General features: G+C 66.8%; 52 protein-coding genes (2 of these 52 cut by a window edge). 27 read left to right on the top strand and 25 right to left on the bottom strand.

Translation table 11 applies throughout. The annotated features are described in order from the left end of the window. Both BAY15_RS06160 and BAY15_RS06155 read right to left on the bottom strand, forming a co-directional pair. Window positions 1-121, bottom strand: partial view of a hypothetical protein gene (locus BAY15_RS06160; protein WP_157771700.1) — the start only. Its footprint begins 263 nt before the window's first position; only the first 121 of its 384 coding nucleotides appear in the window; its start codon is at window positions 119-121; the stop codon falls past the left edge of the window. An 87-nt stretch (window positions 122-208) separates the two neighbouring features. Then, window positions 209-814, bottom strand: coding sequence for a hypothetical protein (locus BAY15_RS06155; protein ID WP_068850019.1), 606 nt, complete (start codon window positions 812-814; stop codon window positions 209-211). 94 nt (window positions 815-908) lie between these two features. Between BAY15_RS06155 and BAY15_RS06150 the strand changes: the two genes are divergently transcribed. Then, complete coding sequence (locus BAY15_RS06150) at window positions 909-1,346, top strand: hypothetical protein (RefSeq protein ID WP_068850016.1); 438 nt, start codon at window positions 909-911, stop codon at window positions 1,344-1,346. Between the two features lie 272 nt (window positions 1,347-1,618). Here the strand turns inward: BAY15_RS06150 and BAY15_RS06145 are convergent, their stop codons facing one another. Beyond that, the gene (locus BAY15_RS06145) at window positions 1,619-2,620 is read right to left on the bottom strand and encodes a LacI family DNA-binding transcriptional regulator (protein ID WP_068850013.1); all 1,002 of its coding nucleotides are present in this window, start codon (window positions 2,618-2,620) and stop codon (window positions 1,619-1,621) included. A gap of 96 nt (window positions 2,621-2,716) precedes the next feature. Between BAY15_RS06145 and BAY15_RS06140 the strand changes: the two genes are divergently transcribed. Genes BAY15_RS06140 through BAY15_RS06120 form a run of 5 tightly spaced genes read left to right on the top strand, consistent with a single transcriptional unit; the run spans window position 2,717 to window position 7,351 of the window. Then, window positions 2,717-3,769, top strand: a complete 1,053-nt coding sequence (locus BAY15_RS06140; RefSeq protein WP_068850010.1) for a sugar phosphate isomerase/epimerase family protein — start codon at window positions 2,717-2,719, stop codon at window positions 3,767-3,769. A gap of 26 nt (window positions 3,770-3,795) precedes the next feature. Continuing rightward, window positions 3,796-5,013 (top strand): nucleoside permease, encoded by a 1,218-nt coding sequence (locus BAY15_RS06135; protein ID WP_068850006.1) that lies wholly within the window; start codon window positions 3,796-3,798, stop codon window positions 5,011-5,013. A gap of 12 nt (window positions 5,014-5,025) precedes the next feature. Then, entirely contained in the window at window positions 5,026-6,150 is a 1,125-nt protein-coding gene (locus BAY15_RS06130) for a Gfo/Idh/MocA family protein (RefSeq protein WP_068850004.1), read from the top strand. A 19-nt stretch (window positions 6,151-6,169) separates the two neighbouring features. Beyond that, complete coding sequence (locus BAY15_RS06125; RefSeq protein WP_068850002.1) at window positions 6,170-7,036, top strand: sugar phosphate isomerase/epimerase family protein; 867 nt, start codon at window positions 6,170-6,172, stop codon at window positions 7,034-7,036. 18 nt (window positions 7,037-7,054) lie between these two features. Beyond that, entirely contained in the window at window positions 7,055-7,351 is a 297-nt protein-coding gene (locus tag BAY15_RS06120) for a c-type cytochrome (RefSeq protein WP_237334324.1), read from the top strand. A 7-nt stretch (window positions 7,352-7,358) separates the two neighbouring features. On the opposite strand, the gene BAY15_RS06115 is transcribed toward BAY15_RS06120, so the two are convergent. From BAY15_RS06115 to BAY15_RS06100, 4 genes are read right to left on the bottom strand one after another with little or no spacing between them, the layout of a single operon-like run. Then, on the bottom strand, window positions 7,359-8,099 hold the full coding sequence (locus BAY15_RS06115; protein ID WP_208856124.1) for a 3-keto-disaccharide hydrolase: 741 nt from the start codon (window positions 8,097-8,099) through the stop codon (window positions 7,359-7,361). A gap of 11 nt (window positions 8,100-8,110) precedes the next feature. After that, a complete protein-coding gene (locus tag BAY15_RS06110; RefSeq protein WP_068849995.1) occupies window positions 8,111-8,686 on the bottom strand; it encodes a gluconate 2-dehydrogenase subunit 3 family protein in 576 nt (191 codons plus the stop codon). Then, window positions 8,686-10,371 carry a GMC oxidoreductase gene (locus BAY15_RS06105; RefSeq protein WP_068849992.1) on the bottom strand — a complete coding sequence of 562 codons (1,686 nt, stop codon included), beginning with the start codon at window positions 10,369-10,371 and terminating at the stop codon, window positions 8,686-8,688. The genes BAY15_RS06110 and BAY15_RS06105 overlap by 1 nt, the downstream gene beginning before the upstream one ends. A 31-nt stretch (window positions 10,372-10,402) precedes the next feature. Beyond that, entirely contained in the window at window positions 10,403-11,299 is an 897-nt protein-coding gene (locus BAY15_RS06100; protein ID WP_237334323.1) for a hydroxypyruvate isomerase family protein, read from the bottom strand. A 500-nt stretch (window positions 11,300-11,799) separates the two neighbouring features. On the opposite strand from BAY15_RS06100, the gene BAY15_RS19435 reads away from it, so the two are divergent. Further along, window positions 11,800-12,189 carry a hypothetical protein gene (locus tag BAY15_RS19435; RefSeq protein ID WP_157771699.1) on the top strand — a complete coding sequence of 130 codons (390 nt, stop codon included), beginning with the start codon at window positions 11,800-11,802 and terminating at the stop codon, window positions 12,187-12,189. A gap of 46 nt (window positions 12,190-12,235) precedes the next feature. Here BAY15_RS19435 and BAY15_RS06090 read toward each other — a convergent pair whose 3' ends face one another. Beyond that, window positions 12,236-12,472 carry a hypothetical protein gene (locus BAY15_RS06090; RefSeq protein WP_068849988.1) on the bottom strand — a complete coding sequence of 79 codons (237 nt, stop codon included), beginning with the start codon at window positions 12,470-12,472 and terminating at the stop codon, window positions 12,236-12,238. Window positions 12,473-12,704: 232 nt separating this feature from the next. Further along, a complete protein-coding gene (locus BAY15_RS06085) occupies window positions 12,705-13,250 on the bottom strand; it encodes a single-stranded DNA-binding protein (RefSeq protein ID WP_068849986.1) in 546 nt (181 codons plus the stop codon). Between the two features lie 239 nt (window positions 13,251-13,489). Between BAY15_RS06085 and BAY15_RS06080 the strand changes: the two genes are divergently transcribed. Both BAY15_RS06080 and BAY15_RS06075 read left to right on the top strand, forming a co-directional pair. Then, window positions 13,490-14,047: an exonuclease gene (locus BAY15_RS06080; protein WP_068849982.1), complete on the top strand. Its 558-nt coding sequence runs from the start codon at window positions 13,490-13,492 to the stop codon at window positions 14,045-14,047. A 57-nt stretch (window positions 14,048-14,104) separates the two neighbouring features. After that, window positions 14,105-15,139, top strand: a complete 1,035-nt coding sequence (locus tag BAY15_RS06075; RefSeq protein ID WP_068849979.1) for a LacI family DNA-binding transcriptional regulator — start codon at window positions 14,105-14,107, stop codon at window positions 15,137-15,139. Window positions 15,140-15,543: 404 nt separating this feature from the next. Here the strand turns inward: BAY15_RS06075 and BAY15_RS06065 are convergent, their stop codons facing one another. The 7 genes from BAY15_RS06065 to BAY15_RS06035 form a co-directional block, all read right to left on the bottom strand. Beyond that, on the bottom strand, window positions 15,544-16,596 hold the full coding sequence (locus BAY15_RS06065; RefSeq protein ID WP_068849973.1) for a DUF5694 domain-containing protein: 1,053 nt from the start codon (window positions 16,594-16,596) through the stop codon (window positions 15,544-15,546). Window positions 16,597-16,688: 92 nt separating this feature from the next. Beyond that, entirely contained in the window at window positions 16,689-18,419 is a 1,731-nt protein-coding gene (locus BAY15_RS06060; RefSeq protein ID WP_068849970.1) for an ATP-binding protein, read from the bottom strand. Further along, window positions 18,409-19,908, bottom strand: a complete 1,500-nt coding sequence (locus BAY15_RS06055; protein WP_068849967.1) for an ATPase domain-containing protein — start codon at window positions 19,906-19,908, stop codon at window positions 18,409-18,411. Before BAY15_RS06055 ends, BAY15_RS06060 begins: the two co-directional genes overlap by 11 nt. Before the next feature lie 129 nt (window positions 19,909-20,037). Beyond that, complete coding sequence (locus BAY15_RS06050) at window positions 20,038-20,418, bottom strand: SseB family protein (RefSeq protein WP_068849964.1); 381 nt, start codon at window positions 20,416-20,418, stop codon at window positions 20,038-20,040. A gap of 73 nt (window positions 20,419-20,491) precedes the next feature. Then, window positions 20,492-22,213: an alpha-amylase family glycosyl hydrolase gene (locus tag BAY15_RS06045; RefSeq protein WP_068849961.1), complete on the bottom strand. Its 1,722-nt coding sequence runs from the start codon at window positions 22,211-22,213 to the stop codon at window positions 20,492-20,494. Continuing rightward, complete coding sequence (locus BAY15_RS06040) at window positions 22,213-23,700, bottom strand: MFS transporter (RefSeq protein WP_068849958.1); 1,488 nt, start codon at window positions 23,698-23,700, stop codon at window positions 22,213-22,215. Before BAY15_RS06040 ends, BAY15_RS06045 begins: the two co-directional genes overlap by 1 nt. Further along, window positions 23,697-25,898: a Six-hairpin glycosidase-like protein gene (locus tag BAY15_RS06035; RefSeq protein ID WP_068849955.1), complete on the bottom strand. Its 2,202-nt coding sequence runs from the start codon at window positions 25,896-25,898 to the stop codon at window positions 23,697-23,699. Before BAY15_RS06035 ends, BAY15_RS06040 begins: the two co-directional genes overlap by 4 nt. Window positions 25,899-26,154: 256 nt before the next feature. Here BAY15_RS06035 and BAY15_RS06030 point away from each other — a divergent pair, with 256 nt between their 5' ends. Both BAY15_RS06030 and BAY15_RS06025 read left to right on the top strand, forming a co-directional pair. Beyond that, on the top strand, window positions 26,155-28,221 hold the full coding sequence (locus BAY15_RS06030) for a glycoside hydrolase family 97 protein (protein WP_068849952.1): 2,067 nt from the start codon (window positions 26,155-26,157) through the stop codon (window positions 28,219-28,221). 253 nt (window positions 28,222-28,474) lie between these two features. Continuing rightward, a complete protein-coding gene (locus tag BAY15_RS06025) occupies window positions 28,475-31,225 on the top strand; it encodes a TonB-dependent receptor (protein WP_068849949.1) in 2,751 nt (916 codons plus the stop codon). Window positions 31,226-31,484: 259 nt separating this feature from the next. Here BAY15_RS06025 and BAY15_RS06020 read toward each other — a convergent pair whose 3' ends face one another. Continuing rightward, window positions 31,485-33,098, bottom strand: a complete 1,614-nt coding sequence (locus tag BAY15_RS06020) for an alpha-amylase family glycosyl hydrolase (RefSeq protein ID WP_068849946.1) — start codon at window positions 33,096-33,098, stop codon at window positions 31,485-31,487. A 194-nt stretch (window positions 33,099-33,292) separates the two neighbouring features. Between BAY15_RS06020 and BAY15_RS06015 the strand changes: the two genes are divergently transcribed. Continuing rightward, entirely contained in the window at window positions 33,293-34,291 is a 999-nt protein-coding gene (locus BAY15_RS06015) for a polyprenyl synthetase family protein (RefSeq protein ID WP_068849943.1), read from the top strand. Between the two features lie 83 nt (window positions 34,292-34,374). On the opposite strand, the gene BAY15_RS06010 is transcribed toward BAY15_RS06015, so the two are convergent. The 4 genes from BAY15_RS06010 to BAY15_RS05995 form a co-directional block, all read right to left on the bottom strand. After that, on the bottom strand, window positions 34,375-35,169 hold the full coding sequence (locus tag BAY15_RS06010; protein ID WP_068849940.1) for a dienelactone hydrolase family protein: 795 nt from the start codon (window positions 35,167-35,169) through the stop codon (window positions 34,375-34,377). A gap of 562 nt (window positions 35,170-35,731) precedes the next feature. Beyond that, window positions 35,732-37,141 carry a UDP-N-acetylmuramoyl-L-alanine--D-glutamate ligase gene (gene murD / locus BAY15_RS06005; RefSeq protein WP_068849937.1) on the bottom strand — a complete coding sequence of 470 codons (1,410 nt, stop codon included), beginning with the start codon at window positions 37,139-37,141 and terminating at the stop codon, window positions 35,732-35,734. After that, window positions 37,122-38,474: a UDP-N-acetyl-alpha-D-muramoyl-L-alanyl-L-glutamate epimerase gene (gene murL, locus BAY15_RS06000; protein ID WP_068849934.1), complete on the bottom strand. Its 1,353-nt coding sequence runs from the start codon at window positions 38,472-38,474 to the stop codon at window positions 37,122-37,124. The genes murD and murL overlap by 20 nt, the downstream gene beginning before the upstream one ends. Before the next feature lie 42 nt (window positions 38,475-38,516). Beyond that, on the bottom strand, window positions 38,517-41,120 hold the full coding sequence (locus tag BAY15_RS05995) for a bifunctional aspartate kinase/diaminopimelate decarboxylase (RefSeq protein ID WP_068849933.1): 2,604 nt from the start codon (window positions 41,118-41,120) through the stop codon (window positions 38,517-38,519). A 128-nt stretch (window positions 41,121-41,248) separates the two neighbouring features. Here BAY15_RS05995 and BAY15_RS05990 point away from each other — a divergent pair, with 128 nt between their 5' ends. Next, complete coding sequence (locus tag BAY15_RS05990; RefSeq protein WP_068849930.1) at window positions 41,249-42,124, top strand: PhzF family phenazine biosynthesis protein; 876 nt, start codon at window positions 41,249-41,251, stop codon at window positions 42,122-42,124. Window positions 42,125-42,166: 42 nt separating this feature from the next. Here the strand turns inward: BAY15_RS05990 and BAY15_RS05985 are convergent, their stop codons facing one another. Then, on the bottom strand, window positions 42,167-42,601 hold the full coding sequence (locus BAY15_RS05985; protein WP_068849927.1) for an OsmC family protein: 435 nt from the start codon (window positions 42,599-42,601) through the stop codon (window positions 42,167-42,169). 384 nt (window positions 42,602-42,985) lie between these two features. On the opposite strand from BAY15_RS05985, the gene BAY15_RS05980 reads away from it, so the two are divergent. From BAY15_RS05980 to BAY15_RS05965, 4 genes are all read left to right on the top strand, one after another. Continuing rightward, on the top strand, window positions 42,986-43,384 hold the full coding sequence (locus tag BAY15_RS05980; protein WP_068854576.1) for an HU family DNA-binding protein: 399 nt from the start codon (window positions 42,986-42,988) through the stop codon (window positions 43,382-43,384). 260 nt (window positions 43,385-43,644) lie between these two features. Continuing rightward, window positions 43,645-43,953, top strand: a complete 309-nt coding sequence (locus tag BAY15_RS05975) for a DUF3861 family protein (protein ID WP_068849924.1) — start codon at window positions 43,645-43,647, stop codon at window positions 43,951-43,953. A 41-nt stretch (window positions 43,954-43,994) separates the two neighbouring features. Next, window positions 43,995-44,528, top strand: coding sequence for a hypothetical protein (locus BAY15_RS05970; RefSeq protein WP_068849920.1), 534 nt, complete (start codon window positions 43,995-43,997; stop codon window positions 44,526-44,528). Window positions 44,529-44,613: 85 nt separating this feature from the next. Continuing rightward, window positions 44,614-45,210 carry a DUF1439 domain-containing protein gene (locus BAY15_RS05965; protein WP_068849917.1) on the top strand — a complete coding sequence of 199 codons (597 nt, stop codon included), beginning with the start codon at window positions 44,614-44,616 and terminating at the stop codon, window positions 45,208-45,210. 57 nt (window positions 45,211-45,267) lie between these two features. On the opposite strand, the gene BAY15_RS05960 is transcribed toward BAY15_RS05965, so the two are convergent. Both BAY15_RS05960 and BAY15_RS05955 read right to left on the bottom strand, forming a co-directional pair. After that, on the bottom strand, window positions 45,268-45,810 hold the full coding sequence (locus BAY15_RS05960) for a type 1 glutamine amidotransferase domain-containing protein (protein ID WP_068849914.1): 543 nt from the start codon (window positions 45,808-45,810) through the stop codon (window positions 45,268-45,270). Window positions 45,811-46,052: 242 nt separating this feature from the next. Continuing rightward, window positions 46,053-46,520 (bottom strand): SET domain-containing protein, encoded by a 468-nt coding sequence (locus tag BAY15_RS05955; RefSeq protein ID WP_068854575.1) that lies wholly within the window; start codon window positions 46,518-46,520, stop codon window positions 46,053-46,055. A gap of 173 nt (window positions 46,521-46,693) precedes the next feature. On the opposite strand from BAY15_RS05955, the gene BAY15_RS05950 reads away from it, so the two are divergent. The 6 genes from BAY15_RS05950 (at window position 46,694) to BAY15_RS19625 (ending at window position 53,074) form a co-directional block, all read left to right on the top strand. Next, window positions 46,694-47,146 (top strand): SUF system Fe-S cluster assembly regulator, encoded by a 453-nt coding sequence (locus BAY15_RS05950; protein ID WP_068849911.1) that lies wholly within the window; start codon window positions 46,694-46,696, stop codon window positions 47,144-47,146. A gap of 16 nt (window positions 47,147-47,162) precedes the next feature. Beyond that, window positions 47,163-48,638: a Fe-S cluster assembly protein SufB gene (gene sufB / locus BAY15_RS05945; RefSeq protein ID WP_068849908.1), complete on the top strand. Its 1,476-nt coding sequence runs from the start codon at window positions 47,163-47,165 to the stop codon at window positions 48,636-48,638. 60 nt (window positions 48,639-48,698) lie between these two features. Then, window positions 48,699-49,463, top strand: coding sequence for a Fe-S cluster assembly ATPase SufC (gene sufC / locus BAY15_RS05940; protein ID WP_068854574.1), 765 nt, complete (start codon window positions 48,699-48,701; stop codon window positions 49,461-49,463). After that, window positions 49,463-50,725 (top strand): Fe-S cluster assembly protein SufD, encoded by a 1,263-nt coding sequence (sufD, locus tag BAY15_RS05935; RefSeq protein WP_068849905.1) that lies wholly within the window; start codon window positions 49,463-49,465, stop codon window positions 50,723-50,725. Before sufC ends, sufD begins: the two co-directional genes overlap by 1 nt. Next, window positions 50,722-51,978, top strand: coding sequence for a cysteine desulfurase (locus BAY15_RS05930; RefSeq protein ID WP_068849902.1), 1,257 nt, complete (start codon window positions 50,722-50,724; stop codon window positions 51,976-51,978). The genes sufD and BAY15_RS05930 overlap by 4 nt, the downstream gene beginning before the upstream one ends. A gap of 301 nt (window positions 51,979-52,279) precedes the next feature. Further along, on the top strand, window positions 52,280-53,074 hold the full coding sequence (locus BAY15_RS19625) for an energy transducer TonB (protein ID WP_083214076.1): 795 nt from the start codon (window positions 52,280-52,282) through the stop codon (window positions 53,072-53,074). 17 nt (window positions 53,075-53,091) lie between these two features. Here the strand turns inward: BAY15_RS19625 and BAY15_RS05920 are convergent, their stop codons facing one another. Continuing rightward, window positions 53,092-53,517: a hypothetical protein gene (locus BAY15_RS05920; protein WP_068849899.1), complete on the bottom strand. Its 426-nt coding sequence runs from the start codon at window positions 53,515-53,517 to the stop codon at window positions 53,092-53,094. A gap of 121 nt (window positions 53,518-53,638) precedes the next feature. Between BAY15_RS05920 and BAY15_RS05915 the strand changes: the two genes are divergently transcribed. The 4 genes from BAY15_RS05915 to BAY15_RS05900 form a co-directional block, all read left to right on the top strand. Further along, window positions 53,639-54,175 carry a GNAT family N-acetyltransferase gene (locus BAY15_RS05915; protein WP_068849896.1) on the top strand — a complete coding sequence of 179 codons (537 nt, stop codon included), beginning with the start codon at window positions 53,639-53,641 and terminating at the stop codon, window positions 54,173-54,175. Beyond that, window positions 54,172-54,504: a non-heme iron oxygenase ferredoxin subunit gene (locus BAY15_RS05910; protein ID WP_068849893.1), complete on the top strand. Its 333-nt coding sequence runs from the start codon at window positions 54,172-54,174 to the stop codon at window positions 54,502-54,504. The genes BAY15_RS05915 and BAY15_RS05910 overlap by 4 nt, the downstream gene beginning before the upstream one ends. A 139-nt stretch (window positions 54,505-54,643) precedes the next feature. Further along, complete coding sequence (locus BAY15_RS05905) at window positions 54,644-55,042, top strand: hypothetical protein (protein WP_068849890.1); 399 nt, start codon at window positions 54,644-54,646, stop codon at window positions 55,040-55,042. A gap of 143 nt (window positions 55,043-55,185) precedes the next feature. Then, on the top strand, window positions 55,186-56,236 hold the 5' end (the start) of the coding sequence (locus BAY15_RS05900) for a catecholate siderophore receptor Fiu (protein WP_083214256.1). The gene runs 1,280 nt beyond the window's last position; the window shows 1,051 of its 2,331 coding nt (coding positions 1-1,051); the start codon lies at window positions 55,186-55,188; the stop codon falls past the right edge of the window.

The following is a 56,236-nucleotide window of genomic DNA, read 5'->3' as shown; positions in this document are numbered from 1 at the left end:
CGACCATGACCCCCGTTACATCTCCCGCCTCGAAGGAGAACGAGGCCTTGGCGACGAAGGAAATCCTGAAGAAATGCGTGATCCCGGTCACCAGACCCATCACCACCAGCACCGCTGCCATCTGTCGCCACATACGCTCCACTCCCTTGGAATCTGTCCCGCGCAGCCTACCCGTTCAAAGGCAGGCTGGCGATGACCCGCCGCGTTACTACCGATCAACAGCGTCGGCGCGCTCCAGGGTCAGCTCGGCATGCTCGGCTGGCGTCTTGGCCAGCCAGCTGGCCCAGCCCAGCTCACGGGCCTTTGCCAGTTGCGGAAGGGCCCTCGCCGGCATCGGCGGCTCGCTGCCCAATGCCTCCACGCGCCGGCTCTGCCGGACCCAGTTGATGAAATCCGGGTTGTCCATGCTGTAGTCGCTGCCCCCATCACGCCGGATCGGCCGCAGCTGGTAGCCATTGCCATACACGGGACGGACCAGTACGTAGTAGCGCCGGCCGGCCTCCAGGTCGGCGTCCATGAAATGCACGCGCATGCCATCGTTGGAGACGAACATCTTCCTGCCGGGGGCCGTGGAATACACCACCTTGTCTTTTCCACCGATGGCCGAGATGAAACGGTCACCCTCGGGGGTTACTTCACTCAACATCGTGTACATGCCGCCGAACAGCGAGGACGGGCGCAGGAAGATCAGCTGCGCCTTGTCGGGCTCCGGGAGAGCAACCGACTGCGTGGCACTTTTCTTGACGAAATCCCGGGCCCCGACGGGGGCAACGAACGCAAACAGCGAAAGCACGCACAAGACGAATCGCATCATGGTGGATTCCAGAGGTTGGCAGGAGGAACTGCGAACGAGGTACCCCAGCACAGGGGCGCGGTATCATCGCGCGTTCCCGCCATGGAGTCACCGCATGCCCAACCTTTCGACCCGCTGGACCGGCCGCGCGGCGGCGGTACTCCTGCTCCTGGCGCTGGGCCCGGTGGTGTCTGCCGCCGATGACACGACCACCGCGCCCAGCGCCCGCGACCGCGCGGTAGCCGATGCGGACCAGATTTCCCGGCAGCTGCTCCAGGTGCGCGAGGGCGAGAACGAACTGAACTGCGCCAAGGCCGTCGAGAACGCGCGGTACGGCGTGGAAACCATGCTGGAAGTGGGCGAAAAGAACGTCCGCGGCGGTTACCTCGCGGCGGAACAGTTCAATGCCTCCGCCGCGCCATTGCGTGCGTTGCTGCCGCAGCTCACCACGGCCGACTGCGAAGCGGCCGACGGCAACAAGCGCGCCTTCTACCAATGCATGTCCAGCGATTACAACCACGTGCTGGCCTGCGGAAAAGCGCATCCTTACTGAGCCGCGTTACGGATTGGAAGCCGCAGGTCAACCGCGCCAGCACCTAGCCTACGTACTACCCCGGCAGGCTGGCACTGCCCGACGGGGCATGCCTGCCGATGCTCAAATCGAGGAAGTGACCGTGGAAGTGTTTCCGAAGAAACCGGCGTAGCCAGGGCGGCACGCACCGACCGTCGCAACGCGCGCCTGCCGAATCTCTCGGCGCCCCGTAGAGCCACGCCCTGCGTGGCTGCTCTCCGATCAGGCACCACGAAGCCACGCTGGGCGTGGCTCTACATCGGTGCTGCGGTCGAACCCCGCACCATCAAGCGGAACTCAAGCGTCTGCTGCAGCGGTACATCCACGCCTTCGATGATGGCGAGCAGCAGGTTCACCGCGCGCTCGCCGATTTCCCGCATGGGCTGCCGGACGGTAGTCAATGCGGGCGTGAGGTAGCTGGACGATGCCAGATCGTCGAAGCCGACGATGGACAGCGCATCGGGCACGCGGATGCCCAGGTCCCGGCAGGCTGCCAGTACCCCCAGCGCCATCTGGTCGCTGAAACAGAAGATCGCGGTGGGCACGGTCGCGCCGGCCAACAGCGCCCTTGCTGCCGCATGACCCGATTCCACTGAGAAATCCCCCGGCACCACGCTCAGGTGGCGCAGGCGACCGCGTGCCTTGCTGGCGGCCTGCACCCCTTCGAGACGCTGCTGGTGCAGGGGATTGTCAGGCGGCCCGCCGACTACGGCGATCCGCTCGTGGCCCAGACCGTACAGGTGGTCCATCACCGCGCGTGCGGCGGCGGCGTTATCGATGTGCACGCTGGGGATGCCCAGTGCGGGATCGAACTCGCAGCCATTGACCACCGGCGCGGTGGTGCCCTGCTGCTGCACGATCGCGCGTGCGGTCGGCGGCAGGCGATGGCCCAGCACGATCATGCCGTCGGCTTCGTTGCGGCGGAGCATCTGCGCGTAGCGCTCTTCGCGCTCGGGGCGATGCTGGGTATCACCCAGCAGGACCGCGTAGCCCACCGCCTGCGCCGCTTCCTCCGCGCCCTGCAGGATCTGGGCGAAGAACGGATTGGCGATGTCCGGCACGGTCACCAGGATCTTGCCGCTGCGCTGGGTCTTGAGCGTCCGGGCCACCGTGTTGGGCACATAGCCCAGCGCGGCGGCGGCCTGCTCGATGCGCGTGCGCGTGGCCGGCAGGACTTTGTCCGGCCGCGAAAGCGCCCGCGACACCGTGCCTGCGGAAACGCCGACGTGCTTTGCGATGTCGTAGATGGTTGCCATGGGTGTTGGGTTCTTCTTGTCGCTGTGCAGTGCACAACAGGTTTTGCGGAACGTCCTGCTAGGGTAATGCAATCGATTGCATCAGGGTGAATCACGTTGAAGACGCTCAAGGGTCCGGCGCTGTTCCTGGCACAGTTCATCGGCGACACACCGCCCTTCAACCGGCTGGACACGCTGGCCGAGTGGGCGGCCGGCCTGGGCTATTCTGGCGTACAGGTCCCCACCAGCGCGCCGCACCTGTTTGATCTGGCCGAGGCCGCCCGCAGCCAGGCGTACTGCGACGACATCGCCGGCATGCTGGCCGGGCATGGCGTGCAGATCACCGAGCTGTCCACGCACCTGCAGGGGCAGCTGGTAGCCGTCCACCCCGCCTACGACAGCCTGTTCGACGGCTTCGCGCCAGCAGACAAGCGCGGCGATCCGGCCGCCCGCCAGGCCTGGGCCGTGGAGCAGCTGCTGCTGGCTGCCAAGGCCAGCGAGCGACTGGGGCTGACCGCGCATGCAACCTTCTCCGGCGCGCTGGCCTGGCCTTACTTCTACCCCTGGCCGCAGCGCCCGCCGGGCCTGGTGGAAGAGGCCTTCGCCGAACTTGGCCGGCGCTGGCGCCCGATCCTCGATGCCTTCGACGCCTGCGGCGTGGACCTGTGCTTCGAGATCCACCCGGGCGAGGACCTGCACGACGGCGCAACCTTCGAGCGCTTCCTCGACGTGGTGGACCACCATCCCCGCGCGAAGATGCTGTACGACCCGAGCCACCTGCTGCTGCAGCACATCGACTACCTGGGCTTCATCGACCGCTACCATCCGCGCATCGGCATCTTCCACGTCAAGGACGCGGAGTTCCGCGCCAGTGCGAGTAGTGGCGTGTATGGCGGCTACCAGGACTGGATCGATCGCCCGGGGCGGTTCCGTTCGCTCGGAGACGGCCAGATCGACTTCAAGGCGATCTTTTCCAAGTTCGCGCAGTACGATTTCCCGGGCTGGGCGGTGCTGGAGTGGGAGTGCTGCCTGAAGCACCCCGAAGACGGCGCGCGCGAGGGCGCCGCCATCATCCGCGACCACATCATCCGCGTGACCGAACGTTCCTTCGACGACTTTGCCGACAGCGGTGCGGATCCTGCATCGCTGCGCCGCATGCTGGGTATCTGAGCCATTACCGCCTGGGAGGGCAAGCCATGAGGCACGCCATGTCGCGCTTGGGCGCGATGATGTTTCTGCAGTTCTTCATCTGGGGCGCATGGTTCGTGACCCTGGGCACGTACCTGGTGCAGGGCCCGCTCCAGGCCAGCGCCAGCCAGGTGGCCACGGCCTTCCTCAGCCAGTCCATCGGCGCCATCGTGGCGCCGTTCCTGGTCGGGCTGATCGCGGACCGCTACTTCGCGGCGCAGCGCATTCTCGGGGTCCTGCACCTGGCCGGTGCGGTGCTGATGTGGCTGGCGTCTACGGCGACGGACTTCAACACGTTCTTCGCCTGCGTGATGGGCTACATGTTGCTGTTCATGCCGACGCTGGCGCTGGCCAACAGCGTGGCGATGCGGCACATGCAGTCGCCGGAGAAGCAGTTCCCGCCCGTGCGCGTGGCCGGCAGCGTCGGCTGGATCGTGGCCGGCGTGCTGATCGGCTGGCTCGGCTGGGAACAGGCGCATACGCTTGAACTGACCTTCCGGATGGCAGCGATGGCATCGCTGGCGTTGGGCCTGTACGCGTTCACCCTGCCGCACACGCCGCCGCTGGCGCAGCAGCGCGACGCCGGGCTGGGCCAGGTGCTGGGGCTGGATTCGCTGCGGCTGCTGAAGTCGCGCTCCTACCTGGTGTTCTTCCTGGCCTCCATCGCCATCTGCATTCCGCTGGCGTTCTACTACAACTTCACCAACCCCTATCTCAACGACCTGGGCGTGCGCGGCGCGGCCGGCCTGCAGTCACTGGGCCAGGTGTCCGAAGTGCTGCTGATGCTGGCCATGCCGTTCCTGTTCGTGCGGCTGGGGGTCAAGACCATGCTGGCGGTGGGCATGGCCGCATGGGTGGTGCGCTACGTGATGTTCGCCTTCGGCGATGCCGGCGGCGGCTTCTCCCTGCTGGTGATCGGCATCGTGCTGCACGGCATCTGCTACGACTTCTTCTTCGTCACTGGCCAGATCTACACCGATGCACATGCCGGCCCCGCCGCGCGCAGCAGCGCGCAGGGGTTCATCACCCTGGCCACGTACGGCGTGGGAATGCTGATCGGCACGTTCCTGTCCGGCGCGGTGGTGGAGCACTACACCACGGCGGCGGGCCCGGACTGGCAGCGGATCTGGTTGTTCCCGGCCGGCGTGGCGCTGGTGGTGCTGGTCGCCTTCCTGTTGTTGTTCCGCGACCGGCCGGCGCTGGCCGCCGCGCCCAGCACGCACTGAGGAGTCGACACGATGCGCAAGCTTGGAATCGCCATTGTGGGCACCGGCATGATCGCCGCCGTGCATCGTCGCGCGGCGCTGCTGGCCGGTGCGGACGTCCGCGGCGTGGTCGCCTCGTCGCCGCAGCGCGCAGAGGAAGTGGCGCGCTCATGGAATGTTCCGCGCGGCTATCGTGACATCGAAGAGGTGGTCGCCGATCCGCAGGTACAGGTGGTGCACGTGTGCACGCCCAACCACCTGCACCGCGCCATGGCGCAGGCGGCACTGGAAGCCGGCAAGCACGTGATCTGCGAGAAACCGCTGGCCACCACGCTGGAAGACGCCCAGGCCCTGGCGGCATTGGCTGCCTCGACCGGGCTGGTCGCCACGGTGCCGTTCGTCTACCGCTACCACCCGGTGGTGCGCGAGGCACGCGCACGTATCGCGCAGAGCGAGTTGGGGCCGCTGCACCTGATCCACGGCAGCTACCTGCAGGATTGGCTGCTGGACCCGGCCAGCAACAACTGGCGCGTGGACCCGGCGCTGGGCGGCGCCTCACGCGTGTTCGCCGACATCGGCTCGCACTGGTGCGACCTGGTGGAATGGGTCAGCGGCGAGCGCTTCGTTGATGTCAGCGCGGCGTTCGCCACCGTGGTCGCCGAGCGTGGCGCGGTGGGCGGGCAGAGCTTCACCACGCCGGCGGCGGGTGGCGCGATGCAGGCGGTAACCAGTGAAGACGTCGCCGCAGCGATGTTCAAGACCGGCGCAGGTACGCTCGCCTCGTTGACCGTCAGCCAGGTCTCGGCGGGCCGCCACAACCGCCTCTGGTTCGAGATCGACGGCGCCACGGCCAGCGTGGCATTCAACCAGGAAGACCCGGAGCGGCTGTGGATCGGCCGGCCCGACCAGCGCGAAGAAACCTTCGTGCGCGGGCCCGGTGCCGGCAGTGCCGAACAACGCCGGCTGGCGGTGCTGCCACCCGGCCACGCGCAGGGCTACGCCCAGTGCTTCGAGGCGTTCGTCGCCGACACCTATCACGCCATCGACGGCGAGCGGCCGCAGGGCCTGCCTACCTTCGAGGACGGCCTGCGTTCGGCGCTGATCGTCGACAGCGTCATTGCATCGGCCAGGTCGCGCGCCTGGACCGCCATCGGTTGAACTGCATGAGGATTTCTTGATGAAGACTGCTGCACGCCGGACCACCACCCTCGCATTGCTGCTGCTCGCCGCCCTGCCCGCCTTCGCCGGTGACGCGGCAAGTCCACAGCAGCCCATCGCGGTGCAGATGTACACGCTGCGCAACGCCGGCACGCTCGACCAGCAGTTGAAGATCGTGCACGACGCGGGCGTGGGCGCGGTGGAAACGGTCGGCACCCAGAACGTCAGTGCCGCTGAACTCAAGCAGCTGCTGGACCGCTATTCGATCAAGGCGATTTCGTCGCACGTGCAGCTGGCCGATCTGCGCAAGGACCTGGTTGGCGTGGTGGCCTTCAACCGCGCGATCGGCAACACCACGCTGGTGGTGCCGTACCTGGACAAGAAGGATCGGCCGACCGATGCCGCCGGCTGGACCGCCCTGGGCCAGGAACTGGGCCGCATCGCGGCGCAGGCGAAAGCCCAGGGCATGCACCTGGCCTACCACAACCATGACTTCGAGCTGGTCGACTTCGGCGGCAAGACCGGCCTGGAACTGCTGTTCGCCGCAGCCGGCCCCGACCTGCAGACCGAGCTGGACCTGGCCTGGGTGGCGCGTGCCGGCCATGACCCGGTGGTGATGCTGGGCAAGTTCCGCGGCCACGTATTCGCGGTGCACGCCAAGGACAATGCCCCCAAGGGCCAGGCCGAAGACGAGGGCGGCTTTGCCGCCGTCGGCCAGGGCGTGCTGGACTGGAACGCGATCCTGCCTGCCGCCGCCGCTGCCGGGGTGCAGTGGTACATCGTCGAACACGACCAGCCGCGCGATCCGGCCACCGTCATCAAGACCGGCGCAGACTACCTGCGCCACCACCTCACCGCCCGCCTGCCCGCCAGCGCACAGCGCTAGCCAGCCAAGGAGCCCTGCTTGAAAACGATCCTGACAATGGCCGTGGTTCTGTGTGGGACCACGTTTGCAACGGCCGCGTGGTCCAAGGACGATCCCGCTGCCGGCGCGCAGCTCTACGCGACGCACTGCGTTGCCTGCCACGGTGCGAACCGGGCCGGCGTTCCGCCGGCGTTCCCCGCGCTCACCGATGTCGCCAAGCGGCTGGACGCGGCTCAGATCAAGGACAAGATCAAGAAGGGCGGTGGCTTGATGCCGCCCTTCTCCCAACTCTCCGAACAGGACATCGGCAACCTCGCCAGCTACCTGGCGAAGTAGCTTCCCACTACAGCTTCCGCACCCAGATGTTGCGGTAGCTGACCTTGGAATCGTGTTCCTGCAGGTACAGCGGCGCGCACCCATGCGGTGCATACGAGGGCGCGCCGATGTACTCGGTCTTGCCCGACAGCACGGTGTCGTCCTGTACCAGCACGCCGTTGTGCAGCACGGTGATGCGCGCTGGTGACGTGAGCCCACCGCCCGGTGAGAAGCGCGGTGCCTTCCAGATGATGTCGTACGCCTGCCATTCGCCCGGCCTGCGCGAGGCGTTCACCAGCGGCATGGCCTGCTTGTACAGCGAGCCGGCCTGGCCGTTGGCATAGGTGGGGTTGTTGTAACTGTCCAGCACCTGCAGCTCATACAGCTCCTGCAGGAAGATGCCACTGTTGCCGCGATGCTGGCCGTCGAAGCCTTTGGTTGCGGTGGGCGCGCGCCACTCGACGTGCAGCTGGATGTCGCAGAAATCCTGTCTGGTGCGAATGCCCTTACTGCCTGGCACCACGGTCAGCGCGCCGTTGGCGACGCTCCAGGGAACGGGCCTGCCCGTCTCCGACTCCCACGCGGAGACATCCTTGCCGTTGAACAGCACGATCGCATCGGACGGCGCGGCGTTCACGGGGGTAGCCACGGTCGCGGGCACCGGCTTCCACACCTCGGTCCTGGTCGGATCGCGTGCGGGGTCATCGGCCTGCGCGAATGCAGGCGTTGCAGCCAGCACGCATATGGCCATCAGCAGGGGCTTGCTCATCGTGTTCCTCATCAGCTGGTGCCCCACGCGGGGGTACCGGGGACATAGGCCAGGTCGCCGTCGTAGCGGCCCGGCACGGCGACGTACTGCAGCGTTTCGGTTGCCCCCACCTTCGAGGTGAAGAAACCGAAGATGGCCAGCTGCTTGATCATCGTGAAGTAGTGCGGCGTCGCTTCACCGCCTTCGGCGGTACCGGTCTCGCTCACCTCGGTGGCGCGTTTCCGGGCCTGCGCATCCAGCGTACGCAGCAGCTCGGTGCGCGCCTGCGGTGCCAGCGCCACGAAGCGTCCACCGGCACGTTTGTCGATGTCGGCCAGGCCGGCATGGAATGCCGCCTGCTGCTGGGCGGTGTAGCAGTCGGTGACGAAGCGCGCCATGAACGCACCCGCGCCGGCGTCCTTCGCCCCCGGCGTTTTCGTGCGCGGCAGGATGGTTTCTGCGATCTCGTCCAGCGTGCCGATATCGGCTTCGGAGAAGGCGGTCTTCGCCCCCGCCGCCGGCGCCTGGCCACTGGCGAGCGCGGGCAGGCCGACCAGGGCTGCGCCCGTGGCGGCGACGATCATCTTCAACAGGTCGCGACGTTCCATTACAGGTTCCCCGCTTTCAGCTCGCGCACCGCATGGTCGGCCGCGCGTGCGGTCAGGGCCATGTAGGTCAGCGAGGGATTCACGCAGGCGCTGGAGGTCATGCAGGCACCGTCGGTCACGTATACGTTGGGCGCATCCCAGACCTGGTTGTGCTGGTTCAGCACGGAGTTCTTACGGTCACGGCCCATGCGTGCGGTGCCCATTTCATGGATGCCCTTGCCCGGCGCGTAGTCGTTGTCGTGCATCTCCACGTCCTTGACCCCGGCGGCCTCCAGCATCTCGGCGGCATCGGCGGCCATGTCCTTGCGCATCGCCTTTTCGTTCGCGCGCATGGATACATCCATCGCCAACACCGGCAGCCCCCACTTGTCCTTGCGGTCAGGGTCGAGGCGAATCGTGTTGTCGTGGTGCGGCAGCATTTCGCCGAAGCCGGTCATGCCGATGCGCCAGTCGCCCGGCACCGTCAACGCCTCCTTCAGGTCGGCGCCGATGTTGAGTTCGGCGATCTCGCGCGACCAGCCGTTGCGGCTGGCGCCGCCCTGGTAGCCGAAGCCGCGCGTGTAGCCGCGGCTATCGCCGCCGACGTTGCGGAAACGGGGAATGTAGAAGCCGCAGGGGCGCCGGCCGAAGTAGTACTTGTCATCGTACCCTTCGACCCGGCCGGAGGCACCGGCGCCGAAATGATGGTCCATCACGTTGTGGCCCAGCTCGCCGGACGACGAGCCCAGCCCGCCTTCCCACACGTCGGTGGCCGAGTTCATCAGCAGCCAGGTGGAGTTGAAGGAGGAGGCGTTGAGGAAGATGACCTTGGCCGTGTAGGTGTAGGTCTGCCCGGTCTCGGCATCGATCACCTCCACGCCACGTGCACGCTTGCGGTCCTTGTCGTAGAGCACTTCCTTGACGATCGAGAACGGCCGCAGGGTGAGGTTGCCGGTCTTCATGGCCGCAGGCAACGTGGCCGACTGGGTGGAGAAGTAGGCGCCGAACGGGCAGCCCAGGATGCACTTGTTGCGGTACTGGCAGTTGACGCGGCCCTGCTCGGGCTTGGGCTGGGTGATGTTGGCGGTGCGCGAATGGATCATGTGCCGGGTGCCACCGAAGGCCTGCTTGATCCGTGCGGCCACGTCTTTTTCGACGATGTTCAACGGGACCGGCGGCAGGAATTCGCCGTCCGGCAATACGTCCAGCCCTTCGCGCGTACCGGCGATGCCGGCGAACTTCTCCACGTGGTCGTACCAGGGCGCGATGTCGGCATAACGGATCGGCCAATCGGTGGCGATGCCATCCTTGAGGTTGGCCTGGAAATCCAGGTCCGACAAACGATAGCTCTGCCGCCCCCACATCAACGAGCGACCACCGACGTGATACCCACGGAACCAGTCGAAGCGCTTGGTCTCGATGTAGGGCGAATCCTGTTCGTCGGCCCACATTCCCTCGAGGTTCTCGGCCAGCGCGTAGTCGCGCATCAGTACCGGAAAAGCGGCCTTCATCGCCTGGGTGGGCCGGTTGCGGTGCGGGAAGTCCCACGGTTCCTTCATCGCATTGACGTAGTCCTTCACGTGTTCGATGTTGCGACCGCGTTCCAGCATGAGGACCTTGAGGCCTTTCTCGGTCAGTTCCTTCGCCGCCCAACCGCCACTGATGCCGGAGCCGACGACGATTGCGTCGTAATGATTGTCTGCCATGGGTTCTACTTCACCTGGGTGGATATCAATTTCAGACGTCGCAGAGGCGGATCGCCTCGCGCAGCGAAGCGATGGGATCGGTTGCCGCAGGCATGAACTCCTGCGCCAGGTACCCATCGAAACCGGTGTCGCGGATCGCGCGACAGATGGCGGGATACTGGAGCTCCTGCTGGTCTCCGATCTCGTGCCGACCCGGCACGCCCGCGGTGTGGTAATGCTTGAAATGCGCGTGATGCCGGCCGATGGTGGCGATGATGTCGCCCTCCATGATCTGCATGTGGTAGATGTCGTACAGCAGGCCGAAGTGATCCGAGCCGAGCCGTTGGCACAGTTCGACGCCCCATGCAGAGTGGTCGCACAGGTAATCCGGGTGATCGACCCGGGAGTTCAGCAGCTCCATCACCAGCACCACGCCGCGCTTCTCGGCATGCCCGAGGATGCGCTTGAGCCCGGCTTCGGCATTGGCCATGCCTTCCTGCGGGTCCATGCCGTTGCGGTTGCCGGAAAAACAGATGAGATTGCGGTAGCCGGCATCGGCGACCAGGTCGATGTGCCGGGTGTAGCGCTCCACCAATTGGTCGTGGAACTCGCGGCCGGCAAAGCCCTTGGTCAGGCCCAGCTCCGCGCCGTTGCACATCGAGCTGTAGACACCATGTGCCTTCAGCGTGGGCCAGTCTTCCGGCCCCACCAGGTCGATGGCGGCGAACCCGATGCCCTTTACCGTCTGGCAGAGCTGGGCCACCGATAACTTGGGGAAGGTCCAGCGGGCGACCGAATGCTTCAGGTTGCCCTTGAGCGGCGCGGTCGCGGCCATCGCGGGCGTCACGCCTGCGGTTGCCAGGCCAATGCTTCCGGCGACCGCAATGCGCAGCGCATCGCGCCGCGTGACGCGCGCACCTTGGATCGATCCAATCGAATGGTCGGGCATCCGCTTTCCGGCCTCCCAACCGGTATCAAACGCAACTATTCACTGCAATGCAATCGATTGCACCATAGTGGAGTAGTTCGTTTTTTTGCAAGACGCACTGCACGAAAATTAATGCTGCACGGCACAACGTCATATACCGCACGTTGCTCATTTACCCTTAGGCTGAGATGGGGGTTTGGAGCCGGTCGAGTCCTACGGGGATGAGGACCGTTCAAAAAAAGCAGGCGATACAGCAGACACGGCGGAATGATGGGTTCAGCGCTGTGCGCCTGAAGCTGGCTGATCGCCGGCAAGTTTTCCAAGGTCATCCTCGCCATCTGTTACCAGAAGAAAGCGAACCCGCCCACGTCGATCACCTACGGGAAAGTAAGCACATGACCATCCGGAGCTACACACTGGCGCTGGCTCTTCTGACAATGTCCGTTTGTGTTGACGCTTCGGAAACTGTGGAGACGAGCTCACCGGTAAGTGCCGCCTACAAGTGCGGGAGCGATACAGGCATGACCATCATCGCAGCGACAGCCGATTTCTCCACGTCCGCACCGGGACCGGACAAAGACGGCTATAAGCGCGCGCGAACAGGCAGGCAGACGTTCCGATGCAAGGGTGGGCCAAGCGTTTCAGTCGTGGTGTTGCCACCGCAGGAAACAGGAGAATGCGGCGCGGATGGACGGGTGGTCATCACCGACATCACACCTCCCGGTGGGCGCAAGGGCACCGAGCTGATCGAGTTCAACAGACGGTGCTTCTTCAATGATTACATTACGAGAATACGCATTTTCAAGCAGGATTCGCACTACTCGATAGAGCGTTGCTCGGAGACGAACAGGTTCAACAAACAGGCATTCGTCGGCTGCACGACCGCGCCCATCGCTCCTGAAAGAACGTAATCACTTCCGGCCCGAAATGCACGAAGCCCAGTGATAACTCATTCACTCAGCTACCGATCAAAACATCCAGCCCTTCCTGAGCCATGCGGAACTTGATGGCCTCAATAGGATCGGAGGCCTCGAGGCGGAAATGGGTGCTTTCGTAGTTGGCGACCAGGATCAGCAGTACTTGAAACAGATGACCTTGCTCGGTATCCGGCTCAGGCAGGGCATCGAACCAGGCGGCAAGCTTCTGCTTGGCCTCGTGATAGTCGCGCTCGGAATGGAGAGGTCGAATGTTCATCAGGATTGGTCCACCTTGGCGGCGTCGATCTTGTCGTACTCTGCGTGAGTACCTACTCCTACTTCCATCTTGGAACCTTGTCAATCATGCCGCCCGCCGCTGGTAGTGTCGGCTGGCGGATGCATGACATTTAGGGGACGCATGACACGCGTGGCATGTCACTACGTAGTGGCGGTGAAAGCAAAAGGCCCGCTATCGGCGGGCCTTTTGGTCGTCCAGGAAACAACCTCGCTTAGAACGGAATATCGTCGTCCGCGAAGTCGTCCATCGGCGGAGCCGACTGCTGCGGCTGCTGCTGCGGACGCTGCTGCTGGCCGTAGCCACCACCGCCACCGCCGCGCTGACCACCACCGCCACCACCGCCGTATTCCTGGCGCGGGGCCTGCTGGCGCTGCGGACGCTCGCCGCCGCCGTAGTTGCCACCACCGCCACCACCGCCTTCACCGCGACCGCCCAGCATCTGCATTTCGTCGGCGATGATGTCGGTGGAATACTTCTCCACGCCATCCTGGCCGGTGTACTTGTCGTAGCGCAGGCTGCCTTCGACGTAGACCGAGCTGCCCTTGCGCAGGTATTCACCGGCAATTTCGCCGAGCTTGCCGAAGAACACCACGCGGTGCCATTCGGTGCGCTCCTGCTGGTTGCCATCCTTGTCCTTGCGGACACTGGTGGTGGCCAGGCTGATGCGGGTGATCGCCATGCCGCCTTGGGTGTATTTCACGTCCGGGTCGTTGCCGAGGTTGCCGACCAGGATGACTTTATTGATGCCGCGCGCCATAGGGTTGCTCTTCCGTTGTCCGAGGGCAGGCCCGACAGATATCACACTCTGTTCGGTGCCGATACGGGGGCTGCCCTGCGTGTGATCTGGGTTGGATTGCAGAACGGGGCATTCTACCATCCCTGCCCGCCCGGGCTCTGTCGGGGATGCCCCCGACCGCCTTCGGAATTTGGCTGGGCCACTGCGGGACAAGGGCTCCCGGCCTACGTCCCAGCGCTCACCCACGCTAGACTCCGGCCATGTCCACTCCCGAAATCTACGTCAGTACCGATGTGGAGGCCGATGGCCCCATTCCCGGGCCGCATTCCATGCTGAGCTTCGGGTCGGCGGCATATCTGGCCGACAAGACCCTGCTCACGACCTTTTCGGCCAATCTGGACACCCTTCCGGAGGCGCAGGGCCATCCCGATACCATGGCGTGGTGGGCGACCCAACCGGTGGCGTGGGCGGCCTGCCGGCGCGATTGCGAGGCGCCCGAGGCGGCGATGCACCGCTACGTCGCGTGGCTGAAGGCGTTGCCGGGCAACCCGGTGTTCGTGGGGTATCCGGCCGGGTACGACTTCATGTTCGTGTACTGGTACCTGATCCGTTTCGCCGGGGAGAGCCCTTTTTCGCATTCAGCGCTGGATATCAAGACCTTTGCCATGGCGATGCTGAAGACCGACTACCGCAGCGTCACCAAGCGGAGCATGCCCAAGCGCTGGTTCGACCGGCTGCCGCATACCCACGTGGCGCTGGATGATGCGATTGAACAGGGTGCGCTGTTCTGCAACATGCTGGCCGAAAACCGGGGGTAAAACCACGGTCCCACGTCCCATGGCATCATGGCTTCCGTCGTCCCCGCCCTGCCCTCCATGACCATCCGCGGCAAAGCCACCTCCCTGGATATCGCCCACCTGGCCGGGGTTTCCCAGCCCACGGTGTCGCGGGCGCTGCGTGGCAGCCCGATGGTGAACCAGGAAACCCGCGAGCGGATCCTGAAGATCGCCCGGGAGCTGAATTACAAGGTGGACAAGAACGCCTCCAGCCTGCGCCTGCGCAATGCCGGCACGCTGGCCCTGCTGTTCTTCGAGGATCCCACCAATGACGATTCGCTGATCAATCCGTTCTTCCACGCCATGCTGGGCTCGATCACCCGCGCCTGCGCGCTGCGCGGCTACGACCTGCTGGTGTCGTTCCAGCAGCTGTCCACCGACTGGCAGGCCGATTACGAAGACAGCAACAAGGCCGACGGCATCATCCTGCTCGGCTATGGTGACTACCACGAATCACGCGAGCGGCTGCAGCGGCTGGTGGAACAAGGCACCCATTTCGTGCGCTGGGGTGCAGCCCTGCCGGACCAACCCGGGGTGTCGATCGGCTGCGACAATTTCCAGGGCGGCTTCGATATCACCGCCCACCTGCTCGACCAGGGCTGCCAGCGCATCGCCTTTGTTGGCCACGCATCCAGTCACTACCCCGAATTCGAGGAACGTTACCGCGGCTATGTGGCCGCGATGACCGAACGCGGCGTGCCGGTGGACCCGGCATTGCAGTTCGATGCGATTACGACCGAGCTTTCCGGCTACGACGCCTGCCAAGCGCTGCTGGCCGATGGACAGCCCATTGATGCGGTGTTCGCGGCCAGCGACCTGATCGCCATCGGCGCGATGCGGGCATTGCGTGAGCATGGCCTGCGCATTCCCCAGGATGTGGCGCTGGCCGGGTTCGACGATATTCCGCTGGCGGCGTCGGTATCGCCCACCCTGTCGACCGTGCAGCAGGACACCAAGCAGGCCGGCCAGCTGCTGGTGGAGCGCCTGCTCGCGCTGATCCAGGGCGAGCCGGTGGAAAGCCAGACCATTCCGGTGAAGCTGGTACTGCGGGAATCGTCGCTGGCCGGGCGCTGAGCCCGAGCCATTGCGATCCGGTCTAGCTTTTTCGCGGCAGAACGACACGGCAGTAGAGGTACCCCAACACGGCCATCGCAATCGCTGGCCACGTAGCGGCCGCGATTCCGTACAACCATGCGTTTCGTCGCTGGGCCTGCGCGGCCTTCCCCAAGTGCCGTGCGGTGTTGAGGTTGATAACCCAAGCAGCCAAGAGGCAAAGATCGGGGCTGTAGCCGAGTTCGCCAAGCACCAATCCCAGCGCAGCGGCGCCAAGCATTGAAACGACGAGACTTACCAGAGCTGCCTGCAAGTGGCGATGGGCCATCTGGTCCCGCGCTTCGTCATCCCTCAATTCCGTCGCCACGCTGCCCCCTGATTCCCCCGGTAGCCCGCGACCGTTGGTCGTGGGCGAAACCGCGAGATTACCTCAGCACCTGCTCCGCATCCACGATGTCCACCCCCTGCATCTGGCCCAGCCACTGGTCGAACCACGGCTTGTGCGAGGCACCGACCACCGACAGCACGCGCACGCCCGGGCGTTCGCGGAACGTCTGCTGGATGTTGGCCACCATGCGCAGGTTGCGGATCTCCCAGCCGCTGACCCATATCTGCGGGTAATGCTCGGCTGATGTTGCACGCAGCGTGGCGCCGACGTTGACATCGGTCAGTACATTCAGCCGTTCTGGCGCATTGATGAAGCGGTACAGCGGCAGCAGGTCGCGCGCTTTCGCCAGCCTGTCCTCGATGGCGGTGTTCTTGTCCAGCTCTGCCTTGCCAGCGTTCCACGCCTGTTCCAGCGAGGTGCCGAACGCCTTGGGATCCTTGACCTGGATGTTGTCGCCGGTGTGGTCGTCGATGGCGTACACGCGCGGCAGGCCCAGTCGCGCGGCCAGCTGCGCGGCGATCAGGTAGCTCTCGTTCTGGCGGCTGGCGATGGTGTCCAGCAGGGCAACCAGCGTGGCATCCAATCCATCGCCAGCGCGGCGCTCCGCCGGTGGCAGCTGCAGCCATTGGGTGTAGGCCGAGGCCCGCTCGTTGGCGGCCAGCATCCATGCGGCCAACTGGCGGCGCTGGGCTGGCGTGGGTGCCTTCGGCCACGTGTCGAGGGCGGCGTTGATCTTCTCAACCGCGGCCGGGATCTGCAGGCCGGTGGCCGTGCGCGCCACGTCGGTGCTGGCGCAGTAGTCCGGTCCGTAGACGCTGGCATGGCGCTCGGCAAGATCGCACTGCTCACCGCTGATGGCTTCCACGGTGATGATGTCCGGCTTGTAGGCGGCCAACTTGTCCAGCAGGGGACCGAGCGCACCGGGCTGGATGCCGCCTTCCACCTCGCTCAGGTGCACACTGCCCAGCACGAGCACCTGGGTGCGCGGGCCGGTCATTTCCCGGTCGAGCGTCGCCAGATCGACCGGCGCGGCGGCCAGCGATGGAAAGGCGGAAACCAACAGCGTTGCGATCCATAACCTGCGTTGCATGCCACTACCCTCAATCCATCGATGCAGACAGTGTGGGTCACCATGGACCCTGCCGACGCGTGACGGTGGTCAGGGTGCCGTTGGTCAGGGTCTCAGGCGCTGGCGTCGCTGACGGCATCGGCCAGCGCGCTGCGCACCGCGTCGCTGAAGGCCTCGAGCAGGAACGGTTTGGCGATCATGCTCATGCCGGGCTCGAGGAAGGCCGAGCGCTCCTGTGCCTTCTCGGCATAGCCGGTCATGAACAGCACCGGGAGCTCGCTCCGCGACTGGCGGGCGATCTCGGCCAGCTGGCGGCCGTTCATGCCCGGCAGGCCGACGTCAGTGACCAGCAGGTCCAGCCGCCGCGTTGACGCCAGCACCGGCAGCGCGCCGTCGGCATCGCCTACCACCTCCACCGTGTAACCCAGGTCTTCCAGCACCACCGTCACCAGCATCCGTACCTGCGGATCGTCTTCGACCACCAGGATCGACTGTCCCGCACCCAGTGCCACCGGTGCCGCGTCCGCGGCCGGCTCCGGCTCGGCGTCGGCTTCCACCTGCGGAATGAACAACGAGATCGTGGTGCCCTGCCCTGGCGTTGAATCGATGGCGATATGGCCGCCGGACTGCTGCATGAAGCCATACACCATGGACATGCCCAGGCCGGTGCCCTTGCCGATCGGCTTGGTGGTGAAGAACGGCTCGAAGGCGCGCTCCACCACTTCCGGCGGCATGCCGGTGCCGGTATCGGAAACCGCCACTACGGCGTAATCGCCGGCGGGCACGCTGGCGCGCTCGCCATCGGCCAGCCGCAGCGGGAAGGTACGCAGCGCCAGCTCACCGCCGTTGGGCATCGCATCGCGTGCATTGATGGCCAGGTTCAACAGCGCGCTTTCGAACTGGTTGGTGTCCAGCGCCGCGTGCAGCGGTGCCGTCGCCTCTTCGGTACGGATACGAACGCTTTCGCCCAGCGTGCTGCGTAGCAGGTGCTGCATCGCGCCGACCAGTGCGTTGAGTTCGACCGGCCGCGCGTCCAGCGACTGCCGGCGAGAGAATGCCAGCAGGCGCTGGGTCAAGGCGGCGGCGCGCTGGCTGGAGGTGGTGGCCGCATCCAGGAAGCGCTCCAGATCATCCGTGCGCCCCAGCTCCAGCCGCATCCGCACGATATCCAGCGCCGACAGGATGCCGGTCAGCATGTTGTTGAAGTCATGCGCGATGCCGCCGGTCAGCTGGCCGATGGCCTCCATCTTCTGCGACTGCCGCAGTGCCGCTTCGCTGGCCTCGCGCGCGGCCATCTGTGCTTCGAGCTCACGGGTACGCTCGGCGACCACCGTTTCAAGCTCGAGTGCATGCTGGCGGCTGGCTTCCAGTGCCGCTTTCGCGCTGCGCTCCAGCGCACTGCGGCTGTCGGCCAGCGCACGCATCTGGTCGCGCACCAGGAACTGCTTCTCGCGCGCACGCAGCGCGCCCTGCACGGCGCTGAGCAGCGACATGCCGCCCAGCGGCCGATCCAGTTCCACCACGTTGACCGTGCGCGGCAGCAAGCTGTCGAACGGCGAACGACGGTGCGCACGCGGGGAGCGCAGCAGGATGACGGGCAGGTCCGACCAGGCGGGCTGGGCGGAGAGGCGTTGCAGCAGGCAATCGGTACCACGGGCGATGGCTTCTTCGGTGATCAGCACCACGCCGGCCTGATCGTCGAGCGCAGCGGCCAGGTCGTCCAGGGTATCGGCCGGACGGGTGGCCAGCCCTGCGCCATCCAGTACCGACGCAATGCTGGCCGCATCGCGGCCGAACGGGGCGACGATATGGACAACGCCGCCGCGCCCGGGGTCATCCTGCATAGGGATGGGCCAGCAGGGATGCCGTATCGCCCACGAACTCCGGCGTGCCGGTGAGGATGCCCTTGAATTCGTTCAGCGGCGCGCTGAGTGCCAGGCCCTTGCCGTTGATCTTGAGCTCGCGGATGGTGTCTTCGTGCGCGCCGCCGCGGTTCTTGATCACCGAGATCGCCTTGCGGATGCGCCCCTGTGCTTCGAAGAAGCGGAACAGGATCACCGCATCGGCGATGTAGGACACGTTGAGGTTGCCGGTGGACATCGTACCCACCAGGCCGTGCTGCGGGTTGATCAGGAACGTGGCCACGCCCTTCTGGTTGAGGTAGGACAGCATTTCATGCAGCTGCAGCATCAGCTGCTTTTCCTGCGGCATGGCGGCCACGTAACCGTTGAGGCTGTCGATCACCAGCACGCTGCAGCCGCGTTGCTCCACGGCCTTGCGCACGTTCCAGGAGAACTCGCCGGGCGAGATCTCGGCCGGGTCGATCTGCACGATCTCCAACAAGCCCGAGTCCAGGTGCGACCCCAGGTCGATATCCAGCGCCTTCGCGCGGGCCAGCAACGTGCCCACCCGCTCGTCGAATTCGAAGATGCAGCACCTCTCGCCGCGCTCGCAGGCGGCCCACACATACTGCAGCGCCACGTTGGTCTTGCCGCTGCCGGCCGGACCGGTCAACAAGGTGCTGGTGCCCCGCAACGGGCCGCCGCCGAGCAGGTTGTCGATTTCCGCCACGCCGCTGCCGAGGGTCTCCCCGCCGAAGTCGTCATGGTGGTGCGAGGCAATCAGTCGCGGGAACACTTCCAGCCCGCCGGTGCGGATGGCAATGTCATGGTAGCCGGCGACGAAATCCACGCCGCGCAGCTTCTGCACCTGCATCCGGCGCCTCGCTGCGCCAAAGTCCAGGGTCAGCCGTTCCAGCGAAATCACGCCGTGGCAGAGGCTGTGCAGCTGGCCGTCGCGATCATCGGCGCCCGAGGTCAGGTCGTCCACCAGCAGCACGGTGGCGCTCTTGGGCGCGAAGAACTGCTTCAGGGCCAGGATCTGGCGGCGGTAGCGCAGCGAGTCCTGGGCCAGCAGGCGCAGCTCGGACAGCGAATCGAACACCACCCGGTTGGGCCGGATGCGATCCACTTCGCCGAGGACCAGCTTTACCGTTTCATCCAGCTCGACTTCCCACGAATGCAGGACCGACTGCAGCCGGCCATTGCCCAGCGCATCTTCGGCCGAGCCGAGCTCGAACAGGTGCAGGCCGTCCAGCGACCAGCCATGCGCACTGGCCACCTCGCGCAGCTCCTCCGCCGTTTCCGAGAGCGTCACGTACAGGCAGCGTTCGCCCTGTTTCAGGCCCTGCAGCAGGAACTGCAGGGACAGCGTGGTCTTGCCCGAGCCGGGCGGGCCTTCCAACAGGTAGAGGCGCCCCTGCGGCAAGCCGCCACTGAGGATGGTATCCAGGCCCTGTACACCGGTGGTGACGCGCGACGACTCTGTCTGCATGTAAGACCCCTGTTTTGACGGCGGAGTCTAGCAACCAGCACTGTGTAGAGATTGTGTGATCGAGGTCTCTACATTAAGTCCACTTCAGCAATGTGCAAACCGCGTGGAGCGGGCACGGCAGGCCCTCGCTCAGGCGAAATCCTTCAGAATCTCGCCGATGCCTGCCGGGGACAGTTCCAGGCCCAGCGAAGTGCCCGGATTGACTACCACGCCATAGCCACCGGGTACGCGCTTGAGCACTTCCAGCATTTGCATGCGGATCGTGTGCGGCGCCTGCTGGCTGTGGAAGCCGACCCGCTCCATGTGGGTGAACACCGCCACGTGCAGGGTGCCCTGCTTGTCGAACAGCAGCGGGTCGAAGCCGCTGCCGTCGGGGGTGACCAGGCTGCCGGTGAGCAGCACCACGTCCGAGGCGACGAAGGCCTTCATGAAAGCGCCGATCGGGGTCTTCCCGTCCATGGCGGATTGCAGAAGGGCTTCGATCGGGGTCAGTGGGGTGAGGTCGTTCATGGGGCGATTCTACCCGGTCGGCAGCCACCGACCGTTGGTCGGTGGTCAGGGCGTACCCACCAACGGTGGGTACCTACCGGGACAGGCGCGTGGTCCTCGCCTGCTGGTCCGCCACCGCCTTCGCCAGCTCGGCCTGCAGTTCCTTCTGGTTCACCTCCGCATCCAGCAGGTACACCTTCACCCCGTGCGCGGGGACGTCGGCTTTCAGGCTGCGCTTGACCGCCTGGCTGCCGCCGCCCAGCGCATCACGCCAGGTGCCCGGCTGCAGGTAGCGGCTGACCTCGAACGTGCTGGCGGTGTCGCCCTTGTTGAGCAGCACCAGCGCGGTCTGCGCGGTATCGCCGTGCTGCAGTACGCGATAGAACACCGCCTGGTCGCCCTGCAGGCGTTCGTTTACCTGCAGCCCGCGCTGCAGGGCCGGGGTGGCCTCGCGCAGCTTGGCGATCCGCTGCAGGGGCCCGAAGATCGGGCTCTGCGGGGCGGCATCCACCCGCGGCTGGCCGAAGTACGCACGGTTGCCGGCGTGTTCGGCGCGGCTGCGCATGAAGCCGGTTTCCGAGCCGTAATACAGCACCGGAATGCCGCGCGCGGTGAACAGCCAGTTGTGCGCGTCAATGAAGCCGTCGTCGGTGGCATCCAGCCGCGCCATGTCGTGGTTGTCGTAGAAGCTCATCAGCTCGTACGGGTTGGCGTATGGCCCCCCCACCAGGTGCAACGGCTCGGCCAGCGCTTCGAAGCCCTTCTGCTCCTTGCCGAACACGCTGGACATCGCGCCACGCAGCGGGAAGTCCAGCACGCTCACGTTGGCGTTGGTCGGCCAGGTGTGCTCGGCGATTTTGCTTGCGTCGTAGTCGAACGCCTCCCCGAACATGAACATGTCCGGATGCTTGGCGCGGATCCGGTTGACGAACTCATGCCACCACGGGTGCGGCAGCCAGCCGATGGTGTCGATGCGCAGCGCATCCACGCCCTGCGCGGTCCACTGCAGGTAGGCGCCTACCAGGTACTCCATCACTGCCGGGTTGTCCTGGTTGAAGTCGCCCAGCTCGGCCAGGTTGCCGTCGAAGATCGAGCCCTTGTCCGCGTCGACCGGGCCGATGTTGTTGTAGAACGCGTGCAGCGGGTTGTGCTTGGGGTCCAGCTGCTGCGGCGGCAGGTTCTGGTGGTCGGCGATCAGCTTGCCGTCCTTGTCGAAAATCTGTCCGAACTGCGGCTGCTTCACCGGCATGGTCCAGGCCGGCGAACCGTGATTGCCGACGATGTCCAGCACGACCTTCAGCTTGGCGTCGTGCAGGCCACGGGTGAGCCCGGCGAAATCCAGGTCCGCGCTGGGCAGGTGCTCGTCGAGCTTGTAGAAGTTGATGCCCCAGTAGCCGTGGTACCCGGTCTTGCCGCGGTCGGTCAGGGTGCTGGTGCAGCTGATCGGCTTGCTGCCAGTGAAGGCCTCATCCGGGTTGTCGATGATCGGGGTGATCCACACCGCACCGAAACCGAGGTTGCGGATGTAGTCGGCATTGTCGAGCACGCCCTTGAAGTCGCCGCCGAGATAGCCGATGTTGCCGTCGACCTTGTCCGGGCACGGCACCGGGATGTCGAAGGTGCGGTGCTTGCCGCCCTGGTCGCGGTGGTCGTTGGTCGGGTCACCGTTGACGAAGCGGTCGGTGACCACGAAGTACACCGCATCGCTGGCGAACGGCTCCAACGTGCCCACGTACTCGGGGCGCGGGGCCGCAACGGCATGGCCGGCCAGCAGCGCGAACGAAAGGCCCAGCGACAAACGCGAACGAGACAGCATCAGACAACCTCCTGGTGGGACGGCACCCGCAGCACGCACAACCCGGCGATCAACAGGCTGACGCCACCCAGCGCCAGCACGTGCATCGGGTTGCCGCCCAGCCACAGGCGCAGCATGAAGCCCAGCGCGCTGGCCGCGACCAGCTGCGGGATGACGATGAAGAAATTGAACAGGCCCATGTACACGCCCATCTTGGCCGCCGGCACGCTGTCAGACAGCAGTGCATACGGCAGCGACAGGATCGAGGCCCAGGCGAAACCGACCCCGACCATCGACAGCAGCAGCCACTTCGGGTCGTCGATCAGCATCAGCGAGATCAACCCCAGGCCGCCCAACCACAGGTTGACCAGGTGGCTCAGGCGCAGGCCCATCACCCGCACCATCAGCGGAATCAACAGCGCGGCGAGTGCGGCAAAGCCGTTGTACGCGCCGAACAGCACGCCCACCCAGTTGGCGCCCTCGTTATAGGCGGCCGACGCCGGATCGGTAGAGCCGAAATGGGTACCGGCCACCGCGGCAGTGGTATAGATCCACATCGCGAAGAGCGCAAACCACGAGAAGAACTGCACCCACGCCAAGCGGCGCATGGTGCGCGGCATGCTGCGCAGGTCATCGACGATGACGGCCAGCATGTGCGGGCCCGGCAGCAGCCGCGCCACGCCAAGCAGCAGGCCGTAGGCGATGCACAGCCCGGCCAGCACGTAGAGCATCTTGTCGCCGTTGCGCCAGGCGATCGCCGCGGCCAGCGCCAGGCCGAGCGCGATCCAGCCGCCGATCTGCAGCATCGGCGGCGGCCCGGCGACAGGCGCGGACTGGTGCACGGCCGGCGGCTCGGCATCATCGAAGCTGGCCAGCTCGGTCGGGGAATATTCGCGGGTGCTGAACACCGTCCAGGCGATCGAGGCCAGCAGCACCACCGCGCCGAAGTAGAACGCATAGCGCACGGTCGGCGGCACTTCGCCGGCGGCAGCGGTATTGGCTACGCCGAAGTGCGCCAGGATGAACGGCAGGAAGCTGGCCACGATGGCGCCTACGCCAATGAAGAAGCTCTGCATTGCGTAGCCGGTCGGGCGCTGGCGCGGGGCCAGCTTGTCGCCGACGAACGCGCGGAACGGCTCCATCGAGACGTTGATCGAGGCATCCAGCACCCACAGCGTGCCCGCTGCGATCCACAGCGTGGGCGAGTTCGGCATCACCAGCAGGGCCAGCGTGGTGAACACCGCGCCGATCATGAAGTACGGGCGGCGGCGGCCCCAGCGGGTCCAGGTGCGGTCGGACAGGTAGCCGATGATCGGCTGCACCAGCAGCCCGGTCAGCGGTGCGGCGATCCACAGCCCGGGCACGGCGTCCATCGGCGCGCCCAGCGTTTCGAAGATGCGGCTGGCGTTGGCGTTCTGCAGGGCAAACCCGAACTGGATGCCGAGGAAGCCGAAGCACATGTTCCAGATCTGCCAGAACGACAGGGTAGGCTTGGCGGTGCGGCTCATCGGGTGGCCTCCGCGTTGCCGGCCACCGGTGCGACCAGCAGCGCCCGGACGTTGGCCGCGTTGAGCACGCCGTCGCGGCCGCCCTTGCCACCGTTGTACTGGGCGAAGTGTTCCAGTGCGCTCATGTTGAAGCCAGGTTCCAGGGTGAAACGGCAGCTGCCCTTGGGCAGGTCGAATTCGACGGCGGTGGACTCCTGCGGGCCGATGCTGTGCGGCATCACGATCGTGGCGCGCTGGACCGGTTGCCCCGTGCAGTGCACGGCCAGCTGCTTGACGGCAGCGGTGACGCCGGTGTTGATCGGGCCGTTGGGGTTGTCGTAGTGCAGGCGGATGCGTACGCGGGTGGGCGTGGCGGCGTTCCAGGCCCACTGGTCTGCCCCGGGCAGGCGTTGCTGTGGGCCGATGCAGGTCATCGGGCTGTGCAGCGACTCAAGGGCGCCTTCGCGACGGGTGAGGCTCAGGCAGTGCTGGTGGCCGTCGTTGGTGACGGTGTGGGTGGCGGAGCTGCCCACTGCGATGCCGTCCTGCCAGAGCTGGTGGTGGGCGGGGATGGCGATCGTCCAGGTGTTGCCGCGCTTCTGCGCTGTCGGTGCGGCGGGGGTGGCGGGGGCGAAGGCGTTGGGGTTTGCCGGGTCTGCGCGGAAAACGGACACGCGTGGCGTGCCCCTACGCGGTTCGAGCTGGACGGTTACGGTGTTGCCCTTGCGCTCGATCTTCTTTGCTACGAGCAGGTCGCCGTCGAGGGTGCGGGGGCGCTTGAGGATGTAGCGGGTGCTGCCGGTGTCGAGCTCGATGCTGTTGCGCTTGCCGAACAGCTGCGGTACCAGCGCCACCGGCAGCTTGGGCGCGACCGTGCCGTCGGCTTCCACGCCGAACACGCCTTCGAGCACCATCGAGAGGTGGCCGGCTACCGACCACAGCTGGCGCGGTGAGTTGACCACCGGGCCGCTCAACGGGCCCTCGTCGACGTGCACGGCGAGCGTGCGCATCTCGTAATTTTCCATGTTCGAACCGGCCAGCGCGCTGCCGCGCATCAGCGATTCGATCTCGCTCTGGATGCGGGTGGCATCATCCACCTTGCGTGCCGCGCGCAGCGAGTAGGCGCTGACGAACGGCCACACCGCCCGGTTGTGGTAGATCGGCTGCTGCGCTTCCTGCGGCCACACCACCGGGCTGCCGCCTTCCACGTACGGGTAGTTGGCCAGCGAGCGGCGGGCACGCTCGGCCGGGAACACCTCGGCCAGCACGCCCAGCGAGATGCCCAGCAGGTCGTACTTGGCATACGGCACCGGGTGTGCGGCTTCGCCGATGTAGCTCATGTACATGCCGGCGTCTTCGCGCCAGAAGCGCGCGTCGATCTGCGTGGCCAGCGCGTCGGCCCAGGCCGCGTACTCGCTGGCGCGGGCGTCGCCGAGTTCACGGGCGTACTTCTCGGCCAGGCGCAGCGCCTGGTAGTGCAGCACGTTGGTGGACAGCGCGAAGGAGTCGCCAATGAAGCGCACGTCGTTGCGGGTCCAGTCCGGGTAGGTCTGCTCGCGCCAGTCCAGGAACGAGGTCTCGCCGCGGTACAGCCCCGTGCGCGCATCGAACACCATCGCGCGGTCCTGCGCCAGGGTGGCCTGCAGGGCCTGCCAGGTCTCGGTCATGAAGCTGGAATTGTCGTGCAGGTCGCGTGCGGCCAGGAACCACACCACGCGGTCGCTGCTGATCGGCCAGCTGCCGCCGGACCCGGTGTCCTGGGCCACGAACAGGCCGGGGGTGACGCCGTCGCGTGCCTTGGACAGCTTGAACTGCAGGGACTGGCGGGTGCGGATCGGCTCCAGCCGGGCCAGCGCCAGGTCGGCGGCGAAACTCACATCGCGCGTCCACACGTACGGCCAGCGCTCGCCGGTCTGGAAGCACTCGCAGTCCACCGGGTTGCCGAAATTGAAGGCCGGGTCGCGGATTGCATCCACGCGGTCGGCGGCCATGTCCTGCTGGGCCAGCGCGAACAGCGCATCGAACATCACGCTGTCGGTGCGGCTGCGCATCGGCTGGGCGGCAATCGCCACCGGCTTGCCATCGGCCAGCAGCTGGAAGCTGCCGTCGGCAGCGGCGGTGGCGCGCGCGGTGCGGCCATCGAAAGTCAGGTCCGCCGCCGTAGCGGTGGATACCAGCGCCGCCCCGAGGGCAGCGGTCAGGCAGATCGTTTTCAGCATCGAAAAGCGGCGGACCGGCTTGCGCCCGTCGGCCTTCCTCCCTTCTTGCACGCGGTATGGTTCGCCAGCGCCGGGGCGCTGTCGTCGCGGCCCCCTCCCAGGGTGCCTGCCTGCATGGTAGGCGACGACCGTCGCCCGTCGCACTGCACAGGCGATATACGTGCCCGCTTGCATACGTATTCATGGCGTGGCGCGGTGAGTCCGCGGCAGGCGTGGCTATAGTCCGGGGCAGATATGCGCTGCCCTGGGAGGGGAAATGCCACTGGAGTTGCCGTTGTTGCGCGCTGTTGCCGCGCCCCGCCCGCTGGCCTGGCTGGCACTGTCGTTGCTGGTCTGCACCACCGCCGCACACGCTGAACCGGTCACGGTGGCCAGCGCCAGCTCACCGGGCGACATTCTGAAGGTGTCGCTGCAGCTGGATGGCGGCAACCCGAGTTACCGGGTCGAGCGCCTCGGCCAGACCGTGGTGGCCGAATCAAAACTGGGCTTCCAGCTGCGCGACGGCCGCCTGGACCGCGACCTGGCGGTGCTCGGGCAGGAAACGCGCCGTGTCGATGACACCTGGGAACAACCCTGGGGCGAGCGCCGCAGCGTGCGCAACCACTACAACGAAGTCACTGTGCACCTGGGCGAGCGGAGCGGTGCCAAGCGCCGACTGGACGTGGTGTTCCGCGTCTACGACGACGGCCTGGGCTTCCGCTACCACTTCCCGCAGCAGCCGGGCCTGCGCGAGGCGATCATCGATGACGAGCTGACCGAGTTCGCGATCGCCCCGCCATCCACCGCCTGGTGGATCCCCGCTGGCGAGCCCATCCACTACGAGTACCTGTACCAGCGCACGCCGTTGGACCAGGTGCCGCTGGCCCATACCCCGCTCACCCTGCGCAGCCAGGACGGCCTGCACGTGGCGATCCACGAGGCGGCACTGGTCGATTACGCCGGCATGTGGCTGCGGCGCACCGAGGGCCAGCGCCTGCGCGCCCAGCTGTCCCCGTCGGCCGAAGGCTGGAAGGTGCGCCGCACCCTGCCCTTCGATACGCCCTGGCGCACGCTGCAGATCAGCGACACCGCCGGCGGGCTGGTGGAATCCAACCTGATCCTCAACCTCAACGAACCCAACGCACTGGGCGATGTGAGCTGGGTGAAGCCGTCCAAATACCTGGGCGTGTGGTGGTCGATGCACCTGGACCAGGAAAGCTGGGCGACCGGGCCGAAGCATGCGGCGACCACGGCGAAGACGAAGAAAGTGATCGACTTCGCCGCCAGACACGGTTTCCGGGGCGTGCTGGTGGAAGGCTGGAACCCGGGCTGGGATGGCAACTGGGTCGGCAACGGCTACGACTTCGATTTCACCCGCGCCACCCCGGACTTCGACATCGAGGCGCTGTCGGCCTACGGCGCGAAGAAAGGCGTGCACCTGATCGGCCACCACGAAACCGGCTGCGCGATCGAGCACTACGAAGACCAGCTGGGCGCGGCCCTGGACCTGTATGCGCGGCTGGGCGTGGATTCGTTCAAGAGCGGCTATGTCTGCGACGACGGCCAGGTGGATCGGCGCAATCCGGCCGGCGGCCCCGTGTGGCGCGAGTGGCACGACGGCCAGTTCATGGCCCGCCATCACCTGAAGGTGGTGCAGGAAGCGGCCAAGCGGCACATCGCGGTGAATCCGCACGAACCAATCAAGGACACCGGGCTGCGCCGCACCTATCCGAACTGGATCTCGCGCGAAGGCGCACGCGGCATGGAGTACAACGCCTGGGGCCAGCCGCCGAACCCGCCCGAACACGAGGTCAACCTGGTGTTCACCCGGCTGCTGTCCGGGCCGATGGATTACACCCCGGGCATCCTCAGCCTGAAGGGCCGCCACGGCCAGGCCATTCCCAGCACGCTGGCCCGCCAGCTGGCGCTGTACGTAGTGATCTACAGCCCGATCCAGATGGCCGCCGACCTGCCCGAACATTATGAACAGCACCGCGAGGCGTTCCGCTTCATCGAGGATGTGGCCGTGGACTGGGACGACACCCGCGTGCTCGATGGCGAGGTGGGCGACTACGTGACCATCGCGCGCAAGGATCGCCACAGCCGCGATTGGTTCCTGGGCAGCATCACCGATGAGCATGGGCGTTCGCTGCCGGTACCGCTGTCGTTCCTGGAGCCCGGCGTGCGCTACCGCGCCGAGATCTACCGCGATGGGGAGGGTGCGGATTATCAGTCCAATCCGTTCGCGTTCATGCGCGAAACCCGCCAGGTCACCAGCGCTGACACCCTGACTATCGTGCTGGCGCCCGGTGGCGGCCAAGCCATCCGGTTCACCCCGTTGTGAAGCCGTAACGACCAGCGGTCGTTACCTACCGCGGGCGTCAATGCCCCGGTAGGGCACGACCGTTGGTCGTGCCGCCGCTGAAACCGGTTCCATAATCCCGCATTTTCATTGAATACGTATGCAGGGTGATTCACGCCGAAGGCGCGCTGCCTACCATAGCCACGCAGTCAACGGCCACCGCGCCATGACACCTGCGGCAACGCATCGCCGTTGATCACAACATGAGTTTGGCAACATTGCCTGGGAGGGGAAAATGTTGAATCGCAAGCGCAGCGCGCTGAGTATCGCGCTGGCCGTCGCCCTGACGCCGTCATTGGCGTTGGCGCAGTCCACCACCACCGCACCGCCGGCTGGTAACGCCGCCACCGACCTGGATACCGTCCAGGTCACCGGCATCCGCCGCGGCATCGAAAACGCCATTGCGATCAAGCAGGACGCCACCTCGGTGGTCGAGGTGATCTCGGCCGAAGACATCGGCAAGCTGCCGGATGTGAGCATCGCCGAATCGCTGGCCCGCCTGCCCGGCCTGGCCGCCCAGCGTGTGGCCGGCCGTGCCCAGGTGATCAGCGTGCGCGGCCTGTCGCCCGACTTCGCCACCACCCTGCTCAACGGGCGTGAAGTGGTCAGCACCGGCGACAACCGCAGCGTGGAGTTCGACCAGTACCCGTCCGAACTGGTCAACGGCGTGACCGTGTACAAGACCCCAGATGCGGCGCTGGTCGGCCAGGGCCTGTCGGGCACCATCGACATGCAGACCGTGCGCCCGCTGGCGTTCGGCGAGCGCGTGATCGCGCTCAGCGGCCGCTATTCGAAGAACTCGCTGGGCAAGGCCGCCAACGTGGATGCGTTCGGCAACCGCTTCAGCGCCAGCTACATCGACCAGTTCGCCGACAACACCTGGGGCATCGCGCTGGGCTACGCGCACAGCGACAACCCGATCCAGGAAAACCAGGTGGGCCTGTACGAGCCGTGGACCACCGAGCAGACCGACCAGGGCAACCGCCCCGGCGTGGCACCGGGCACCGCGTTCTCCGACGGCATCAAGGCGCTGCGCCGTACCGGCAACGCCAAGCGTGACGGCTACATGGCCACCGTGCAGTTCCGCCCGTCGAACGTGTGGACCAGCACGCTGGACATGTTCCACACCAAGGCCGAGCAGATCGACACCGCCAACCAGTTCGAGGTCAACCTCAGCAACTACAACGGCGGCTACACCCCGGGCCTGTTGATCACCAATCCGCAGGTGAACGGCAACGGCACCTTCACCGGCGGCACCGCCAGCGGCGTGTACCCGCTGGTGCGCGGCATGTACAACAAGCGCGAAGACAAGATCGACGCGTTCGGCTGGAACAACGAGCTGACCTTCGACAGCTTCAAGCTTACCGCCGATGTGAACTACTCCAAGGCCACCCGCGATGAGCTGAACCTGGAGAACAACCTGCAGCTCACCCCGATGCCGCAGCTGGACACCATCGGGCTGACCATCAACCCGGATGGCTTCTCGCAGATCCGCCCGGGCCTGGACTACTCCAACCCTGAAGCGCTGTACCTGACCAACACCATCTACGGCTCCGGCTACGGCAAGGTGCCGCAGGTGGAAGACCGCCTGAAGGGCGCGCGACTGCAGGGCACGTTCAACATGCCCGAAGCGCTGTCGTGGTTCCAGGACGTGGACGTGGGCGTCAACTACGCCGACCGCCGCAAGGAAAAGACCCAGGCCGAAGGCAACATCCTGCTCGGCGCGCAGGGCGACGCCAACGTCGCCGGCGACCTGCAGTACGCCCCGGTCAACCTGGGCTTTGCCGGCATCGGCTACATCCCGGCGTGGAACGTGCCGGCGGCCGTCGACCGCTACATGACGTTCAACCCGGTCACCAACCTGGATTACCTGATTCCCAAGTCGTGGGTGGTGCAGGAAAAGACCACCACGGCCTGGGTGCGCGCCAACATCAACACCGACATCGGTGACGTGGGCGTGCGCGGCAACATCGGTGTGCAGATGATCACCACCGACCAGAGCTCGCAGTCGAACTACTTCGACCGCTCGCGCCCGGCCGGCCAGGAAGTGCTGCCGATCGACGAAGGCAAGAAGTACACCGACTGGCTGCCGAGCTTGAACCTGGCCTTCCTGTTCCCGCACCAGCAGACCCTGCGCTTCGCGGTGGCCAAGCAGGTCGCGCGCCCGCGCGTGGACCAGATGCGCGCCGGCCTGGAGTTCGGCGTGGATACGGCCACCGGCAAGCCGGGCGGCAGTGGCGGCAACCCGCTGCTGGATCCGTGGCGCGCCAACGCGATCGACCTGTCGTACGAGAAGTACTTCGGTGAGAAGGCGTATGTGGCGGCAGCGATCTTCTACAAGGACCTGAAGAGCTACGTCTACACCCAGTCGGTGGACGACTACGACTTCAGCGACCTGCTGGCCAGCTACGTCATCCCGCCGGGCATGACCGCCCCGCTGCAGACCACGGGCACCTTCTCCGCACCGCAGAACGGCGAAGGCGGCACCCTGCGTGGCCTGGAGCTGACCGCGTCGTTCCCGCTGGAAATGCTGGCCGAACCGCTGCGTGGCTTCGGCGTGCAGGCCAGCGCGACCTTCAATGACAGCGACATCAAGATCCTGGACCCGGAAAGCGCGTCCAGCGTGGGCACCGATCCGATCAGTCTGCCGGGCCTGTCCGAGCGCGTGTACAACTTCACCGCCTATTACGAGCGCAATGGCTTCGAAGCGCGCGTGAGCCAGCGCCGTCGTTCGGACTTCATCGGTGAAATCGGCAACTTCAACGGCAACCGCACGCTGCGCTACGTGGTGGGCGAGAACGTGACCGACGCGCAGATCAGCTACACCTTCGCCGACGACAGCGCGCTGCACGGCCTGACCTTGCTGCTGCAGGGAAGCAACCTGACCAACGAGCCGTACCGCACCTACGCCGGCACCAAGGATCGCCCGCTGGAGTACATCGAGTGGGGCCGTACCTACATGCTGGGTGTGAACTACAAGTTCTGACCCAGGCGTAGTAGCACGAACGAAGAACCCGCTGCGCGAGCAGCGGGTTTTTTCGTGCCGCAAGCCGAGCCCCGCCGCGGCCGGCAGGCTTCTGGCAAAGTAAAGGAGGAGGCCGTCGCCGCAGGGCGACCGCCGGGGGACATTTGCACAGGGGCCTGCCGGCCGCGGCGGGGCCCTCAACGCTCGCGATGAACCTGATCGAAGAAAAAAAGGGCGGAACCTTGCGGCTCCGCCCATCAATACCACCGGAAATCGTGAATCAGGCGCGGCGTGCGCAGTACATCGCCTGTGCCGGCAGGTGCAGCGTTGCCCCATCGGCCTGCCCTGCATCCGGGCCCGGCACGTGCAGCGCGTGCCACTGCCCTTCCGGCAACGCCACCTGCGCCGTCTCGGGCGACAGGTTGAACGCCAGCAGCAGCGTCTCGCCCGCGTGCACGCGTTCGAACATCAGCACCGGCTCGGCGGTGTCCAGGAACCGGATGTCGCCCAGCAGCAGCGTCGGCATGGTGCGGCGCCACGCCAGGAAATGGCGGAACGCGTTCAACACCGAGTGCGGATCGTGCTCCTGCACCGCCACTGCACTGGCCTGGTGCTCCTGCGGGATCGGCAGCCACGGCGTACCGCTGGTGAACCCGGCCAGCGGCGCATCCAGCCACGGCATCGGCGTGCGGCACCCGTCGCGGCCCTTGAAGTTCGGCCAGAAGGTGATGCCATACGGATCCTGCAGCGCCTCGAACGGCACGTCCGCTTCGCCCAGGCCCAGCTCTTCTCCCTGGTACAGGCAGATCGAACCGCGCAGCGAACACAGCACCGCCACCAGCAGCCGCGCCAGCCGCGGCTGCGCCGGGTGCCCGCCCCAACGGGTCACCGCGCGCTCCACGTCGTGGTTGGAGATCGCCCAGCACGGCCAGCCTTCGGTCATGGTCGCTTCCAGCCGCGACACCGTGTCGCGGATGTAGGCCGCGCTGTAATCCTTGACCAGCAGCTCGAAGCTGTAGCCCATGTGCAGGCGACCCGGCGCGGTGTACTCGGCCGTGGTCGCCAGCGAATCCTCGGCGGAGATCTCGCCCAGGCTGACCGCGCCCGGGTACTCGTCCAGCAGCCCGCGCAGGCGCTCGATGAACGGCAGGTTCTCCGGCTGGGTGTTGTTGTAGTAGTGGTACTGGTAGGCGTACGGGTTGTCGGTGCTGAAGCCCCGGCCCAGGCGCTTTTCCAGCGGCTTGGCCGGGTTGTCGCGCAGCTGCTTGTCGTGGAAGCAGAAGTTGATCGAATCCAGGCGGAAGCCATCCACGCCGCGGTCCAGCCAGAACCGTACGTAGTCCAGGGTGGCCTCCTGAACGGCCGGATTGTGGAAGTCCAGGTCCGGCTGGTCGGCCAGGAAATTGTGCAGGAAGTACTGCTCGCGGCGCGGCTCCCACTGCCAGGCCACGCCCCCGAAGATGGACATCCAGTTGTTGGGCGGGGTGCCGTCCTCGCGCGGGTCGGCCCACACGTACCAGTCCGCCTTGGGATTGGTGCGGTCCTGGCGGCTCTCGCGGAACCAGGCGTGCTCGATCGAGGTGTGGCTGAACACCTGGTCGATCATCACCTTCAGGCCCAGCGCGTGCGCCTTGGCCAGCAACCGGTCGAAATCGGCCAGGGTGCCGAACAGCGGATCCACATCGCGGTGGTCGGCGATGTCGTAACCGAAGTCGGCCATGGGCGAGGTGAAGAACGGCGAAATCCAGATCGCGTCCACCCCCAGCGAGGCCACGTAGTCCAGCCGTTCGATGATGCCGGGCAGGTCGCCCACGCCATCACCGTTGGCATCCAGGAAACTGCGCGGGTAAATCTGATAGATGACGGCACCGCGCCACCATGGAATCTGCGTCATCGAGGGCCCCCCTCCGGGCTTCCAGGGCGCCCTCCCACGGGCGCCAGAACGTACCCGACAAGCTTAGCGGCGCACCCTCGGCGGTGGCGCCGCTTGCATACGTATTCACGCTCTGCCCGGCCCCCGGACCGCCTTCGCGGGCGGAATACGTCCGCACCGCCTATAATTCCGCCCACGCCTGAAAGTCAGACCGCATGACCATCACCGAAGACACCCGCCCCGCGCTGGGCCTGCCCCAGATCCAGTCGCTCGCCGCGCCCGACATGGCCGCCGTGGATGCGCTGATTCGCCGCCGACTGTCCTCGGATGTCGTGCTGATCAACCAGATCGCCGACCACATCATCTCTGCCGGCGGCAAGCGCCTGCGGCCGATGCTGGTCATGCTGGCCGGCCACGCGGTCGGCCAGGCCGGCCCGGAGCACCACCAGCTGGCGGCGATCATCGAGTTCATCCACACCTCGACCCTGCTGCACGACGACGTGGTGGACGAATCCAGCCTGCGGCGCGGCCGCAGCACCGCCAATGCGCTGTGGGGCAACGCCCCGAGCGTGCTGGTCGGCGACTTCCTGTACTCGCGCAGCTTCCAGCTGATGGTCGAACTGGACCGCATGCCGGTCATGCAGATCCTGGCCGACACCACCAACCGCATCGCCGAAGGCGAAGTGCTGCAGCTGCTGCACGTGCACAACCCGGATACCGACGAGGCCGCCTACCTGCGGGTGATCGAGCGCAAGACCGCGGTGCTGTTCGCCGCCGGCACCCGCCTGGGGGCACTGGCCAGCGGCGTGGACGAGGCCACCCAGCAGGCGCTGTACGATTACGGCATGGCGCTGGGCTACGCCTTCCAGATCGCCGACGACGTGCTCGACTACTCGGCCAACGCCGAGGAACTGGGCAAGAACCTGGGCGACGACCTGGCCGAAGGCAAGGCGACCCTGCCGCTGATCCACGCCATGGCCCATTCCGACGCCACCACCCGCGAGCGTCTGCGCGCCATCGTGCAGAACGGCGATGCGGATGCGATGCCGGAAGTGCTGGCCGCCATCCACGCCACCGGCGGGCTGGAATACAGCCGCCGCCGCGCCGAGGAATACGCCGACGCCGCCGAGCGCGCGCTCGACGGCCTGGCCGACAACGATGCGGTCGCCGCCCTGCGCGGCCTGGCCCGTTACGCGGTACAGCGTTCGCATTGATCCCCGCGGGTGACGACCAACGGTCGTCGCCTACCGGGGTAGCGCCCGACCGTTGGTCGGGCGGCGCCGCAACGCGGCGGGCGTCAGCGCTTGTCGAACAACCCGTCGAAGAACGTATCCAGGCTCTTCCACGCCCGCTTCGCCGCCCGCTCGTTGTACAGGCAGCCCGGCGGGTTGTTGGCATCGGCTTCGGCGAAGCAGTGCACCGCACCGCTGTAGTTGGTGAACTCCCAATCGACCTTGGCCGCGTTCATCTCCTGCTCGAAGCTGGCGATGTCGTCTTTGCTGATGCCCTTGTCGTCGGCACCATTGAGCACCAGCACTGACGGATGGGTGCCACCGGCCTTGGCCGGCAACGGCGAGCCCAGCCCGCCATGCAGGCTGACCACACCGGCCAGCGGCGCCCCGGCACGGGCCAGCTCCAGCACCGTGGTGCCGCCGAAGCAGAACCCGACCGCACCGATCTTCGTGGCATCCAGCGGCGCGTTGCTGGCCTGGGCCTTGAGCACTTCCAGCGCCTTCAGCGCGCGGGCGCGCAGCACCGGGCGGTCATTGCGCAGCTTGGTCGCCACCGGGCCGGCTTCCGCGTCGGTCTTCGGGCGCACGCCCTTGCCGTACACGTCGGCGACCAGCACCACGTAATCGTCGCCGGCCAGCTGCTTGGCCTTGGTGATGGCCGACTCGTTCACGCCCCTCCAGTTCGGCACCATCACCAGGCCGGGGCGCTTGTCGTTGTCTTCGTCGTCGTAGACCAGCACCCCGCTGAAGGTGGTGCCTTCGTGCTTCCACTCCACCGGCTTGGCCTGCATCGCCGCCAGGGCCGGCAATGCCGTCATGCCCAGTACCAGTGCCGCACCCCACTGCCATTGCTGCTTCATGCGCCTGCTCCTTCCGGGAAAGAGCCCAGAGTGTATGTCGGGACATGTGACGGGCCGCAGGGGGCGGGTGGTTACGCGGCGGGGGGTCGCGTGGCGAGTGGTCAAACGGCGGGCGGTCGCGTGGCGGGGGTCAAACGGCGGGTGGTCGCTCGGCGGGTGGTAGAGCCGACTGTTAGTCGGCTGCGCCGTTGGCGCTATGCCAGGGTGGGCCGCGAAGAGCAGCGGACTAACAGTCCGCTCTACCGTCCGGCTGCGCCGTTGGCGCTATGCCAGGGTGGTCCGCGAAGAGAGCGGACTAACAGTCCGCTCTACCGTCGGCTGCGCCGTTGGCGCTATGCCAGGGTGGGCCGCGAAGAGCAGCGGACTAACAGTCCGCTCTACCTTCGGCTGCGCCGTTGGCGCTATGCCACGGTGGGCCGCGGAGAGCAGCGGACTGACAGTCCGCTCTACCTTCGGCTGCGCCGGGCCGTTGGCGCTATGCCACGGTGGGCCGCGAAGAGCAGCGGACTGACAGTCCGCTCTACCGTCCGCTCTACCGTCCGGCTGCGCCGTTGGCGAAATGTCAGGCGATGCCGATGCCCGGGATCGCGGTGATCTGGTCCGGGTCGAACCCTGCAAGCTCGGCGAAATGTCGGCCGCGGGCGACGTAATCGCGGTACACGCCGTAGCTCGGCGCGCCCGGGGACATCAACACCACCCCACCCTGTTCGCCGAGCGCCGTGCGGGCCAGTCGCACCGCCTCCTCCAGATCGCCGGCGGCGTGCAGACCGAACCTGCCTGCATCGGCCAGCGGCTGCAGCAGCGCGTGGATGCGCGGGCCGTTGGCGCCCATGGTGACGATCTCCACCGGCGGCACGTCGTGCGCCATGTGGTCCACGAAATCGTGCCAGTCCAGCCCCCGGTCATGCCCGCCCACCAGCAGCGCGATGCGCTGGCCGGCGAAGCATTCCAGCGCCGCCAGGCTGGCGTGCGGGGTGGTGCTGATCGAGTCGTTGACGAAGCGCAGCCCGTCGCGGCGGCCGATGGTCTGCAGGCGGTTCGGCAACGGCCTGAAATCCTGCACGGCAGGCGCAAGCGCCACCGCATCCAGGCCCAGTGCTTCGATGGCCGCCAGCACCGCGCACAGGTTGCCGCGGTTGTGCCGGCCCGGCAGCGGCGTGTTCGCGGTATCGAACACCCGCTGCTCGCCGCGATACACCCACTCGCCGCGCATGTGCCAGCCCTGCGGCTGGTTGAACCACACCACCTCGCTGTCCGGCAGCGACAGCGCGGCCAGGTGCGGGTCGGCCGCGTTGAGCACCGCGATACGCGGTGCCGCGCCGGTCACCAGCGCCAGCTTGTCCTGGATGTAGCGCGCTTCGCTGCCATGCCAGTCCAGGTGCTCGGGAAACAGGTTCAGCACTACCGCCACCTGCGGATGCGCGCCACTGCGCGCCACCTCGCCGGTCTGGTAGCTGGACAGCTCCACCGCCCAGTACGCCGGCGCCGGCTGCGGGTCCAGCACCTCCAACAGCGGCAGGCCGATGTTGCCCACCAGCCCGGTCCGGGCGCCCGAGGCGCGCAGCAGATGCGCCAGCAACGAGGTGGTGGTGCTCTTGCCCTTGGTGCCGGTCACGCACACGGTGTCGCGCACGGTGCCTTCGGCATCGGCATGCTCGGCAAACCACAGCGAGGTACCGCCGATGAACTGCGTGCCCTGCGCCGCCGCCGACACCGCAGCTTCCCCGTAGGGGCTGATTCCCGGCGACTTGATCACCACCTCGAAGGCGGCCAGGGATTCACCGCTCACATCCGACCGCACCTGCAGCGCATTGCCGGCCTCGGCCCGCGCAGCGGCGGCCTCGGCCTCGGGGCAGAACAGAGTCAGGGCCAGCCCCGGCAGGCGTTGGCGCAGGACGGCGAATGCCGCACGCCCCTCACGCCCCCAGCCCCACAGCGCTACGCGCTTGCCTTCAAGCTGCGAAATTCGCACGCAGGCGCTCCCAGATCGCCGCCGGAATCCGGTGCTCGCCTTCCAGCACCAGCAACGGTTCGATCTGCAGTTCGGCGCCGTCCAGCTGCGGCTGGATCTCCTGGATGAAACGCTTCACCAGCGCATCCTCGTTCCATTCCGGACGTGCCGCCAGGGTGGCCATCGCCGCACGCGATTCGCGGCCTTCGCCCACGCATTCGAACGGCTTGTGGTCCTGGAATTCCAGCAGCGCGTCGAAGCCGCCGGCCTGCTCCATGTCGTCCAGCAGGTTGCGGCCGAAGATGCGCACCAGCCGGGTCTTGGGCATGAACGGGGCCAGCGCCAGGAACACGAAGTGGCACTTCGGGCAGACCCCGCACCAGCGGTTCACCGGGCGCTCGCCCAGGATGTGGAAGTTGCGGTTGCAGCTGGAGAAATGCGCGTCGTAGAAATCGGTCCTGGCGAACTGGCGCGCCACGGCCAGCTCCGACAGCGGGCGCAGCAGCGAGTAGTAGTGCAGGTCCGCCGCCACGTGCCTCTCAAGGTGTTCGCCAAAGGCCTGCTCGAAGGCCCAGCCCTTGGACCACTGGTGGTTCACTTCACCGGTACCCGGGATCTGGCTGCCGTAGCTGGCCGAACGCTCGTTGGAGAACACGACCTGGTCCACGCCCTGCAGCAGCGCGGCCAGCACCATGATCGCCGAGTTCACCGCGGTGACCGGGATATGCCCGTTCCACGCGCCCTGGCGGTTGAGCTCGAACAGCTCGGGGGCCAGCGTGCGGCCGATGTTGAGCATCGGCAGGCCGGTGCGTTCGGCGCAGGCACGGATCAGCTGCGAACCGCCGATCCAGGTCACCGTTTCGGCGATGCCCAGCGTGCGCAGCGCTTCAATGCTGACCAGCGAATCCTTGCCGCCGCCGATGGCTACCAGTGCATGCTCGCGCAGGCCCACCGCCGGCGCGGTGAACGCCTCGCCGTCCACCGGCAGGCGGAACCGCCCGCGCAGGTTCAGCCCGTTGCGGTAAGCGAACTCGCCCAGCCCGTTGAGGTACACCGTTTCCACCAGCGCGGCGGTATCGGCATCGATGCTGTAGCTGTCGATCCGCACCTGCTCCGGCACCGCAGCCTTGTAATAGCTGACGCCCGCGAACAGGTGCAGCAGGCGCAGCGCCCGCTGCACGGCCTCGGCGCGGGCAGCGTCCAGCACGAACGGCGCGCCGGGAATGCTGACCGTCTCGACCAGCTCCGGACCGTTGTCGAAGGCGTAGACCAGCTGCGCCACGCCGGTATCCGCGGCGAAGTCGCAGCGGACGAAGCGGAAGCAGGCAACCTGGTGTTTATCGAAAGCAGTCATGGCGTATCCGGTGAGGCAATAAGGGAAACCAACGGAAGGCGCTCAAGGCACATCGTCGATGATGTCCTCGCGCGGCAGCTCGCGCTGGTTGTAGGTGTTGGCCATGACGTACCCGTAGGCACCGGCATCGGCGATCAGCATCACATCGTCCGGCGCGGTGGATACCGGCAGCCGGCGGCGCTTGCCGAACACATCGCTGGATTCGCAGATCGGCCCGACCACGTCGAACAGTGCCTCGGCATACCCGCCCAGCCGGCTGAGGTTCTCGATGTCGTGCCAGGCGTCGTACAGCGCCGGGCGCATCAAGGTGTTCATGCCCGCATCCAGGCCCACGCGGCGGATACCGTCCTTCTCCACCACCTGGGTGGCGGTGGTGAGCAGCACGCCCGATTCGGCCACCAGGTAACGGCCCGGTTCAATCGCCAGGCGGAAGGCCGGGTGCACCGCCTTGACCTCGGCCAGGCCGACGGCCCAGGCGTCCAGGTCGAACGGTTCATCGTCATCGCTGTAGGGAATGGGCAACCCGCCGCCGATGTCGATGGTTTCCACGCTGCCGATCCGGCGCGCGAACCCGGCCAGTTCGTCGCACATCAGGCGCCAGTGCTGCGCCGTTTCCACGCCGCTGCCCAGGTGGGCGTGCAGGCCGACCACGCGGGTGCCGAGGTCTTCGGCCAGGCGCACGAACTCGTCCACGCGGGCGATCGGCAGGCCGAACTTGGAGTCCTTGCCGCCGGTACGGACCTTGGCGTGGTGGCCTTCGCCCCGGCCCAGGTCCACGCGTAGCCACAGCTCGCGGTTGCGGAACAGGTCCGGCCAGCGCTGCAGCGCTTCCACGTTGTCCACGGTGACGGTCACGCCGAGCGCGAACGCCGCTTCATATTCGGTGCGCGGCGCGAAGCTGGGGGTGAACAGCACCCGGCGCGGCGACAGCGTCGGCAGCACGTTGAACACATGCTTCAGTTCACCGTGCGACACGCACTCCAGGCCGAAGCCTTCCTGCTCCAGCAGCTCCAGGATGGCCGGGTGGCTGTTGGCCTTGATCGCGTAATACCGCTGGTCGATCGGCCTGATCGCGGCCAGCGCGCGGGCGCGGGCGCGCACCGTGGCCAGGTTGTATACATAGCGAGGCGTACCGGCCTGGGCCAGGTGCAGCAGGTGCTCGCGCTGGCCCCGCCACCACGCGGTTTCGCGCGGGCGGATGGTGCCGGCGATCTCGCGCCAGCGCGGGCCGAACACCTCGCCCTCTTCCACCGGCATCGCGCCGCTGTCGATCAGCTCGGCGTGCAGGATCGGCAGCAGGCCGTCGGCGTCGGCTTCATCGATGACGAAGGTCAGGTTGAGGTCGTTGGACGACTGCGAAATCATGTGCACGCGCTCGCGCCCGAAGGTCGCCCACACGTCCGACAGCTTGTGCAGCAGCGAACGCATGCCGCGGCCGACCAGCGTGATCGCCGCGCACGGCACGATGATCTTGACCTTGCAGATCTGCGACAGGTCGGCCGACAACGCGGCCAGCACATCGGTATTGACCAGGTTTTCGGACGGGTCCAGCGACACCGTGACGTTGGTTTCGGCCGAACCGATCAGGTCCACCGACAACCCATGCTTCTTGAACAGCCCGAACACGTCGGCCAGGAAGCCGACCTGCTGCCACATGCCGATGCCTTCCATCGACACCAGCACGATGCCGTTCCGGCGGCTGATCGCCTTCACCCCCGGCACCGGTGCGGCATTGCCGTCGATGCTGGTGCCCGGCAGTTCCGGGCGTTCGGTATCCAGGATCGCCATCGGCACGCCGGCATCGCGGCACGGCTTGATCGAACGCGGGTGCAGCACCTTGGCGCCGGTGGTCGCGATTTCCTGTGCTTCGTAATAATCCAGGCGGGTCAGCAGGCGCGCGTCGGGTACGTCCTTCGGGTTGGCGCTGAACATGCCCGGCACGTCGGTCCAGATTTCCACCCGGCTGGCGCCCAGCAGCGCACCAAAGTAGGCGGCCGAGGTATCCGAGCCGCCCCGGCCGAGGATGGCGGTACCGCCATCGGCGTGGCGCGAGATGAAGCCCTGGGTGATCAGCATGCGGGTCGGCTGGGCGCGGAACGCCGCGGCCCACTCGGCATCCGAGCGCCACTGGCAGTTCACCGACAGACGCTGCGACCAGTCGCTCTGGTTGGGCTGCGGCGGCAGCGCCTGCAGCCACTCGCGGGCGTCCATCCAGCCGAAATCCAGGCCGCTGGCGCGCAGGTAGGCCGCGCCGATGGTGGAGGACAGCAGTTCGCCCTGGCCCAGCACGTCGGCCTGCCACTCCAGCGGGCGCGCGGCGGCGCGCGGCTCGTCCAGCAGGCCCTGCAGCGCGGCCAGGCGCACATCCAGCGCGCTGGCGTCGAGCTCGAGCTCGGCCAGGAACTCGCGGTGGCGGGCCACCAGCGCATCCACGCGGGCGCGGCTGTCGGCGGCGCCATCGGCGATCGCGGTCAGTTCATTGGTCACCCCGGACAGGGCCGACACCACCACCAGCACGCGCGCACCGGTTTCTTCCGCACGTTTTTTCGCCAGCTTCCCGATCGTGTCCCAACGGTGACGACGCGACACGGAGGTGCCGCCGAACTTCAGTACGATCCAGCGATCGACAAGGGGGGAAGCTGACATGGAGGTAAGAATGGGTAGGTAGTGGGGGGATCGACCCGGCACGCCGGGCCGAACCTCTGATTCTATGCCAAGCCACGCCCCGGCAGGGCTTGTTAAGCTGCCCGACCGTTCCGCCAGACCGATCCGCCATGACCGCCCGCCGTTTCCTGCAGCTTGACGTGTTTTCCCCTTATCCCGGCGCCGGCAACCCGCTGGCCGTGGTGCTGGACGCGGAGGGCCTGGACGACGCGCGCATGCAGGCCATCGCCCGCTGGACCCGCCTGCCGGAAACCACGTTCGTTTTCGCCCCGCAGGTGCCGGGCGCCAGCTACCGCATCCGCATGTTCAGCCCGCAGAAGGAAGTGCCGTTCGCCGGCCACCCCAGCGTGGGCACCGCGCACGCGGTGCTGGACGCCGGCCTGGCCGCGCCGATGGACGGCGTCCTGGTCCAGGACGGCATCGCCGGCGCGCTGCCGCTGCGGGTGGTGGGCGAAGGGGCTACGCGCAGCATCGCCATCCGCACCCCGCGCGCGGCGGTCGCCGAGGTGACCACGGCGGCCGATCCGCGCCTGACGGCGGCGCTGGCCGGCTGGACACTGGGCGGACTGCCTCCGGCACGCATGTCCGGCGGTCGCAGCTGGTGGGTGGTGGAACTGGCCGATGAAGCCACGTTGCGCGCCCTGTCACCGGACTGGGACGCGGTGGCTACGCTGGCCGAAAGCACCGACAGCATGGGCGTGTTCGCCTATGCGCGGAGCTCCGCAGACGATTACCAGCTGGCCGTGCGCGCGTTCGTGGGCAACGGCCGGCGGTTCGAGGATGCCGCTTCAGGCGCGGCCAATGCGGTGTTGGCCGCGTGGCTGGACAGCCGCAACGCCCTGCCCGGCGTGGAGGGCAGTTATGTCGTCAGCCAAGGTCGCGAGGTGGGCCACGATGCGCGGTTGACCCTGCATGTGGATGCCGAGGGCGAGGTTTGGTCCGGCGGCCAGGTGCAGACGGTCATCCAGGGCACGATCACCTGGTAGGGACACCCAGGGTGCCGACTTTGCGTCGGCACCCTGAACATTTCAGCCAGCCAGCTCGGCTTCCATGCTGATCGGCACCGCGCTCAGCGCCTTGGATACCGGGCAGTTCTGCTTGGCATCATCGGCAATGGCACGGAACTGGGCCGCGTCGATGTTGGGGACCACCGCTTTGACCGTGAGCGTGATCTGCGACAGCTGCGGGCCACCTTCCATCGACAGATCGACCTTGGCTTCAGTGTCCAGCGAGGTGGGCACGAAACCGGCCTCGGTGAGCTTGGCCGACAGCGCCATGGTGAAGCAGCCGGCGTGCGCGGCGGCGATCAGTTCTTCCGGGTTGGTGCCCTTCTCATCGCCGAAGCGGCTGCTGAAGGCATAGCGGGTCTTGTCCAGCAGGCCGCTCTGCGGCGTGCTCAATTGTCCCTTGCCTGTCTTGAGGTCACCTTCCCAGTGCGCAGTGGCGTGACGCGAAATGCCCATCGTTGGATCCTTAGTGGGTGAATGGCAGCACCAGCGTAGACCGGCAGGCGTTAGCACCGTGTCTGGCCGTGCCGGCCTGCGGCTTCCGGCCGCAGCCGCCCGACCCCTTGCCAGGCATGCGTGACCCTGGCCTCGTTGCAAAATGCTGTTTTCAAGGCATTTCCGCACAATCGATGGCCACCCGCCTGGCCCCACGAACCGCTCCTACCCCGCCGCACGGACCGTTTTTTTGGGCATGTCCTGATGCACTGCAGTAACCGCAAACGCAGAAAAGCCGAATATTTATGCGTTTGCCTATTGGCGGCGCCGCATTGTTGCCCTACATTTCGCTTGCCGATGGGTTCGGCGCGACCACACAACCAACCGATCACGGAACAGGAAACCATGGCAAAGACCGCTAAGAAGGCTGCCCCGAAGAAGGCAGTGAAGAAAGTCGCTACGAAGGCTGCCGCAAAGCCGGCCGCTCCGAAGCCGATCAAGGAAGTGCTGACCAAGTCCGGCCTGGTTGCACACATCGTCGAAGCCTCTGGCGTTGTCGCCAAGGACGTCCGCGCTGTGCTGGCCTCGCTGGAAACCGCAGTGGCTTCCTCGGTGCACAAGAAGGGCGCAGGCAGCTTCACCCTGCCGGGCCTGCTGAAGATCACCACCGTCAGCGTCGCGGCCAAGCCGAAGCGCAAGGGCATCAACCCGTTCACCAAGGAAGAGCAGTGGTTCGCCGCCAAGCCGGCCACCACCAAGCTGAAGGTGCGTCCGCTCAAGAAGCTCAAGGACGCTGCGCTGTAATCTGCGCGCTTCCTGCAGCACCCGAACGGGACGGCCTTGGCCGTCCCGTTCTTTTTTGGGGCTCGCACGCGCAGCGAAACACAGCGTTGCCAAACCCTGCCTGCGCCCGGCAGGGATCGCGCAGAGCCAGCCGCCACGGCCCTCGCGGCCACTGCGTGCAACCCCGGAAGGTACAAGGTGGAACACTGCGTGCGACCGCGCGTGTGGCCCGGCCCCATCGCCACGCCTAAGGTGGGCCCATCCCCCCACAGTGCAGCGCCATGGCCAGCCCCTCGCAACGCTATCGCATCACCATCACCCCGATCGAAAAGGACGGGCTGCAGTGCAGCGGACGCTGCACCATTGAACTGGAACATCGCGCGCAGCAGGACTGGATGCGCCTGCTGGAGGTCGCCCGGCGGCAGACCGGGCTGGCCGGTGACGAGCGCGCCGCGGCGATCGTCGCCACCCAGCTGCTGCAGGACCTGGCCGCGCGCTACGCCGAACAGCCTGCGCATCCACTCACAACCCTGCAGCCGCAGCTGGGTCAGGTGCTCGACGCCCTGGATGCAATCCAGCGCGCCCCCTGAACCACCGCTACACTCTCCCTTCCACCGGGGAGGGTGTTGCCATGCGTCGAGTCGTGTTCCTGTTGCCGCTGCTGTTTGCCGGGTGTTCGTGCCAGCCAGATCCGGCGCCGACGCAAACGCCCGCGGGCACGGCGGCGACCGACCCTGCCGCCGCATCCGCCGAGACGACTCCCGCCCACGGCGAAGGCCTGGCCACCATTGCGCCGCCGGTACTGAGCGCGGTAGCCCCGGATGCGCCGAGCGAAACCATCACTGTCCGCAACTACATCTATGCGCTGCTGGGCAGCGATCGCAAAAGCTCCGATGCGTTCTGGAGCGGCGGCCACACCAGCGCACGCCCGGACGACGCCGTGCTGCGCAGCATCCCGCAGCTGCGCAACCTGCGCGTGGACACCGACATTCCCATCGCCCGCGATACCGCCCAGCCGTCGCGGCTGCGCGAGGTGCCGGTACGCATCCGCGCGATCACCGCGGAGGGCACCTTCCATTACACGGGCTGGTACCGCCTGCAACCGCGCCCGGATGGCAGCGGGTGGGAGATCCTCGGCGCCTCGCTGCAGCCGGCGCTGGAGTGACCGCGCAGCGACGCAGGAGCCCATGAAGCGCTGATTCAGGCCGACGCGCTATGGTGTCACCACCTCCCTGCCGCGCCTGCCGATCATGACGCTACGCCCCCTGTTGACCCGCTTCGCCGCCTGCACCGTCCTCATTGCTGCCGCCGTCGGCGCACAAGCCGCGCCGAGCATTTCCGGCCGCGAACTGTCTGTCGGTGCCACGGACGTCCAGCAGTATCTGGACGGCAGCTTCCCGCGCACCCAGGACGCCCTCGGTGGCCTGATCGCGATGACCATGAGCCACCCCAAGCTGACCCTGCCGCAGGGCAACCGCCTCGACCTGGGCTTTGACGTGGCACTGGCGACTGCCGGCGGTGCGCCCGCGCCGCTGGGCAAGGTCAAGCTGAGCAGCGGCCTGCGCTACGACGCGCAGACCCAGGGTTTCCACCTGGACCAGCCGACCGTGGACGACTTCACCCCCGCGAACAACGGCGGCAGGCTCGACTCGCGCACCCGCGAGCTGCTCAACGCGTTCCTGGTCGACTACGCCCGCCGTGAGCCAATCTACAAGATCGACCCGACCGTCGGCGCGATGCTTGGCGCGCTGCAGGTGCAGTCGGCCCAGGTGCAGAACGGCAAGCTGGTGGTCACCTTCAACCAGGACCTCGGCACGCTGGTCCCCGCCGGCGTCCTCGGCCGGTAAAACCGGACCCTGCCCGGCTGGCGTGGAACCGGGCCCGGCCCGGCTCCACCCCTTCGTTCATCCAACCAACGCCTTCGCCACAGCGTCGGAAAACGCCGGAATATCATCCGGCTTCCGGCTGGTGATCACCCCGTTGTCCACCACCACTTCCGCATCGGTCCACTGCGCGCCCGCATTGCCAAGATCGCTTTTCAGCGACGGCCACGAGGTCACCTTGCGACCCTTGGCCAAGCCGGATTCCACCAGCAGCCAGGGACCGTGGCAGATTGCCGCGACCGGCTTCCCGGCCGCCGCAAACGCCTTGATGAACGCCACTGCCGGCGCCTGGGTGCGCAGCTTGTCGGGGTTGATCACCCCGCCCGGCAGCACCAGCGCGTCGTAGCTGCCGGCGTCGGCACCTTCCAGTGGCTGATCCACCGGCACACTGTCGCCCCAGTCCTTGTCCTTCCAACCCCGGATCTGGCTGGCGTCACCCGGTGCGATGACCGACACCTTGGCGCCCCAGGATTCCAGCAGGCGCTTGGGCTCCTGCAGCTCGGACTGTTCGAATCCATCGGTGGCGAGCAGGGCAACGCGCTTGCCGTTGAGGTCATGTGCCATGTGGGGGCTCCTTGAAAAAGTGAGCCCCTACCATGCAGATCCGCGCATTGGCGGAGAGTGACTGGCATGTGGACGTCGCGTGGCCGGTGGGTACCGACCGTGGGTCGATACGTGCAAAAGGTGGGATTCCGAGGGCCGGCCAACGGCCGGCGCTACCCGCCGGTAGGTACCGACCGTTGGTCGGTACGCAATGTCACCCGACCAACGGTCGGGTGCTACCGCGGTAAAGCGCCGCAGGCGCTTTACCGCTTGGGCTGCAACATCGTCCCGGTGCACTTCTTCGAGCCGCAGCGGCATTCCCAGATCTTCTTCAGGCGTGCGGTGTGACGCTCGGCCAGGGTGATGCCGTAGTTGTAGGTCAGCTCGTCGCCCGGCTTGATGTCCTTGATCGCCTCGATGAACACCTTGTCCTCGCGGCGGTTGTCGCCCTCCGCTTCCTCGATCACGGCCTCGCAGTTGGGGTCGCAGCTGTGATTCAGCCAGCGCGCATCGTTGCCCTTGTAGTTGGCATCGATGACGTAATCGTCGTTCAGGGTGAACAGGAAGGTGTGACCGCTTTCCACATCCCCGGTATCATCGGCATCCACGTCGGCGTGGCTGCGCAGCAGCCCCTTGTACTGGATCACCCGCTCGCCCTTCTTGAGCGGCGCCAGCGCGAACACGCCATTGCCGTGAATGGTCGACTTGCGGGCTTGGATCTTCTTGGGCATGTGGCTGGCCATTACGTTGGGATGGTCGATTCTCGCTTAATCTTTGTGATTGCCCAACCACGTCCGCACCGCGCCCCTGCTGGCGCCCCGCTTCGATCACCTGAACAGGACGGGTTGGATGCCCGGGCATAAAAGCGTACAATTTCAGTCCGCTTTATGGTTCTGCCCTCCCCATGCTCCGCGTCACCAAGCTTACCGATTACGCCACCGTCGTCCTGACCGTCCTTGCCGCTCGCCCGGGCGAGGTTCTCAGTGCGACCGAACTGGCCGAATTCGCCAGCCTCGAACCGCCCACCGTCAGCAAGCTGCTCAAGCCCCTGGCCCAGGCCGGGCTGGTGGAAGGCCTGCGCGGCGTGCGCGGCGGCTACCGGCTGACCCGCCGCCCCGACCAGATCAGCCTGTTCGAAGTCGTCGAAGCCATGGAAGGCCCGCTGGGCCTGACCGAGTGCGCGCACGACCACAGCCAGTGCGGACGCGAGCTGCAATGCGGCGCGCGCAGCAGCTGGCGGATGATCAACGACGTGGTGTCCGACGCACTGCGCAAGGTCACCCTGGCGCAGATATTGCCCCCTCTTCCCCTTGTTGACGCCCCCCGCCGCGTGATCGCGGCGGATGTCGTCTCCTGATCCACAGGCAGCCCCCATGGCCACCGATATCCTCGACACCGTCGCCCCCGGCGACACCCCCAACCGCGAGATCCACGAGCAGCTCGGCCGCAAGTATTCGGCCGGCTTCATCACGGACATCGAATCGGATTCGCTGCCGCCCGGCCTGGACGAGGACACCATCCGTGCCCTGTCGGCCAAGAAGGAAGAGCCGGAATGGATGACGCAGTGGCGCCTGGACGCCTACCGCCACTTCCTGACCATGCCGATGCCGAACTGGGCCAAGCTGCAGATCGCTGCGATCGACCTGCAGGCGCTCAGCTACTACTCCGCGCCCAAGGGCCCGAAGTACGCCTCGCTGGATGAGGTGCCCAAGGAACTGCTGGACACCTACGACAAGCTGGGCGTGCCGCTGCACGAGCGTGCGAAGCTGGCGGGCGTGGCCGTGGACGCAGTGTTCGACTCGGTCTCGGTCGGCACCACCTTCCGCAAGGAACTGGCCGAGAAGGGCGTGATCTTCTGCTCCATGTCCGAAGCCATCAAGGAACACCCGGAGCTGGTCAAGCAGTACCTGGGCAGCGTGGTGCCGGTGGGCGACAACTACTTCGCCGCGCTGAACTCGGCCGTGTTCTCCGATGGCAGCTTCGTGTTCATTCCCAAGGGCGTGCGCTGCCCGATGGAACTGAGCACCTACTTCCGCATCAACGCCGGCCACACCGGCCAGTTCGAGCGCACCCTGATCATCTGCGAGGACAAGGCGTACGTGTCCTACCTGGAAGGCTGCACCGCGCCGATGCGCGATGAGAACCAGCTGCACGCTGCGGTGGTGGAGCTGGTGGCACTGGAAGATGCCGAGATCAAGTACTCGACCGTGCAGAACTGGTACCCGGGCGACGAGAACGGCGTGGGCGGCATCTACAACTTCGTCACCAAGCGTGCCGAATGCCGTGGCGCGCGCAGCAAGGTCACCTGGACCCAGGTCGAAACCGGTTCGGCGATCACCTGGAAGTACCCGTCCTGCGTGCTGCTGGGCGATGACTCGGTGGGCGAGTTCCACTCCGTGGCGCTGACCCACCACCGCCAGCAGGCCGACACCGGCACCAAGATGATCCACATCGGCAAGCGCACCAAGAGCAAGATCGTCAGCAAGGGCATCAGCGCCGGCCGTGGCCAGAACACCTACCGTGGCCTGGTCAAGGTGGACCGCACTGCCGATGGCGCGCGCAACTACACCCAGTGCGATTCGCTGCTGATCGGCAAGACCTCCGGCGCGCACACCTTCCCGTACATCGAGGTGAAGAATCCGAGCGCGACGGTGGAGCACGAAGCCACCACGTCCAAGATTTCCGATGACCAGATGTTCTATTGCCGCGCGCGTGGCATTGACCAGGAAAACGCGGTCTCGATGATCGTGGATGGCTTCTGCAAGCAGGTGTTCCGCGAGCTGCCGATGGAGTTCGCGGTGGAAGCCAAGAAGCTGTTGGAAGTCTCCCTTGAAGGTTCCGTGGGCTGACCGGTCGCGCCTTCGTTTGATTTTTTGCCACGCATGGCGTGGCACTACTGGATTCGTATCATGCTGAAGATTGACAACCTCCACGCCCGCATCGGCGACAAGGAAATCCTCAAGGGCCTGTCGCTGGACGTGAAGCCGGGCCAGGTGCACGCCATCATGGGCCCCAACGGCGCGGGCAAGTCCACGCTGGGCAACGTGCTGGCCGGCCGCGAAGGCTATGACGTCAGCGAAGGCGGCGTGCAGTTCGAAGGCCGCGACCTGCTGGAGCTGGCGCCGGAAGAACGCGCCGCCGCCGGCCTGTTCCTGGCCTTCCAGTACCCGGTGGAAATCCCCGGCGTGAACAACACCTACTTCCTGCGCGCCGCGCTCAACGCCCAGCGCAAGGCGCGCGGCGAGGAAGAACTCGATTCCATGCAGTTCCTCAAGCTGGTGCGCCAGAAGCTGGCCGTGCTGCACCTGAAGGATGAGCTGCTGCACCGTGGCGTCAACGAAGGCTTCTCCGGTGGCGAGAAGAAGCGCAACGAGATCTTCCAGCTGGCCGTGCTCGAGCCGAAGCTGGCGATCCTGGACGAGACCGACAGCGGCCTGGACATCGACGCGCTCAAGAGCGTGGCCGACGGCGTCAATGCGCTGCGCTCGCCGGACCGTTCGTTCCTGGTCATCACCCACTACCAGCGCCTGCTCGATTACATCAAGCCGGACGTGGTGCACGTGCTGGCCGATGGCAAGATCGTGCAGAGCGGCGGCCCCGAACTGGCCCTGGAACTGGAAGCCCATGGCTACCACTTCCTGAAGGACCGCGTGGTGCCGGAGGCAGCGGTCTGATGAGCGCCCTGCTCGATTCCCTCGCCGCCGGCTTCTGCGGCAGCGACGCCCGCCGCGCCGAGCTCGACGCCGCCCTGCAGGCAGGCCTGCCCGGCCCGCGCAGCGAAGCCTGGAAGTACACCTCGCTGCGCCAGCTCGAACGCCGTACGTTCCAGCCCGCGCCGCTGGCCGCGCCCGAGATTGACCCTGCCCTGCTGGCCGACATTCCGTCGCCGCGGCTGGTGTTCGTCAACGGCCGCCCGTCCGCCGCGCACAGCGACGTGTCGGCGCTGCCGGCCGGCGTGCAGGTACAGACCCTGTCCTCGGCGCTGGCCGCTGGCGATGAAGCCCTGCGCTTCCTGGGCCGCCGCTTCGAGCGCAGCGAAGAAGTCTTTGCCCGCCTCAACGCCGCCCTCGCCGATGAAGGCGTGCTGGTGCGCGTGGACGACGGCGTGCAGGTTGAAGCCCCGCTGCAGCTGGTCTTCATCAGCGCCGCCGGTGGCAGCGACCTGGCCTGGCATCACCGCCACCTGATCGAACTGCGTGCCGGTGCCGCGCTCGGCGTGGTCGAGCACCACCTGGATGCCGGCGATGCCGCGCACCTGGGCAATACCCTGGTGCACGTCCATCTGGCCCAGGACGCGGTGCTCTCGCACGCCCGCGTGCAGGCCGATGGCAGCCGCGCCACCGCCCTGCTGCGCACCGATGCCGTGCTGGCCCGCAACGCGCAGTACCGCCGCGTAGACCTGGAGCTGGGTGCCGCGCTCAGCCGCCACGAACTCAACGTGCGCCTGGAAGGCGACAACGCCCAGCTGACCGCCAACGGCGTGCTGCTCGGCAACGGCCGCCGCCATGTCGATACCCGCCTGGGCATCGAACACATTGCGCGCGATACCGCCTCGGAAATGGTGTGGCGTGGCGTGGCCGCCAACCGCAGCCGCGTGGTCTTCCACGGCGGCATCCATATACGTGCCGGCGCCGATGGCACCGACGCCAACCTGTCCAACAAGAACCTGCTGCTGTCCGCCGACGCCGAAATCGATACCCAGCCCACGCTGGTGATCGACGCCGATGAAGTGAAGGCCGCACACGGGGCCACCGTCGGCCAGCTCGATGCCAACGCCCTGTTCTATCTGCGCTCGCGCGGCCTGCCGGCCCAGCAGGCCCAGCAGCTGCTCAGCGCCGCGTTCTGCCACGAGCCGCTGAACGTGCTCGACGCGCGCCTGACCGAACAGCTGCGCCGTCAGCTGGACCTCGCGCTGGCCAAGGCAGGCGTGGCATGAACCTCTCCACCCCGCGCCCGGTGGCCGACACGGCCGCCGCCCCCGACTGGGACCGCGTGCGCCTGGACTTCCCGCTGCTGATGCGGGAAGTGCACGGTAGGCCGCTGGTGTACTTCGACAACGCCAACACCGGCCAGAAGCCGGTGCAGGTGATCGGCGCGGTGGATGAGTTCTACCGCCGCTACAACGCCAACGTCAGCCGCGCCGTGCACGCGCTGGGCACCGAGGCCACCGACGCCTACGAAGGCGCACGCAGCAAGCTGGCGCGCTTCCTCAACGTGCGCGCAAGCGAACTCATCCTGTGCAGCGGCACCACCTTCGCCATCAACCTGGTGGCCTATTCGTGGGCCCTGCCGCGGCTGAAGGCCGGCGATGTCATCCTCGTCTCGCGCATGGAGCACCACGCCAACATCGTGCCGTGGCAGCTGGTGGCCCAGCGCACGGGCGCCACGATCCGCGTGGCCGAGATCACCCCCGAAGGTGCGCTCGACCTGGATGCCCTGCGCAAGGCCATGACCCCCGAGGTCAAGCTACTTGCCGTGGCCCACGTCTCCAACGTGCTGGGCACGGTCAACCCGGTGCGCGAGATCTGCCGGGAAGCGCGCAAGCGCGGCATCATCACCGTGGTGGACGGCTCACAGGCCGTGCCGCACCGCAAGGTCGACATCGCCAATATCGGCTGCGACTTCTACGCCATCACCGGCCACAAGATGTGCGGTCCTACCGGCACCGGCGCACTGTGGGCGAAGCGCGAGCATCTCGATGCCATGCCGCCGTTCCTCGGTGGCGGCGAGATGATCAAGGAAGTGAGCTTCGAAGGCACCGTGTTCAACGATGCCCCGCACAAGTTCGAAGCCGGCACCCCGAACATCGCCGGCTTCATCGGCCTCGGCGTGGCGGTGGACTACCTGGAATCACTGGGCCTGGAGCACGTGGAAGCGCGCGAAAGCGAGCTGCTTGCGCACTTCACCGAAGAACTGAACAAGATCGACGGCCTGCGCATCTTCGGCACCACCCCGGGCAAGGCGGCGGTGATCTCTTTCCTGATCGAAGGCGCGCACGCGCACGACCTGGCCACCCTGCTGGATCTGGAAGGCGTGGCCATCCGCTCCGGCCAGCACTGCGCGCACCCGCTGCTGCAGTACTACGGCGTCGCGGCCACCTGCCGCGCGTCTCTCGCGTTCTACAACACGCACGCCGAAATCGAGCGGTTTATTGCGGCGTTGAACAAGGTGCGCAAGCTGCTGGGCTGACGCCTGCCTCCTACGCTGACAAGAAGACGCCGCGGACAACCGCGGCGTTTTGCATGGCGCGCACCTTTTACATCGAGCCGGTAGCGCACGACCGTTGGTCGTGCGCCCCATACGTAACCTTCGGAGCTCCATGCCCTCCAAGCCGCGCGCATTCACCTTCATGATTGGCTGAGCGCCATTCAGCTGAGCTACGGACGGGATGCAGATTCAACGAGTTCCTGCGCCCGATCCCTTTCCCCCGCCAGAGCATACGACGAAGCCCGTATGCCATAATGAGAACCCTTCTCATTAATGCCACTGGATGTCGTCGGTCGCCCCCAGTGCCGCGAGCACCCCACCGCTGCACGGTTACCTGCAGGGCCCACACCAGGGTGCCCCGAGCCGTGCGCGGGCACGCACCTCGTTCACCGAACGCCATGCGCGCACGCTCGCTGGCAGCCTGACCGTGCTGGCCCACGCTGCCGTCATCACGCTGCTGCTCTGGACCCACGTTGCCAGCACGCCGGTGCTGCCGCCCCCGCAAGCCGACCGCACCCAGCTGGTACTGCTGCCGCCGCGCGCGCCGGAAGTACCGCTGGAAGACATCGTCGCGCCCACCCCCAGCACGGCCGCCACGCACCAGCAGCAAAAACCGGAACCCCCGCGCGACCGGCCCAGGACGCCGCCCCGCGAGACGGCCCACTGGGTGATTCCGCCACCGACCCCGCCGCAGCCCAAGCCGGATTCGCCTGCGCCGCTGCAGCAGCAGGCCTCGGTTGCCGCCTCGCCGCCCAGCCCACCGCTGCCGCCCGGCCCCAGCGAGACCACGCCCGGCCGCGACAGCTGGGAAGGCCGGGTCATCGCGCGGCTGGAACGCTTCCGTCGTTACCCCCACGCCGCGCGGGCGCGCCGCCATGAGGGCGTCGTGCAGGTGCGGGTGAGCCTGGCCCGCGATGGTCAGCTGCTTGCGCTGGCGGTGGAGCAGAGTTCGGGCTACGCGATGCTGGACCAGGCCGCGCTGGATACCTTCCGCCGGGCCGCGCCGTTGCCGGCCGTGCCCGACGACCGGCCGGCACCGGTGGAACTGTCGTTCCCGGTGGAGTTCTTCATCCGCTGAGCGCCCGCGCAGGCGTGCTATTCGGTCAGCGCCGTGCGCATCTCGCGCTCGATCTGTTCGACCAGCAGCAGGTTGGCATGCTCCGGCTCGCGCTCATAGGCGCGCTTGGCCGCGTCCTGGGCTTCGGCCAGCAGACGGAAGCGCACCTCGGCACTCTCCGCCACCCGCGCGGAAGCGAAACGCGACGCCGCCTGGTAGTAGAGCTCCTGGACATCGCCCAGGTCGCGCGCGCGCTGCCGCCAGCGCGCGGCCGGCACGTCGTTGCCGGGGGTGGCTTCGTAGTGCGCGATGAGCCGCTTGATCGCCACCAGGTCGTCATCCTTGGCGGCGGCGGTCACCACGGCCAACTGGCGGGGCGACAGGTAACGGTCGTCCGTCGGGGGCCCTTCGCCGCAGCCGGGCAGCGCCAACAGAAACACGCAGGACAGGAAAGTGGACTTCATAGCCGCACGATCCTGCCAGTGCCCGATTCGCACGGCCAACGCACCGTTCCTATCAAAAAGCGGCATTACATAGGCAGCGCCACTGCTACCCGCCACCGGCGCCCCGCTCTAGAATGACGGCATGAGCACCCTGACCTTCCGTGCGGCCACGCTGGCCGACATCCCCGCCCTCATCACCCTGGTCACCTCGGCCTACCGCGGCGACGCCAGCCGCGCCGGCTGGACCACCGAAGCGGACATGCTGGACGGCGCGCGCATTGACGCAACCGGCCTTCAAGCCGATATCGAGCGCCCGCGCAGCACCGTCCTGCTGGCCGAACGCGACGGCCAACTGCTGGCCTGCGCGCATGTGGCCGACGACCACGGCAAGGGCTACTTCGGCATGTTTTCGGTGGACCCGGCCCAGCAGGGCGGCGGCATCGGCAAGCAGGTGATGGACGCGGCCGAAGCCCACGCCGCGCGCGAATGGGGCGTGCCGGTGATGCAGATGACGGTGATCGACATCCGCGATGAGCTGATCGCCTTCTACGAGCGCCGTGGCTACCAGCGCACCGGCATCAAGAAACCGTTCCCGTACGGGGATGAGCGCTTCGGCATTCCCAAGCGCGACGACCTGCGCTTCGAGATCCTGGAAAAGCCACTGGCGGCCCTCGCATGAGCGAGACCTGGACCTTCGTCTGCGCCACGGCCGAACTGCTGCCGGGCGAGATGAAGAGCACCTTCGACGAGGTTACCGGCACGCCGATCGTGGTGTTCAACCTGGACGGGGAGCTGTTCGCCCTGGAAGACCAGTGCACCCACGAGGAATTCGAGCTGTCCTCGGGCACGTTCGATACCGAGGAAGGCAGCATCGAGTGCGTGCTGCACAGTGCGCGCTTTGACGTGCGCGATGGCCGTGCCCTGTGTGCCCCGGCCTATACGGCGGTGCCGAAGTTTCCGGTAAAGCGCGAGTTCGACGGGGTCTGGACCCGCGACGACCGCGACTGAGTCTCAGCGAGTCGATAGAAAACTTGAATCGGCCCCTGGCCGGTTCTGTGATGCCCGCCGCAGGGCGGCGGATGCGAATCATTATCGTTTCTGTTAATTTATCGGTATTCGCCTTCCCGGCCTGACCGACTACCGCCTCATGGCTGCCGCCAGTGATGCTACCGCCAACCGCTGCTGGACCCCACTGCTGCTGACTGCGGCGGTGCTGTTCTGCCTGCTGGCCGTGGTGGGTGGGCTGGGCAGTTCGGCGGGTTCGATGGATCGCGCCGGAACGGTGGCCGCGATGGTCGCTGGCGAATCGCTGCAGCTGTCCGGCGTACCTGCACCTGACCGCGCCCCGGTCGCCGTCCACGCCTGCGCCGCAGCCGAAAAGGAAGCGGAGAACGGCCGCCCCGACCCTGCCGAACGTTCCACGTCGCTTCCGTCGTGCATGGCAGGCACGCGCACCGCAGCGTCACCCGCCGCATGGACCATGCCGGCCATCCGATCGCGCCCACTGCGTTCGCATCTGTCGCAGGCGCCGCCCGCGCGCGCCTGACCGCTGCTGCCCAGGCACCCCGCCACGCAGGGCGCCCAACGCCCCCTGCACATCGCCTCTCTTTCGCTCGACCGTCCATGCCCCCTGCGTGCGCGCCCCACCCGTGCGCGCTCGATGGCATTCCTCTTCCCGTTTCCAGGTCCATCACCACCATGATCAAGAGCCGCAAGCATTCCTCCCCCGCCCGCAGTGCCGCCAGCCTGGCCACCGCCAGCCTCGTCACCGGCCTCAGCCTGGCCATGCTGCCGGTGGCCGCCCAGGCCGAGTCGGCCAGTGACTCCCCGCGCACGCTGGACCAGGTGCAGGTGCAGGCCGCCCGCGGCTTCAAGGTCGACAAGGTCGCATCGCCCAAGTTCACCCAGTCCCTGCAGGACACGCCGCAGACCATCCAGATCATCAGCCGCGACCTGTTCACCCAGCAGGGCGCGACCACGCTGACCGATGCGCTGCGCAACAGCCCGGGCGTGGGTACGTTCTACGTCGGCGAGAACGGCAACACCAACACCGGCGACAGCATCTTCATGCGTGGGTTCGATACCTCCAGCAGCATCTTCGTGGACGGCGTGCGCGATGTCGGCTCGATCTCGCGCGATGTGTTCAACACCGAGCAGGTGGAGGTCTCCAAGGGCCCGGCCGGCACCGACAACGGTCGCTCCGCGCCCACCGGTTCGATCAACATGGTGAGCAAGCAGGCCAACCTGCATGACGCGGTGAGCGGCACCGTGTCGGTCGGTAGCGACAGCCAGCAGCGCGCGTCGGCCGACTGGAACCAGTCCCTTGGCGCCACCAGCGCGCTGCGCCTGAATGCCATGTGGCAGGACAGCGACCAGCCCGGCCGCGACCACGTGAACAACTCGCGCTGGGGCATCGCGCCGTCGCTGGCGTTCGGGCTGGGCACCAATACCCGCTACATCCTCAACCTGCTCTATGTGGACCAGCAGAACGTGCCCGACGGCGGCGTGCCGACCCTGGGCCTGCCCGGCTGGACCCCGCAGCCCACGCTGGAACCGCTGGCTGGGCATCCGGTGAACCCGGAGAACTTCTACGGCACCCGCGCCGACCATGACGACGTGACCGCGAAGATGGCCACCTTCCGCATCGAGCATGACTTCAACGACAGCGTGCGCCTGACCAACACCGCCCGTTGGGGCCGTACCGACCAGGACTACATGCTCACCGCCTTCATGGGCACCG

The organism is Stenotrophomonas rhizophila (assembly GCF_001704155.1).
GTDB classification, from domain to species: Bacteria; Pseudomonadota; Gammaproteobacteria; order Xanthomonadales; family Xanthomonadaceae; genus Stenotrophomonas; species Stenotrophomonas rhizophila_A.
This window is presented reverse-complemented; position numbering and strand designations above follow the sequence as displayed.

Coding starts and splice junctions, on each gene's coding strand:
- BAY15_RS06155 (WP_068850019.1), bottom strand. CDS start 814: ATGATGCGATTCGTCTTGTGCGTGCTTTCGCTGTTTGCGTTCGTTGCC.
- BAY15_RS06150 (WP_068850016.1), top strand. CDS start 909: ATGCCCAACCTTTCGACCCGCTGGACCGGCCGCGCGGCGGCGGTACTC.
- BAY15_RS06145 (WP_068850013.1), bottom strand. CDS start 2,620: ATGGCAACCATCTACGACATCGCAAAGCACGTCGGCGTTTCCGCAGGC.
- BAY15_RS06135 (WP_068850006.1), top strand. CDS start 3,796: ATGAGGCACGCCATGTCGCGCTTGGGCGCGATGATGTTTCTGCAGTTC.
- BAY15_RS06130 (WP_068850004.1), top strand. CDS start 5,026: ATGCGCAAGCTTGGAATCGCCATTGTGGGCACCGGCATGATCGCCGCC.
- BAY15_RS06125 (WP_068850002.1), top strand. CDS start 6,170: ATGAAGACTGCTGCACGCCGGACCACCACCCTCGCATTGCTGCTGCTC.
- BAY15_RS06115 (WP_208856124.1), bottom strand. CDS start 8,099: ATGAGCAAGCCCCTGCTGATGGCCATATGCGTGCTGGCTGCAACGCCT.
- BAY15_RS06110 (WP_068849995.1), bottom strand. CDS start 8,686: ATGGAACGTCGCGACCTGTTGAAGATGATCGTCGCCGCCACGGGCGCA.
- BAY15_RS06105 (WP_068849992.1), bottom strand. CDS start 10,371: ATGGCAGACAATCATTACGACGCAATCGTCGTCGGCTCCGGCATCAGT.
- BAY15_RS06100 (WP_237334323.1), bottom strand. CDS start 11,299: ATGCCCGACCATTCGATTGGATCGATCCAAGGTGCGCGCGTCACGCGG.
- BAY15_RS19435 (WP_157771699.1), top strand. CDS start 11,800: ATGACCATCATCGCAGCGACAGCCGATTTCTCCACGTCCGCACCGGGA.
- BAY15_RS06090 (WP_068849988.1), bottom strand. CDS start 12,472: ATGAACATTCGACCTCTCCATTCCGAGCGCGACTATCACGAGGCCAAG.
- BAY15_RS06085 (WP_068849986.1), bottom strand. CDS start 13,250: ATGGCGCGCGGCATCAATAAAGTCATCCTGGTCGGCAACCTCGGCAAC.
- BAY15_RS06080 (WP_068849982.1), top strand. CDS start 13,490: ATGTCCACTCCCGAAATCTACGTCAGTACCGATGTGGAGGCCGATGGC.
- BAY15_RS06075 (WP_068849979.1), top strand. CDS start 14,105: ATGACCATCCGCGGCAAAGCCACCTCCCTGGATATCGCCCACCTGGCC.
- BAY15_RS06065 (WP_068849973.1), bottom strand. CDS start 16,596: ATGCAACGCAGGTTATGGATCGCAACGCTGTTGGTTTCCGCCTTTCCA.
- BAY15_RS06060 (WP_068849970.1), bottom strand. CDS start 18,419: ATGCAGGATGACCCCGGGCGCGGCGGCGTTGTCCATATCGTCGCCCCG.
- BAY15_RS06055 (WP_068849967.1), bottom strand. CDS start 19,908: ATGCAGACAGAGTCGTCGCGCGTCACCACCGGTGTACAGGGCCTGGAT.
- BAY15_RS06050 (WP_068849964.1), bottom strand. CDS start 20,418: ATGAACGACCTCACCCCACTGACCCCGATCGAAGCCCTTCTGCAATCC.
- BAY15_RS06045 (WP_068849961.1), bottom strand. CDS start 22,213: ATGCTGTCTCGTTCGCGTTTGTCGCTGGGCCTTTCGTTCGCGCTGCTG.
- BAY15_RS06040 (WP_068849958.1), bottom strand. CDS start 23,700: ATGAGCCGCACCGCCAAGCCTACCCTGTCGTTCTGGCAGATCTGGAAC.
- BAY15_RS06035 (WP_068849955.1), bottom strand. CDS start 25,898: ATGCTGAAAACGATCTGCCTGACCGCTGCCCTCGGGGCGGCGCTGGTA.
- BAY15_RS06030 (WP_068849952.1), top strand. CDS start 26,155: ATGCCACTGGAGTTGCCGTTGTTGCGCGCTGTTGCCGCGCCCCGCCCG.
- BAY15_RS06025 (WP_068849949.1), top strand. CDS start 28,475: ATGTTGAATCGCAAGCGCAGCGCGCTGAGTATCGCGCTGGCCGTCGCC.
- BAY15_RS06020 (WP_068849946.1), bottom strand. CDS start 33,098: ATGACGCAGATTCCATGGTGGCGCGGTGCCGTCATCTATCAGATTTAC.
- BAY15_RS06015 (WP_068849943.1), top strand. CDS start 33,293: ATGACCATCACCGAAGACACCCGCCCCGCGCTGGGCCTGCCCCAGATC.
- BAY15_RS06010 (WP_068849940.1), bottom strand. CDS start 35,169: ATGAAGCAGCAATGGCAGTGGGGTGCGGCACTGGTACTGGGCATGACG.
- murL (WP_068849934.1), bottom strand. CDS start 38,474: ATGACTGCTTTCGATAAACACCAGGTTGCCTGCTTCCGCTTCGTCCGC.
- BAY15_RS05995 (WP_068849933.1), bottom strand. CDS start 41,120: ATGTCAGCTTCCCCCCTTGTCGATCGCTGGATCGTACTGAAGTTCGGC.
- BAY15_RS05990 (WP_068849930.1), top strand. CDS start 41,249: ATGACCGCCCGCCGTTTCCTGCAGCTTGACGTGTTTTCCCCTTATCCC.
- BAY15_RS05985 (WP_068849927.1), bottom strand. CDS start 42,601: ATGGGCATTTCGCGTCACGCCACTGCGCACTGGGAAGGTGACCTCAAG.
- BAY15_RS05980 (WP_068854576.1), top strand. CDS start 42,986: ATGGCAAAGACCGCTAAGAAGGCTGCCCCGAAGAAGGCAGTGAAGAAA.
- BAY15_RS05975 (WP_068849924.1), top strand. CDS start 43,645: ATGGCCAGCCCCTCGCAACGCTATCGCATCACCATCACCCCGATCGAA.
- BAY15_RS05970 (WP_068849920.1), top strand. CDS start 43,995: ATGCGTCGAGTCGTGTTCCTGTTGCCGCTGCTGTTTGCCGGGTGTTCG.
- BAY15_RS05965 (WP_068849917.1), top strand. CDS start 44,614: ATGACGCTACGCCCCCTGTTGACCCGCTTCGCCGCCTGCACCGTCCTC.
- BAY15_RS05960 (WP_068849914.1), bottom strand. CDS start 45,810: ATGGCACATGACCTCAACGGCAAGCGCGTTGCCCTGCTCGCCACCGAT.
- BAY15_RS05955 (WP_068854575.1), bottom strand. CDS start 46,520: ATGCCCAAGAAGATCCAAGCCCGCAAGTCGACCATTCACGGCAATGGC.
- BAY15_RS05950 (WP_068849911.1), top strand. CDS start 46,694: ATGCTCCGCGTCACCAAGCTTACCGATTACGCCACCGTCGTCCTGACC.
- sufB (WP_068849908.1), top strand. CDS start 47,163: ATGGCCACCGATATCCTCGACACCGTCGCCCCCGGCGACACCCCCAAC.
- sufC (WP_068854574.1), top strand. CDS start 48,699: ATGCTGAAGATTGACAACCTCCACGCCCGCATCGGCGACAAGGAAATC.
- sufD (WP_068849905.1), top strand. CDS start 49,463: ATGAGCGCCCTGCTCGATTCCCTCGCCGCCGGCTTCTGCGGCAGCGAC.
- BAY15_RS05930 (WP_068849902.1), top strand. CDS start 50,722: ATGAACCTCTCCACCCCGCGCCCGGTGGCCGACACGGCCGCCGCCCCC.
- BAY15_RS19625 (WP_083214076.1), top strand. CDS start 52,280: ATGTCGTCGGTCGCCCCCAGTGCCGCGAGCACCCCACCGCTGCACGGT.
- BAY15_RS05920 (WP_068849899.1), bottom strand. CDS start 53,517: ATGAAGTCCACTTTCCTGTCCTGCGTGTTTCTGTTGGCGCTGCCCGGC.
- BAY15_RS05915 (WP_068849896.1), top strand. CDS start 53,639: ATGAGCACCCTGACCTTCCGTGCGGCCACGCTGGCCGACATCCCCGCC.
- BAY15_RS05910 (WP_068849893.1), top strand. CDS start 54,172: ATGAGCGAGACCTGGACCTTCGTCTGCGCCACGGCCGAACTGCTGCCG.
- BAY15_RS05905 (WP_068849890.1), top strand. CDS start 54,644: ATGGCTGCCGCCAGTGATGCTACCGCCAACCGCTGCTGGACCCCACTG.